Annotated in this window: 49 protein-coding genes and 4 pseudogenes (2 of these 53 running past the window's edge); 24 read left to right on the plus strand and 29 right to left on the minus strand. The window is 70.0% G+C overall.

The features are described from left to right. Positions 1-447 carry the start of a Bug family tripartite tricarboxylate transporter substrate binding protein gene (locus tag ACFWJX_RS30530; RefSeq protein WP_383249635.1) on the minus strand. It extends 516 nt beyond the left edge of the window, so 447 of the gene's 963 nt are visible here — the first part of the coding sequence; the start codon lies at positions 445-447; its stop codon lies beyond the left edge, outside the window. Between the two features lie 145 nt (positions 448-592). Here ACFWJX_RS30530 and ACFWJX_RS30535 point away from each other — a divergent pair, with 145 nt between their 5' ends. From ACFWJX_RS30535 to ACFWJX_RS30545, 3 genes are all read left to right on the plus strand, one after another. Continuing rightward, entirely contained in the window at positions 593-2242 is a 1650-nt protein-coding gene (locus ACFWJX_RS30535; RefSeq protein ID WP_383249465.1) for an ATP-binding protein, read from the plus strand. Beyond that, complete coding sequence (locus ACFWJX_RS30540) at positions 2239-2913, plus strand: response regulator (protein WP_383249467.1); 675 nt, start codon at positions 2239-2241, stop codon at positions 2911-2913. Before ACFWJX_RS30535 ends, ACFWJX_RS30540 begins: the two co-directional genes overlap by 4 nt. A gap of 719 nt (positions 2914-3632) precedes the next feature. Next, positions 3633-4007, plus strand: a complete 375-nt coding sequence (locus ACFWJX_RS30545; protein WP_383249469.1) for a hypothetical protein — start codon at positions 3633-3635, stop codon at positions 4005-4007. Positions 4008-4014: 7 nt separating this feature from the next. On the opposite strand, the gene ACFWJX_RS30550 is transcribed toward ACFWJX_RS30545, so the two are convergent. Next, positions 4015-4527, minus strand: a complete 513-nt coding sequence (locus tag ACFWJX_RS30550) for a hypothetical protein (protein ID WP_383249471.1) — start codon at positions 4525-4527, stop codon at positions 4015-4017. 283 nt (positions 4528-4810) lie between these two features. Between ACFWJX_RS30550 and ACFWJX_RS30555 the strand changes: the two genes are divergently transcribed. The 6 genes from ACFWJX_RS30555 to ACFWJX_RS30580 all read left to right on the plus strand — a co-directional run bounded on the left by ACFWJX_RS30555 (position 4811) and on the right by ACFWJX_RS30580 (position 13668). Then, positions 4811-5833, plus strand: a complete 1023-nt coding sequence (locus ACFWJX_RS30555; RefSeq protein WP_383249473.1) for a LacI family DNA-binding transcriptional regulator — start codon at positions 4811-4813, stop codon at positions 5831-5833. Between the two features lie 552 nt (positions 5834-6385). Continuing rightward, positions 6386-7522 (plus strand): cellulose binding domain-containing protein, encoded by a 1137-nt coding sequence (locus tag ACFWJX_RS30560; RefSeq protein WP_383249475.1) that lies wholly within the window; start codon positions 6386-6388, stop codon positions 7520-7522. A 195-nt stretch (positions 7523-7717) separates the two neighbouring features. Continuing rightward, a complete protein-coding gene (locus ACFWJX_RS30565) occupies positions 7718-9913 on the plus strand; it encodes a glycoside hydrolase family 3 N-terminal domain-containing protein (RefSeq protein WP_383249477.1) in 2196 nt (731 codons plus the stop codon). Positions 9914-10164: 251 nt separating this feature from the next. Next, positions 10165-10506, plus strand: coding sequence for a cellulose binding domain-containing protein (locus ACFWJX_RS30570; RefSeq protein ID WP_383249479.1), 342 nt, complete (start codon positions 10165-10167; stop codon positions 10504-10506). 142 nt (positions 10507-10648) lie between these two features. Continuing rightward, complete coding sequence (locus ACFWJX_RS30575; RefSeq protein WP_383249481.1) at positions 10649-11764, plus strand: lytic polysaccharide monooxygenase; 1116 nt, start codon at positions 10649-10651, stop codon at positions 11762-11764. 359 nt (positions 11765-12123) lie between these two features. Continuing rightward, the gene (locus ACFWJX_RS30580; protein WP_383249483.1) at positions 12124-13668 is read left to right on the plus strand and encodes a fused MFS/spermidine synthase; all 1545 of its coding nucleotides are present in this window, start codon (positions 12124-12126) and stop codon (positions 13666-13668) included. Between the two features lie 308 nt (positions 13669-13976). Here ACFWJX_RS30580 and ACFWJX_RS30585 read toward each other — a convergent pair whose 3' ends face one another. Further along, on the minus strand, positions 13977-14822 hold the full coding sequence (locus tag ACFWJX_RS30585) for a helix-turn-helix transcriptional regulator (protein WP_383249485.1): 846 nt from the start codon (positions 14820-14822) through the stop codon (positions 13977-13979). A 138-nt stretch (positions 14823-14960) separates the two neighbouring features. On the opposite strand from ACFWJX_RS30585, the gene ACFWJX_RS30590 reads away from it, so the two are divergent. Further along, positions 14961-15740 carry an NAD(P)H-dependent oxidoreductase gene (locus tag ACFWJX_RS30590; RefSeq protein WP_383249487.1) on the plus strand — a complete coding sequence of 260 codons (780 nt, stop codon included), beginning with the start codon at positions 14961-14963 and terminating at the stop codon, positions 15738-15740. Between the two features lie 413 nt (positions 15741-16153). Here the strand turns inward: ACFWJX_RS30590 and ACFWJX_RS30595 are convergent, their stop codons facing one another. The 4 genes from ACFWJX_RS30595 to ACFWJX_RS30610 form a co-directional block, all read right to left on the minus strand. Further along, positions 16154-17179, minus strand: coding sequence for a LacI family DNA-binding transcriptional regulator (locus ACFWJX_RS30595; RefSeq protein WP_383249489.1), 1026 nt, complete (start codon positions 17177-17179; stop codon positions 16154-16156). 77 nt (positions 17180-17256) lie between these two features. Then, positions 17257-18093, minus strand: coding sequence for an ATP-binding cassette domain-containing protein (locus ACFWJX_RS30600; RefSeq protein ID WP_383249491.1), 837 nt, complete (start codon positions 18091-18093; stop codon positions 17257-17259). Then, the gene (locus ACFWJX_RS30605) at positions 18090-19085 is read right to left on the minus strand and encodes an ABC transporter permease (RefSeq protein ID WP_383249493.1); all 996 of its coding nucleotides are present in this window, start codon (positions 19083-19085) and stop codon (positions 18090-18092) included. The genes ACFWJX_RS30600 and ACFWJX_RS30605 overlap by 4 nt, the downstream gene beginning before the upstream one ends. A 159-nt stretch (positions 19086-19244) precedes the next feature. Further along, positions 19245-20261, minus strand: a complete 1017-nt coding sequence (locus tag ACFWJX_RS30610; protein ID WP_383249495.1) for a sugar ABC transporter substrate-binding protein — start codon at positions 20259-20261, stop codon at positions 19245-19247. A gap of 256 nt (positions 20262-20517) precedes the next feature. On the opposite strand from ACFWJX_RS30610, the gene ACFWJX_RS30615 reads away from it, so the two are divergent. The 3 genes from ACFWJX_RS30615 to ACFWJX_RS30625 all read left to right on the plus strand — a co-directional run bounded on the left by ACFWJX_RS30615 (position 20518) and on the right by ACFWJX_RS30625 (position 24605). Next, positions 20518-21480 (plus strand): carbohydrate kinase, encoded by a 963-nt coding sequence (locus ACFWJX_RS30615; protein ID WP_383249497.1) that lies wholly within the window; start codon positions 20518-20520, stop codon positions 21478-21480. 222 nt (positions 21481-21702) lie between these two features. Next, on the plus strand, positions 21703-24264 hold the full coding sequence (locus tag ACFWJX_RS30620; RefSeq protein WP_383249498.1) for a GH32 C-terminal domain-containing protein: 2562 nt from the start codon (positions 21703-21705) through the stop codon (positions 24262-24264). A 38-nt stretch (positions 24265-24302) separates the two neighbouring features. After that, positions 24303-24605, plus strand: a complete 303-nt coding sequence (locus ACFWJX_RS30625) for a putative quinol monooxygenase (RefSeq protein ID WP_383249500.1) — start codon at positions 24303-24305, stop codon at positions 24603-24605. A 128-nt stretch (positions 24606-24733) separates the two neighbouring features. On the opposite strand, the gene ACFWJX_RS30630 is transcribed toward ACFWJX_RS30625, so the two are convergent. Further along, positions 24734-25729: a phosphotransferase family protein gene (locus tag ACFWJX_RS30630; RefSeq protein ID WP_383249501.1), complete on the minus strand. Its 996-nt coding sequence runs from the start codon at positions 25727-25729 to the stop codon at positions 24734-24736. A gap of 730 nt (positions 25730-26459) precedes the next feature. On the opposite strand from ACFWJX_RS30630, the gene ACFWJX_RS30635 reads away from it, so the two are divergent. Next, on the plus strand, positions 26460-28385 hold the full coding sequence (locus ACFWJX_RS30635; protein ID WP_383249503.1) for an SMI1/KNR4 family protein: 1926 nt from the start codon (positions 26460-26462) through the stop codon (positions 28383-28385). A 413-nt stretch (positions 28386-28798) separates the two neighbouring features. Here the strand turns inward: ACFWJX_RS30635 and ACFWJX_RS30640 are convergent. From ACFWJX_RS30640 to ACFWJX_RS30655, 4 genes and pseudogenes are all read right to left on the minus strand, one after another. Next, a pseudogene (locus ACFWJX_RS30640) lies at positions 28799-29413 on the minus strand (dihydrofolate reductase family protein). Positions 29414-29610: 197 nt separating this feature from the next. Then, complete coding sequence (locus ACFWJX_RS30645; protein ID WP_383249505.1) at positions 29611-30318, minus strand: B3/4 domain-containing protein; 708 nt, start codon at positions 30316-30318, stop codon at positions 29611-29613. A 50-nt stretch (positions 30319-30368) separates the two neighbouring features. Further along, complete coding sequence (locus ACFWJX_RS30650) at positions 30369-31016, minus strand: FMN-binding negative transcriptional regulator (protein WP_383249507.1); 648 nt, start codon at positions 31014-31016, stop codon at positions 30369-30371. A 25-nt stretch (positions 31017-31041) separates the two neighbouring features. Further along, entirely contained in the window at positions 31042-31881 is an 840-nt protein-coding gene (locus tag ACFWJX_RS30655) for an EamA family transporter (RefSeq protein ID WP_383249509.1), read from the minus strand. A gap of 115 nt (positions 31882-31996) precedes the next feature. On the opposite strand from ACFWJX_RS30655, the gene ACFWJX_RS30660 reads away from it, so the two are divergent. After that, complete coding sequence (locus ACFWJX_RS30660) at positions 31997-32581, plus strand: helix-turn-helix domain-containing protein (protein ID WP_383249511.1); 585 nt, start codon at positions 31997-31999, stop codon at positions 32579-32581. Between the two features lie 345 nt (positions 32582-32926). On the opposite strand, the gene ACFWJX_RS30665 is transcribed toward ACFWJX_RS30660, so the two are convergent. Next, the gene (locus ACFWJX_RS30665) at positions 32927-33526 is read right to left on the minus strand and encodes an SsgA family sporulation/cell division regulator (protein ID WP_383249636.1); all 600 of its coding nucleotides are present in this window, start codon (positions 33524-33526) and stop codon (positions 32927-32929) included. Positions 33527-34099: 573 nt separating this feature from the next. Between ACFWJX_RS30665 and ACFWJX_RS30670 the strand changes: the two genes are divergently transcribed. The 6 genes and pseudogenes from ACFWJX_RS30670 to ACFWJX_RS30695 all read left to right on the plus strand — a co-directional run bounded on the left by ACFWJX_RS30670 (position 34100) and on the right by ACFWJX_RS30695 (position 38785). Then, complete coding sequence (locus ACFWJX_RS30670; protein ID WP_383249513.1) at positions 34100-35842, plus strand: pyruvate dehydrogenase; 1743 nt, start codon at positions 34100-34102, stop codon at positions 35840-35842. Positions 35843-35960: 118 nt separating this feature from the next. Then, the gene (locus ACFWJX_RS30675; protein ID WP_383249515.1) at positions 35961-36242 is read left to right on the plus strand and encodes an alpha/beta fold hydrolase; all 282 of its coding nucleotides are present in this window, start codon (positions 35961-35963) and stop codon (positions 36240-36242) included. A 157-nt stretch (positions 36243-36399) separates the two neighbouring features. Then, positions 36400-36522 (plus strand): annotated as a pseudogene (locus ACFWJX_RS30680) (fumarylacetoacetate hydrolase family protein); the annotation flags it as partial. A gap of 57 nt (positions 36523-36579) precedes the next feature. Then, positions 36580-37554, plus strand: a complete 975-nt coding sequence (locus tag ACFWJX_RS30685) for an SMP-30/gluconolactonase/LRE family protein (protein WP_383249517.1) — start codon at positions 36580-36582, stop codon at positions 37552-37554. 50 nt (positions 37555-37604) lie between these two features. Beyond that, the gene (locus ACFWJX_RS30690) at positions 37605-38123 is read left to right on the plus strand and encodes a MaoC family dehydratase (RefSeq protein WP_383249519.1); all 519 of its coding nucleotides are present in this window, start codon (positions 37605-37607) and stop codon (positions 38121-38123) included. A 98-nt stretch (positions 38124-38221) separates the two neighbouring features. Next, the gene (locus ACFWJX_RS30695) at positions 38222-38785 is read left to right on the plus strand and encodes a DUF4232 domain-containing protein (RefSeq protein ID WP_383249637.1); all 564 of its coding nucleotides are present in this window, start codon (positions 38222-38224) and stop codon (positions 38783-38785) included. Positions 38786-39016: 231 nt separating this feature from the next. Here the strand turns inward: ACFWJX_RS30695 and ACFWJX_RS30700 are convergent, their stop codons facing one another. From ACFWJX_RS30700 to ACFWJX_RS30725, 6 genes and pseudogenes are all read right to left on the minus strand, one after another. Further along, the gene (locus tag ACFWJX_RS30700; protein ID WP_383249521.1) at positions 39017-39526 is read right to left on the minus strand and encodes a DinB family protein; all 510 of its coding nucleotides are present in this window, start codon (positions 39524-39526) and stop codon (positions 39017-39019) included. A 407-nt stretch (positions 39527-39933) separates the two neighbouring features. Continuing rightward, positions 39934-40056 (minus strand): hypothetical protein, encoded by a 123-nt coding sequence (locus ACFWJX_RS30705; RefSeq protein ID WP_383249523.1) that lies wholly within the window; start codon positions 40054-40056, stop codon positions 39934-39936. Between the two features lie 537 nt (positions 40057-40593). Further along, complete coding sequence (locus ACFWJX_RS30710) at positions 40594-41574, minus strand: TerC family protein (RefSeq protein ID WP_383249525.1); 981 nt, start codon at positions 41572-41574, stop codon at positions 40594-40596. Positions 41575-41926: 352 nt separating this feature from the next. After that, positions 41927-42067: pseudogene (locus ACFWJX_RS30715) on the minus strand (IS5/IS1182 family transposase); the annotation flags it as partial. A gap of 394 nt (positions 42068-42461) precedes the next feature. Then, positions 42462-43448: an NADPH:quinone reductase gene (locus ACFWJX_RS30720; RefSeq protein WP_383249527.1), complete on the minus strand. Its 987-nt coding sequence runs from the start codon at positions 43446-43448 to the stop codon at positions 42462-42464. Positions 43449-43468: 20 nt separating this feature from the next. Beyond that, positions 43469-44050, minus strand: a complete 582-nt coding sequence (locus tag ACFWJX_RS30725; protein WP_383249529.1) for a PadR family transcriptional regulator — start codon at positions 44048-44050, stop codon at positions 43469-43471. A gap of 248 nt (positions 44051-44298) precedes the next feature. Here ACFWJX_RS30725 and ACFWJX_RS30730 point away from each other — a divergent pair, with 248 nt between their 5' ends. Further along, the gene (locus tag ACFWJX_RS30730; RefSeq protein ID WP_383249531.1) at positions 44299-44568 is read left to right on the plus strand and encodes an ester cyclase; all 270 of its coding nucleotides are present in this window, start codon (positions 44299-44301) and stop codon (positions 44566-44568) included. A gap of 165 nt (positions 44569-44733) precedes the next feature. Here the strand turns inward: ACFWJX_RS30730 and ACFWJX_RS30735 are convergent, their stop codons facing one another. Together ACFWJX_RS30735 and ACFWJX_RS30740 are read right to left on the minus strand one after the other, a co-directional pair. Beyond that, positions 44734-45288 (minus strand): hypothetical protein, encoded by a 555-nt coding sequence (locus ACFWJX_RS30735; RefSeq protein ID WP_383249533.1) that lies wholly within the window; start codon positions 45286-45288, stop codon positions 44734-44736. Between the two features lie 410 nt (positions 45289-45698). Continuing rightward, entirely contained in the window at positions 45699-46490 is a 792-nt protein-coding gene (locus tag ACFWJX_RS30740) for an MBL fold metallo-hydrolase (protein ID WP_383249534.1), read from the minus strand. 89 nt (positions 46491-46579) lie between these two features. Here ACFWJX_RS30740 and ACFWJX_RS30745 point away from each other — a divergent pair, with 89 nt between their 5' ends. Beyond that, positions 46580-47179, plus strand: coding sequence for a CGNR zinc finger domain-containing protein (locus tag ACFWJX_RS30745; protein ID WP_383249536.1), 600 nt, complete (start codon positions 46580-46582; stop codon positions 47177-47179). Between the two features lie 417 nt (positions 47180-47596). Here ACFWJX_RS30745 and ACFWJX_RS30750 read toward each other — a convergent pair whose 3' ends face one another. Continuing rightward, positions 47597-49324: a SpoIIE family protein phosphatase gene (locus ACFWJX_RS30750; protein WP_383249538.1), complete on the minus strand. Its 1728-nt coding sequence runs from the start codon at positions 49322-49324 to the stop codon at positions 47597-47599. A 383-nt stretch (positions 49325-49707) separates the two neighbouring features. Between ACFWJX_RS30750 and ACFWJX_RS30755 the strand changes: the two genes are divergently transcribed. Further along, positions 49708-50301, plus strand: a complete 594-nt coding sequence (locus ACFWJX_RS30755) for a dienelactone hydrolase family protein (RefSeq protein WP_383249540.1) — start codon at positions 49708-49710, stop codon at positions 50299-50301. A gap of 137 nt (positions 50302-50438) precedes the next feature. Here ACFWJX_RS30755 and ACFWJX_RS30760 read toward each other — a convergent pair whose 3' ends face one another. From ACFWJX_RS30760 to ACFWJX_RS30790, 7 genes and pseudogenes are all read right to left on the minus strand, one after another. Next, entirely contained in the window at positions 50439-51569 is a 1131-nt protein-coding gene (locus tag ACFWJX_RS30760; protein ID WP_383249542.1) for an XdhC family protein, read from the minus strand. Positions 51570-51730: 161 nt separating this feature from the next. Beyond that, positions 51731-53926, minus strand: a complete 2196-nt coding sequence (locus ACFWJX_RS30765; RefSeq protein WP_383249544.1) for a xanthine dehydrogenase family protein molybdopterin-binding subunit — start codon at positions 53924-53926, stop codon at positions 51731-51733. Continuing rightward, a complete protein-coding gene (locus tag ACFWJX_RS30770) occupies positions 53923-54903 on the minus strand; it encodes an FAD binding domain-containing protein (RefSeq protein WP_383249546.1) in 981 nt (326 codons plus the stop codon). Before ACFWJX_RS30770 ends, ACFWJX_RS30765 begins: the two co-directional genes overlap by 4 nt. A gap of 12 nt (positions 54904-54915) precedes the next feature. Further along, positions 54916-55566 (minus strand): (2Fe-2S)-binding protein, encoded by a 651-nt coding sequence (locus ACFWJX_RS30775; protein ID WP_383249548.1) that lies wholly within the window; start codon positions 55564-55566, stop codon positions 54916-54918. 403 nt (positions 55567-55969) lie between these two features. After that, a complete protein-coding gene (locus ACFWJX_RS30780; RefSeq protein ID WP_383249638.1) occupies positions 55970-56383 on the minus strand; it encodes a cupin domain-containing protein in 414 nt (137 codons plus the stop codon). Positions 56384-56422: 39 nt separating this feature from the next. After that, positions 56423-56690, minus strand: a pseudogene (locus tag ACFWJX_RS30785) (SDR family oxidoreductase); the annotation flags it as partial. Between the two features lie 11 nt (positions 56691-56701). Beyond that, positions 56702-57203, minus strand: partial view of an MFS transporter gene (locus ACFWJX_RS30790; RefSeq protein ID WP_383249550.1) — the 3' portion only. The gene runs 755 nt beyond the window's last position; the window shows 502 of its 1257 coding nt (coding positions 756-1257); its start codon lies off the right edge, out of view; the stop codon is at positions 56702-56704.

Below are 57203 nucleotides of genomic sequence, written 5' to 3' on the forward strand. Positions count from 1 at the left end.
CACCTTCCTGGGGTCCTTCTTCCACGCGGTGACGAGGTCGTCGATCGTCTTGTACGGGGAGTCCTTCGACACGACGATCGCGCCGGCCTCCTCGATCAGCTTGGCGATCGGCGTGGTGTCGGTCAGCGTCGCCGCCGACTTCGAGGTGTAAGCGGCACCGACGACGCCCAGCCCCATCTGCATGGCGAGCTTGCCGTTGCCCTTCTCGTTCACCAGGCGCTGCAGGCCCACGGTGCCGCCGGCCCCGGGCAGGTTGTAGACCTGGACCCCGGACGCCACCTTGGAATCCTGCATCACTTGGGCGACGGTCCGGGCAGTGACGTCGTACCCGCTGCCCGGGGTGTTCGGCACCATCACCCGCAGACCGGTGACGGGCTTGCCGCTCCCGCTTCCGCCCTCGGATTCCTCCTTCTCCGCGGTGGCGCCGCAGGCGCTCACGGCGAGCATCGACACAGTGGCAAGAGCTCCGAGAAATGCGGCTCTGCGAGTTCTCATGGCTCATCTCTTTCGCTAGGGCGAGTCCGGCGCCATGATTGTGCGGTTCCGCGGACGGCCCGTCTGCCTTGTGTGAGCATTGAAGGTTGAGTTCATAGTGGTCGTTACGTCACGCCGCCACACACTCGCCGGTGAGCTGCTGGTATTGCAGCTCGCCATCGTCGTGCTGGTGCTCGTCGCGGTCGCCGCGGTGTCGCTGGCCCAGTCGAAGGCGACGTTCGACCGGGTCGAGGGACGCCGGGTGACCGCCCTCGCCGAGGAGATGGCCGGAAACCCACTGCTGCGCACCCAGCTCCTTCGTCCCGCGCCCGCCGAGACCCTCGCGCCGCTGCTCCAGACCAGGCTGACCCAGTCGAACGTCACCTCCGTCACGGTCGCCGACGAGCACGGCGAGATCGTCGCCGCCACCAATCCCACCCTGGTCGGGACGCGGCTGCCGGTGGACGGGCCCGGCGTCGCGCAGGCACGCGGCTGGTCGGGGGAGCTGCCGGTGGACGGGGTCCGTGAGCTGGTGGCCCAGGTTCCGGTGCTCCGCGACGACGAGAACCACATCGGCGAGCACCTCGGTACGGTCATGATCGGGCGGGCCTCACCGACGGTGTGGCAGCGGCTCAGCGGCGCCTCGTCGTATCTGCTCGCCTACCTCGGCATCGCGAGCGTGCTCGGGGTCGCCGGATCATGGCTGCTGGCCCGGCGCATCAAGCGCCAGACCCTCGGCCTCGAACCACGCGAGATCGCGGGCCTCGCCGAGCACCGGGAGGCGATGCTGTTCGGGATCGCCGAGGGCGTGATCGCGCTCGACCCGCAGCTGAGGCTCACGCTGGTCAACGAGGTCGGTCTCAGACTGCTCGACCTTCCCGAGGACTGCGTCGGGATGAGCCTGGCCGACCTCGGGATCGAGGGCAGGCTGTACGACGTCCTGGCCGGGACCGGCGGTGAGCACGGTGCCGAGCGGCGTGACGAGGTGGTGGTGAGGCGTGGGCGGGTGCTGGTGATGAACCGGATGGACGTCACCAAGGACGGCCGTCGGCTGGGTTCGGTGACGACGCTGCGGGACCGTACCGAGCTGGCCCAGCTCGAACGCGAACTGGGCTCGTTCCGCAGCAGCACCGAACTGCTGCGTGCCCAGGCCCACGAGTTCTCCAATCAACTGCACACCATTTCCGGGCTCATCCAGATCGGCGAGCACGACGAGGTCGTGCGTTATGTCCGCGCCCTGCGCAAGCACCGTGAGTCGCTCGACCTGACTCTCACCAGCCGGGTCCGCGACCGGGCCGTCGCCGCGCTGCTCATGGCCAAGTCCGCGCTCGCGGCCGAGCGCAGGGTCCAATTGCGCATCTCGGAGCTCACGGCCCTGGACCGGCTGGAGCCGACGGACTCAGCGGATGTGGCGACGGTGCTCGGCAATCTCGTCGACAACGCCCTCGACGCCGCCGCGGCCCCGGACCACGGGAACGACGCCTGGGTGGAGGTCGAGCTGCGCCAGGACGCCTCGAGCGTGGAGATCGTGGTGCGTGACTCGGGTCCGGGCGTGGCTCCTGAGCTGGCGCAGGAGGTGTTTTCCCGCGGCTTCACCACAAAGGCCGCGCAGGGCGGCGATCGGGGGATCGGCCTGGCGCTCACCCGGCTGGTCTGCACCCGCAGGGGCGGCGAGGTGTCGGTGGCGAACACACAGCCCGGCGCCACGTTCACCGCCCGGATGTCCGTAGGTCAGCTCACCGATCGGGAGAGGGAGGAAGTCCGGTGATCGACGTACTGGTTGTCGAGGACGACTTCATGGTGGCGCGGATCCACCGCGGATTCGTCGACGGTGTCGAGGGCTTCCGCGTGGTCGGATCGGCCGACTGCGGGGAGAAGGCGCTCGCCGCCGCCGCCGAGCTGCAACCCGACCTCGTGCTACTCGACCTCTATCTGCCCGACATGTTCGGTCTGGATGTCATCCCCAGGCTGCGGACGGTGGCCCAGGACTGCGATGTGCTGGTGATCAGTGCCGCCCGCGAGGCGGAGGCGGTCCGGGGTGCCGTCCGACAGGGCGTGGTCGACTACCTTCTGAAGCCCTTCGACGCCGACGACCTCAGGGACCGGCTGGAACACTACAGCGCCCGGCGCGGCAATCTGCCCGCCGCCATGGTCAGCGGGCAGGCCGATGTGGACCGCGCACTGGGGCGGGCGGCGGCATCGACGGTGACGTCCACTCTGCCGAAGGGCATGAGCGTGGAGACCGCGGAGCTGGTCCGACGCGCACTGCGAGAGGCTGACGCAAGCCTGTCCGCGGCCGAGTGCGCGACGAAGGTCGGCATCTCACGCGTCAGTGCACGCCGCTACCTCGAATACCTCAGCGTCACCGGCCAGGCGGAGGTGTCGCTGCGCTACGGGCAGGCGGGCCGCCCCGAGCGCCGCTACCACTGGCAGGCCTGACCGGCTTCTGGAGCGCCGCCGGGGACACCGGTATGCGGTGAAGCCGGCGACGCGGACATCCAGTGCGCTGATGGAGGGCATTGCCGGTGAGGTGAGGCTCAGGTGTCCGCGCGGAGTGCGGAGACGCGGCGCTCCGCGGGAGTCGGTCACCTCCTTCCGCGCCATCGCGGTCAGCTCCGGCGGATCGGCGGGCACCGTCCAGGGAGCCGAGGCCGTCGCATGACCGCGCTGACCGGACTGGACCTGACGTACCCGCCGACCGTCTCCTCGGAAGACCGGAAGACCGGAAGACCGGAAGACCGGAAGACCGGAAGACCGGAAGACCGGAAGACCGGAAGACCGGAAGACCGGAAGACCGGAAGACCGGAAGTGTCCGGCCGCGTTTCCCAACGTGCCGTCGCGGACCCGGAGACGACCGGGACGCTTGCTTCGGAGGAGATCAGCCGGGTCCCGCCCCGATCCCATTTCGCCTCGGCCGCACCTGCCCGCAGCGCGCCCGAGGCGAAGTGGGCGTCCCGCTCCCAGCGGTCACCGCGATCGCAGGATGTGCAGTACAACCGGTGCGCCGGTGTCGGTTGAGCCAGGTAGGCCGCGACGATCGACGGCAGCTACCCGGGCTCGCGGCCACCTCCGTTCGCCGAAGGGAGGACTGCCGGCAGTGCCTCGCGCCCGCGGGGATAGGCTGCCCCCTCGGCTGGTTCGGGCGCGAGGAGGAGCACATGGTGGATGCGGTGACCATCCGGTTCATCGGGACTGCGGCGCAACTGGCCCCCGACACGCTCGCCGCCGTCTACGACGACATGGTGCGCCTCCGCGGCCGGGGCGGCCGCGAGGCGAGCCGCGCGCTCAAGCTCTCCGCTTCGCACGAGTCCGAGCTGCAGGCCATGGTCAGGTCGACCCTGCTGCCGCGCGCCGACGAACTGAACGCGTTCCGCTCCGGCCTGCTCTCGCGTGCCAACTCCGCGTACGTCATGGCCGCACGGGCCGTTCACCGGCGTGAGAGCCTCGCGCCGGAGGACTACGACGTACTCCTGTCGCCCTTCGCCGCGGCGGGCGTCGAGATCCCGCCCCGCGCGGCCGGCCCGGACTCGTGACCGTCGGTCAGTGCCAGTTCTCGGCCCGGTAGACGTACCAGAGCGCCGCCAGGCCCTCCGTCCGGGAGGCCTCGGCCGTCATGGCCAAGGCCTCGGCCCGATCGTAGGGATCCTGAGGCTTCCTGTCCGGCATGGACCGTGTCATGACCAGGTACCCGCACGCGCTGCGCTGCCACGCTGCCTCGGAGGCGGCCGAACTGCTCGGCGGAGCGTCGTGGTACGGATCGCCCGACGTGGGCCGCGGCGGATCCACGAGCTGCTCGTCCCGCGGCACCGGCCACTCGCGCACCCTCTCGCCGTCCCTGTACACGGCCACCTTCTGGGCGTGGCGAAGAACCATGTAGCCCATGGGAATCCACCGGACCAGATGTGCGCCGTACTCCTTGTCGGGATCGGCGAACGCGTACGTGGTCCGGCGCCAGCCGAAGATCAGGTACGGCGCCGTCCCCCCGTCGCCCTCACCGTCCAACGGGTCGATACGGTCGGCCTCCACGGGCGGGTAACGGTAGGGCTCCTGCATATCCCGATCGTGCCAGAAGGCGTCTCGCGGCAGCCGGACAGGTGTCGAGCCGGCGTCGCAGCCGTCGGCGTACGTGGTCCCCGGCAGGCCCGCCGGAGCGGGCTGTGCGAGGCGACGTTCGCGGGGTCGGCGGAGGGGAGCGCGTCGAAGACCGTCGGTGACGGTGTCGGGGAAGTGGCGCACGAGGAACCATGGGGGCGGGACGGCCTCCTGACGTGCCGTCGGGGCATTCGGTGCAGGCTTGCGGCGGGCCGTAGGATCGGGTGCCCTTGGGGGTGGGACTGTGGTCAGACGGAGTTCGGGCACGCCGACGCTGGAAGAGGTGGCCGCCCTGGCCGGAGTGGGCCGGGGCACGGTGTCCCGGGTCATCAACAACGCGGCGGGCGTCAAGGAGTCCACGCGCCTCGCCGTGCGGCGCGCCATCGACGAGTTGGGCTACGTGCCCAATCTGGCGGCGCGTTCACTGGCCGGGCGGCGTGCGGACGCCGTCGCGCTGGTGATGACGAACACGGACTGGCGGTTGTTCGGGGAGCCGTTCTTCTCCGAGGTCGTACGGGCGGTCGGGGACGCCCTGTCCGGCACGGCGGTGCAACTGCTGCTCACCCTGGTCCGCACGGACGCCGAGCGGAAGCGGTTCGTGGAGTACGCGCGCGGCGGCAGGGTCGACGGGGTGCTGCTGATGTCCGTGCCGGCCGAGGACCGGCTGCCGGACATGCTCGCCGACGCCGGACTGCCCACGGTACTGCTGGGCCGACGCTCGGGCGACGAGCGGATGACGTATGTGGACGCGGACAACGTCGGCGGGGCCCTCGCGGCGGTCCGTCATCTGGTGGCCGGAGGCCGGCAGACCATCGCGGCCATCACCGGGCCGCCCGACATGTACGTCGCCCGGTGCAGGCTGCGCGGCTACCAGGAGGCGCTGGTCGAGGCCGGGCTCGACGACGGGTCTGACCTGGTGGTGCAGGGCGACTTCACCGAGGCCAGCGGGCGCCGGGCGATGGCCGGGCTCATCGTGCGGCACCCGGAGGTCGACGCCGTCTTCGCCGCGTCGGACGCCATGGCCGCCGGGGCCCTGGACGCTCTGCGTGCGGCAGGGCGCCGGGTGCCGGAGGACGTGGCGGTGATCGGCTTCGACGACTTCCAGCTGGCCGAACAGACGAATCCGCCGCTGACGACCGTCCGTCAGCCGCTGGACGAGATCGGGCGGACGATGGTGCGGCTGCTGCTGGAGGAGATCGAACGGCCGGAGGTGGCGTGGCGCCATGTGATCCTGCGAACGCAACTGGTGGCGCGGGAGTCGGCGTGAGTCGTCAGGGGAGTGTCGAAGCGGCCCACGGCCGGTTGGTGGCGCGGGAGTCGGCATGAGTTCGTCAAGAACGGGCTGAAGCGGCTCATGGCCGACGGCGACTCCGCATGAGGCTCCGTCGGACGTCTTGTCGCTCCGCCCACGGCTTCCGGGACGACCCGATCACCGACCCGGCTGCCAGGGGCACCGATCCGACTACAGGGGCACCGATCCAACTACCTTGGGTCACCAACCCGACTGCCGGGGGCGCGTCGGCAAGCTCCCCGCTGTCCGGCCGCAACTGCTCCTCGGGCTTCTCAAGCGAAAGTTTCGGGAGCGCTCCCAACTGCGCGGCATATGACGCGCGTTGGCCGTTACATTTCTTTCCCGCCGCTGACCTGTGACTTCGAAATCCGTTCGACACATTCGGTTCCCATGGGTTGTCAGGGGCGCGAGCGGCTCCTAATGTCCCACCGGAACCAGTGATGGGAGCGCTCCCATCCGTGGCGGGCCGGAAGCGCTCCCGATCTCCTGTCCGCTCCAGCCGGTTGTCCCTCCCAGAGAGGCCCCCGCATGCGACCGTTACCGCACCGCCCCAGAACCGCGCGCGGCCTGCTCGGCGCGCTGCTCACCGCTCTCGCCACCGTCGCGGCCCTCGTGGCCACCGCCCCGGCGGTCCAGGCGGACACCCTGATCTGCGACCAATTCGGCTCGACCACGATCCAGGGCCGCTACGTGGTCCAGAACAACCGCTGGGGCACCAGTGCCCCCCAGTGCGTCACCGCCACCGACACCGGCTTCCGGCTGACCCAGGCCGACGGCTCCGTGCCCACCAACGGCGCCCCGAAGTCGTACCCCTCGGTCTTCAACGGCTGCCACTACACGAACTGTTCGCCCGGGACCAACCTCCCGGCGCAGCTCAGCGGCATCGCCGGCGCCCCCAGCAGCATCTCGTACGGCTATGTCGGCGATGCCGTGTACAACGCGTCGTACGACATCTGGCTCGATCCCACACCCAAGACCGACGGGGTGAGCCAGACCGAGATCATGATCTGGTTCAACAAGGTCGGCCCGATCCAGCCGATCGGCTCACAGGTGGGCACCGCCACCGTGGGCGGGCGCACCTGGCAGGTGTGGACGGGCAGCAACGGGTCCAACGACGTGATCTCCTTCGTGGCCCCGTCGGCGATCTCCAGCTGGAGCTTCGACGTCATGGACTTCGTGCGGGAGACCGTCCGCCGCGGCATGGCACAGAACAGCTGGTACCTGACGAGTGTCCAGGCGGGATTCGAGCCCTGGCAGAACGGTGCCGGGCTCACGGTGAACTCCTTCTCCTCGGCCGTGAACCTCGGTACTCCCGGCGACCCGGGCGACCCCGGGGACCCGGGTGACCCGGCGACGGCCTGCAAGGTGTCGTATGCGACGAACGTCTGGGCCGGTGGCTTCACCGCGGACGTCACCATCACCAATACGGGTTCTGCTCCGGTCGACCCCTGGAAGCTGGCCTTCACCCTGCCCTCCGGGCAGCGGATCACCAACGCCTGGAACGCCGGTGTCACCCCGTCCACGGGGGCGGTGGCGGCGACCGCCCTCGCGCACAACGCGCGGATCGCGCCCGGCGCCGGACAGACCTTCGGCTTCCAGGGCACCTACAGCGGCTCGTTCGCCCAGCCGGCCGGGTTCAGCCTCAACGGCACCGCCTGCTCGTGAACCGAGCCCACCCGCGTCCGCGCGCTCTCGTGATCTGACCCGCGGCCGCGTCCGACCGTTCTCCTGATCCGAGCCCCACCCGCGCCCGCCCGGTCCGGGTCCCGCCCCCTCATCTCCCCATGTTGAAGGGGCGGGACCCGGGATGACCGACAGCGCTCCTCCGCTCCTCCGGCCGCACCCGGAAAGGCCCACGCCATGAGCCAGAGCCTCGCCCCTGCTCCCCGCCGCCCCGCGATCGTCGCCGCCCTGTGCGTCGCCGCCCTCGCCGTCACCGGGCTGACCGGTGCCGCTCCGCCGTCCGAACCCGCCCTGCGCGCCACGGCGTTGCCGTACCAGGACCCTTCGCTGCCCGTCGCGGACCGGGTCGGCGACCTGCTGTCCCGGATGACGCTCGACGACAAGCTCGGGCAGATGACGCAGATCGAGAAGGACTCCCTCGTCCCGCAGTCCGACCTCGCCACCCACCGCATCGGCTCGGTGCTCTCCGGCGGCGACTCCACGGTCAGCCCCAACAACGCCCAGACCTGGGCGGACACCTACGACTCCCTGCAGCGCACCGCCCTGGGCACCCCGCTCGGCATCCCCGTCATCTACGGCATCGACGCGGTGCACGGTCACAACGCGGTGCGCGGCGCCACGATCTACCCGCACAACATCGGCCTCGGCGCCACCCGAGACCCCGCGCTGGTCCAGCGCATCGGCCGGGCGGTCGCCGAGGAGATGGCCGGCACCGGCATCGACTGGGACTTCGCCCCCTGTCTGTGCGTGGCCCGCGACGACCGATGGGGCCGCACCTACGAGTCGTTCGGCGAGAAGCCCGAACTTCCCACCTCCATGGCCACGTTCGTCACCGGTCTGCAGGGCACCACCCTCGGCGCCGACCCGGCCTCGGTGCTCGCCACCGCCAAGCACTACATCGGCGACGGGGGCACCTCCGGCGGCGTCGACCAGGGCAACACCCAGCTCACCGAAGCGGAGTTGCGCGCCCTCCACCTGCCGCCCTTCCAGGAGGCGGTGCGGCGCGGCGTGGGCTCGGTGATGCTGTCGTACAGCAGCTGGAACGGCGTACGGTCGCACGCCCACAAGTACCTGGTCACCGACGTGCTGAAGGGCGAACTGGGCTTCACCGGGTTCGTCGTCTCCGACTGGGCCGCGGTCGACCAGCTCGACGGGCAGCCCGGCTTCACCGGCGCCGAGATCACCACGGCTGTCAACGCCGGCGTCGACATGGTGATGGTCCCGTACGACTACAGGAAGTTCCTGACCCTGTTGCGCGGCGAGGTGAGTGCCGGCCGGATCTCCCAGGCCCGCGTGGACGACGCCAACCGGCGCATTCTCACGAAGAAGTTCCAACTGGGCTTGTTCGAGCGTCCGTTGACCGACCGCTCGTACACGTCGGGTGTCGGATCCGCCGCGCACCGGGCGATCGCCCGGGAGGCCGTGCGCGAGTCACAGGTGCTGCTGAAGAACGACGGTGGGATCCTGCCGCTCGCGAAGGGCGCCAAGGTGTTCGTCGCCGGCAAGTCCGCCGACGACATCGGCAACCAGAGTGGTGGCTGGACCATGGGCTGGCAGGGCCGCAGCGGTCCGATCACCGAGGGCACCACCATCCTCCAGGGCATCCGCGCCGCCGTCACCGATCCCTCACAGGTCACCTACGACCGCTACGGCAACGGCATCGGCGGCAGCTACACGGCCGCCGTGGCCGTCATCGGCGAGACGCCCTATGCCGAGGGCCGCGGTGACCGGCCGAACGGCATGGGCCTCGATCAGGAGGACCTGAGCACCCTCGCCAAGCTCAAGGCGAGCGGCGTGCCCGTCGTCGTGGTCCTGGTCTCCGGACGGCCGCTCGACATCGCCGCCCAACTCCCCGACTGGAAGGCCCTGCTGGCCGCCTGGCTGCCCGGAACCGAGGGCAACGGGGTCTCCGACGTGCTGTTCGGCGACCACGCCCCGACCGGCAAGCTGCCCATGACCTGGATGCGAAGCGCCTCCCAGCAGCCGATCAACGACGGCGACGGCAAGACCCCCCTCTTCCCGTACGGCCACGGACTCACCTACGGCGCCACCCCCGACCCCGACCCGGAGCCCACGCCCAGCGCCTGCACCGCCCAGTTCAGGACCGTCGCCTCCTGGTCCGGCGGCTACCAGGCGGAGGTCACCGTCAAGAACACCGGCACCGGCCCGCTCACCGGCTGGAACGTCGCCTGGGACCTGGGCGGCTCCACGGTCAGCAGTCTCTGGAACGGCTCGTTGACCGTGTCCGCAGGCCGGGCCACCGTCCGCAACACCGCCCACAACGGCGCCCTGTCACCCGGCGCCACGACCTCGTTCGGCTTCACCGCCAACGGCCCCACGGGCACGCCCGCGACGCAGTGCGCCGGCTCCTGACGTACGACCCCCACGTACTCCCGAGGAGGGCACGATGCACCGTCCGACCAGATCCGGCGCCACACGCCCGCGCCTGACCCGCCGACGACGCCCGGCGGTCCTGGCCACCGCGCTGGCCACCCTGCTGCTGGGCGCCGTCGGCCAGCTCTCGGGGCAGCCCGCGGCGGCGGCGGAGGCCATGCCGACAACCGGCGATCCGCCCAAGCCTGCGGATCGTCAATTCCGGCAGTACGACGGTCGATCTGACCAAGGTGACCGCCCGCTACTACTTCACCCGTGACGGCGGCTCGCCCGACGTGCGGGCCTGGTGCGACCACGCCTCCGTCGGCTGCGCCGCCGTCCGGCTCAGGGTCGTCCCGCTGAGCACGGCCGTGCCGGGCGCCGACGCCTACCTCCAAGTCGGCTTCACCGGCGGCTCGCTGGCCGCCGGCCTGGACACCGGCGACATCCAGCTCCGGATGGCCACGTCGGACTGGTCGGCCTTCGACGAGGCCGGCGACTACAGCCGTACCAACGCCGCGGCCTACGCCGACACCCCGGCCGTTCCCGCCTACGTCGGCACCGCCCTCGCCTGGGGCACACCGCCCGCCTGATCCGCGCACGTCCACCCAAGATCCTCCCGCCCGTCCGGCGGCCTTCTCCCCGGACGGGCGGGGGCTCCATCACCGGACGGTGCACCGCAAAGGAGAGAAGAGCGACCAGAAGACGATCCCCACACAAGGCACAGGAGACACCATGGCTCGACGCACCAATCGACTCGTATCCCTGGCGGCGGCGGTGCTGGCGACGCTGCTAGGCGGACTCGGTCTGGCCCTGCTGGGCCAGGGCGACGCGCAGGCGCACGGCGTCACGATGACGCCCGGATCGCGGACCTACCTCTGCTATCTCGACGCCAAGACCAGTACCGGCTCCCTGGACCCGACCAACCCGGCCTGCCGCGCTGCACTCAACGAGAGCGGCGCGACCGCGCTGTACAACTGGTTCGCCGTGCTCGACTCCAACGCCGGTGGCCGCGGACCCGGTTACGTCCCGGACGGGAAGCTGTGCAGCGCCGGTGACCGGTCGCCGTACAACTTCACCGGCTATAACGCCGCCCGCTCCGACTGGCCCCGCACGCACCTCACCTCCGGCAGGACGATCCAGGTCAAACACAGCAACTGGGCCGCGCACCCGGGGTCCTTCCGGGTGTACCTGTCCAAGCCGGGCTACTCGCCCACCACCGAACTGGGCTGGGACGACCTGGACTTGATCCAGACTGTCACCAACCCGCCGCAGACCGGGTCACCGGGTACCGACGGCGGCCACTACTACTGGGACCTGAACCTGCCCTCGGGCCGCTCCGGTGACGCGGTGATGTTCATCCAGTGGGTGCGCTCGGACAGCCAGGAGAACTTCTTCTCCTGCTCGGACATCGTCTTCGACGGCGGAAACGGCGAGGTGACCGGCATCCGGGGCTCGGGCAGCACGCCCACTCCTACGCCGACGCCCACTCCTACGCCGACCCCGACGCCCACACCGACCCCGACGCCGTCCGACCCGCACACCGGGTGCATGGCCGTGTACAACGTGACCAACTCCTGGAGCGGCGGCTTCCAGGGCTCGGTCGAGGTCATGAACCACAGTGCGGCAGCGCGTGACGGCTGGGCCGTGAAGTGGACGCCCGGCGCGGGCACCAGGATCAGTAGTGTCTGGAACGGTGCGCTGAGCAGCGGACCCGACGGCACCGTCACGGTCGGAAACCTCGACTACAACCGGACCGTCCCGCCGGACGGCAGCGTCACCTTCGGGTTCACCGCGACATCGACCGGCAACAACTTCCCGGTCGGCTCGATCGGCTGCGTCAATCCCTAGCCGCCGACCGAGGCGGCGCCGGCTCGCGGATGGGGGCGGGAGCCGGCGCCGCCGACGTGCGTACTGGCTCAGATGCCGTCGGCATCGAGTCCACGGGGGCCGTCCACCTGTACCGCGGTCGGCCGAGTCGGCCCGCCGGACCAAGGGGAGGGTGCGGCCGAAGCCCCTGAATCGCGCCCTGAAGGCGCACCATGTCGGTCTGGGAAGCCGGCGTGAGACCTCAACGGAGCACTCCGGGCGGGCAGTCGGCGGCGAAGCAGGAAACCCCACGGCGCGAGCCGTAGGAATCCCCATCGTTGGCGAGGGGGAGGGAGTCAACTCGTTTCGCCTGTCGATCGGTCGATGAGGCGCATGCGAGGATGTCGTCCGTGACCGGATCGTCTTCCTCGCCTGTCGGCGAGGGCACGCCTCGCGACTACGGCCTGGGACCGCGTGCCGCTGTCGTCCTTGTGTTCGGTTCTTCAGCCGCAGTCCTGGTGGTCGAGATCGTCGCTCTGCGGCTGCTGGCTCCCTACCTCGGCCTCACTCTCGAAACCAGCACCATGGTGATCGGCATCGCCCTCACGGCGATCGCCCTCGGCTCCTGGCTGGGTGGGCGCATCGCCGACCTGGTCAATCCACGGCGGCTCATCGGCCCCTCACTCGGTGTCTCCGGAGCGGTCGTGGCGCTCACCCCTGCCGTACTGCGCACCACCGCGGAGTGGGCGCCGGCGATGCTCATACTGATCGCGTCGCTGACCATCCTGGTGCCGGGCGCGCTGCTCTCTGCGGTGACGCCGATCGTGACCAAGTTGCGTCTGACCAGCCTCGCCGAGACCGGAACGGTTGTCGGCCGGCTGTCCGGCGTGGGCACCGTCGGCGCCATCGTCGGCACCGTCCTCACCGGCTTCGTCCTGGTGTCGCGGTTGCCGGTCAGCGGGATCCTGGTCGGCCTCGGAACACTGCTGGTGGCCGGCTCGGCGCTGGCCGAGTGGCGCACGCGCGGGTGGAGCGGTACCCCTGCGCTCACACTCGTGGTCCTTGCCGGCGGTCTCGCCACCACGGGCGCGCCCGGTGGCTGCGACGCGGAGACGAAGTACCACTGCGCACGGGTCGTCGCCGACCCCGACCGGGGCGGCGGCCGCACCCTCGTTCTGGACGGCGTGCGGCACTCCTACGTCGACCTCGAGGACCCGACCTTCCTGGAGTTCACGTATGTGCGCGCCATCGCTGCGGTGGTCGATGCGGCCTTTCCCGAAGGTGAGCCACTCACCGCCTACCACCTGGGCGGCGGCGGGCTCACCTTTCCCCGTTACCTCGCGGCCACACGGCCCGGGACACGCAGCCTCGTGTCCGAGATCGACAGCGGGGTCGTGCGCATCGACCGCGAACAACTCGGTCTGAGATCCGCAGCCGGGATCGACGTGCGCGTCGAGGACGGCAGGCTCGGCCTGCGGCGACAGGACACCGGCAGTCGTGACCTCGTCGTCGGCGATGCCTTCGGGGGCGTCAGTGTGCCGTGGCACCTCACCACTGTGGAGGCGCTGACGGACGTACGGCGGGTACTCGACGAGGACGGTCTGTACGTGGCCAACCTCATCGACCACGGCGACCTGGCCTTCGCGCGTGCCGAAGCAGCCACCCTCGGCGAGAGCTTCGAGCACGTTGCGCTTGTCGGCCAACCCGCCGATATCGGCCTTGACCAGACCGCCACCTCTGTAGGGGGCAATCTGGTGGTGCTCGCTTCCAACCGACCGGTCGACCTGCGCGCGACTCAGAAAGCGCTGGACACCCGGCGAACCGGCTGGAAGATCGCCACCGGCGACGACCTCACCTCGTGGATCGGCGATGCCCGACCGCTCACCGACGACTACGCACCCGTCGACCAGCTCCTCCAGCCCTCCGGCCCACGGAGCAGCCGGTGACAGGACACGCGCCCAGGCCTTGCCGACGCAGCTGAACGAACCGGCCCGCGCTGTCAACGCCCTCATGGCCGGGCCGACGCCGGCCCGGCCGGGAGACGGTGCGGGTCAGTGCCAGGCCGGTCCGAGACTGCCGGATCGTCCCGGGAAACCCGACCAACTGGCAGCATTTCCACAGCAGGATCACCTTGGTCTGACAGCGGCCGCTCACACCGCTGACCGACTCGCTGCGACAGCTGTCGAAGTTGCCCGGGGCGCCGGCGCACCGGCCTGCCCGCAGCGAAGTCACCGCCCGTGGTGGGCTTGTCGAGTCACTCGCGGGCCCGAGCGTTCACGGTGGGATGCGCGTCACTGCCCGCGCCCAGGCCCGCGAGCAGGCGCAACCCGTCCTCGGCGGGGCTGCCGGGAGCCGCGGACAGTACCAGTAGCTCCATGCCCGATTCATCCGGTAGTGCGAAATTCTCCTGGTGCAGTTCCAGCAGTCCTACCAACGGGTGCCGATACGCCTTGCGTCCATGTGTGCGAGCGCGCACGTCCGCGCGGGCCCAGAGGCGGCGGAAGCGCTCGCTGCCCATGGCCAGTTCGCCGATGAGCGAGGCCAGGCGGGGGTCCTCGGGGTATTTGCCGGCGGCCAGGCGCAGGTGCCCGACCACGTCGAGGGTGCATTTCTCCCAGTCCGCGTAGAGGCCGCGCTCGGCCTCCTCGAGAAAAATGTGCCGTGCGGTGTTGAGACCCGGCATCGGCCGACCGTAGAGGAGTCCGGCGAGGCGGTTCCCGGCGAGCACGTCCAGGCGGTGGTCCATGATCAGCGCGGGTGCGTCGGCGACCAGGTCGAGGACGCGCAGCAGCTCCGGCCGGACCCGCCCGCCGGGCGCCTTCGCGCGGCGGCGGCGCTGCCGGGCGAGCCGGTAGAGATGCCCGCGTTCGATCTCGTCGAGACCGAGGACGCGGGCGAGCGCGTCGAGGACCTGCTCGGAGGGCTGGGTCGCGCGGCCCTGCTCCAGACGTACGTAGTAGTCGACGCTGACTCCGGACAGGTGCGCGACCTCTTCGCGACGCAGCCCCTCGACCCGGCGCCGGCTGTCGGTGGGGATGCCGACGGCCGCCGGGTCGACCCGGGAACGCCGGGTCCGCAGGAAGCCCGCAAGATCGTCCATGCCCCCAGTATCGCCTCGGTGCGGCACGTGAAGGTGGCCCTGTCATTACCAGGAAGTCCCGTCCGACGGAACCGGCGCCCCTGAATGCCGGGCGTCGCGGCGCCCAGGATCGAAGGCAGCCGATCCGAAGGAGTTCCGATGAAGACGCTGATCGTCCACGCACACCCGGAGCCGAAGTCGCTCAACAGCTCGCTGAAGGATCTGGCGGTGTCCACCTTGGAGACCGCTGGGTACGAGGTACGGGTGAGCGATCTGTACGCGATGAACTGGAAGGCGGTCGTCGACGCCGCGGACTACGGCCCCCACGCCTCAGATCCGTTGAAGGTCGCCCTGGACTCGGGCCGGGCCTTCGACGCCGGGACGCTCACCCCGGACGTCCTCGCCGAGCAGGAGAAGCTGCTGTGGGCCGACACGATCATCTTCCAGTTCCCGCTGTGGTGGTACACCATGCCGGCGATCCTCAAAGGCTGGGTGGACCGGGTGTTCACCTACCACTTCGCGTACGGCGTCGGCGAGCACAGCGACACCAGGTACGGCGAGCGCTTCGGCGAAGGCACCCTCGCGGGCAGGAAGGCTCTGCTGTCGGTGACCGTAGGCGGCCCGGAGCCGCACTACGCCGCTCGCGGGATCAACGGCCCCATCGACGATCTGCTGTTCCCGATCCACCACGGCATCCTCTACTACCCGGGCATCGAGGTGCTGCCGCCCTTCGTGCTGTACGGCAGCGACCGGATGACCGGCGAGGACTACCCGGACGTCGCCAAGGCCTGGGAGCAGCGCCTGCTCACCCTGGAGTCGACCGAGCCGATCGCGTTCCGGCGGCAGAACTTCGGTGACTACGAGATCCCCTCGCTGCACCTGAAGGAGGGACTGGAGCCCGCGGGGCGCACGGGTTTCGGGCTGCACGTGCGCGACTGACCGCCGGCGACGGACAGGACGAGCTGAGGCGCACGCCCCCGAGGAGCGGCCCGAGGGCCCGTGGCCGCGGTGAGGATGAACGCCGTCGGTCAGGATGCGCGGGCGGGTTCCTCGGGCACGCGGTGCCTGCCGTCGCGGAGGAGGACGGCTGCCGTGCTCTGGTCCCGCTACCCACGCCTGCCCGCCGAGGGTGTGGGACGGACGTACACGCCGATGCGGACACAAGGCGCAACGCCCCTTGTCGAGACAGCTCGTAGCGGCTGACGTGTGGAGCCGACCGCCACGGTGGACCCAACCACTGACACAGGTCGCGGTTCGCGCCCGGTCCGGGCGCGAGCCACGGGCTGTGGCCCTGTTACGGCTGGGCCGGGGGCGGGGTGCAGTTCGGCGCCGACTCAGGGGGCAGGTCGCGCCTACTGCTGCGCGCGGACGGGGAGTTCGCCCGAGCCCCGGACGATCAGCCGGGTGGGAACGGTGATGGTGCGGGCGCGGGTGCGGTCGCCGTCGAGTCGGGTCAGGGCGGTGGTGGCTGCCGCCCTGCCGAGTTCTTCCGCGTCCTGGGCGACGACGGTCAGGGCCGGTTCGAGTGCCTCGGCGAGTGCCACCTCGTCGAAGGCGACGACGGCGACGTCCTTGCGCTTGCTGCGGGCCAGTTCGGCGACTATGCCCAGCGCCATGATGTTGTTGCCGGCGAACAGGGCGGTGGGGGGATCGGCCAGGCCGAGGAGCCCGGTGGTCGCGGCCTCGGCGCCCTGCTGGTCGTGGGCGTTGGTGACGAGTGAGCGGTCGTAGGGGATGTCGGCTTCCTGCAGCGCCGACCGGTAGCCGGCCAGACGTTCACGGCGGGTGTACAGCTTCGGCGGCAGGTCGCCGACGAAGCCGATGCGCCGGTGTCCGTGCGCGATGAGGTGGGCGACGCCGTCGTGGGCTCCGGCGCGGTTGGAACTGACGATGCTGTCCGTGGCGAGGCCGACTCCGGGTCGGTCGAGGAAGATCACGGGAAGTCCCGCCGTGCGGTGGGACTTGAGATGGGAGTGGTCGGCGCCGACGGACGGAACGACCATCAGGATGCTGACGCGGCGGGCGAGGAACTTGTCTGTCAGGGCGCGTTCACGCGCGGGATCGTCTGCGGAGGAACCCATGAGCAGGGTCAGTCCGCGTTCGCGGACGGTGTCCTCGATGGCACTGGCCACCGCTCCGAAAAAGGGGTTGGCGAGGTCGGGGATGACCAGGCCGATGGTGGTGTCCGGGCCGCCGACGCGGATGTTGCGGGCCATGAGGTTCGGCTGGAAGCCGAGCTTGGCCACTGCGGCGAGTACCTGTTCCCTGGTCTGCGCGGAGGCGGGTCCGTCCTCGTTGAGGACTCGGGAGACCGTCTTGGCGCTGACGCCGACTTCTCGGGCGACGTCGGCCAGGGTGGGGCGGCGGTGCGCTGCCATGGAGGAAACCGTCTCCTGAGGGCTCTCGGGTTCCGGCCGCGGCCTCGGCCGGAAACTGCGAGAGCAGGTTTGTGCTGTCAGGTGGCCCGGACTCCGGCGGCCTTCGCGGCCTCCGAATCCGCTACGACAGTATCTCCGGCCTCGTCGATGCTGAGCGCGCCGGTCATGATGGCGACCACCTCCGCCATGGAGTGGTCGGAGGGCTTGATCAGAGCGGCACGTCTGCCCAGCCGGTGGACGTGGATCCGGTCGGCGATCTCGAAGACGTGGGGCATGTTGTGACTGATCAGGACGACCGGCATGCCCTTGTCGCGGACTCGGCGGATGAGGTCCAGGACCTGGCCCGACTCCTTGACGCCGAGGGCGGCGGTGGGTTCGTCCATGACGACGACGCTGCGGGCCCAGGCGACGGAACGGGCGACCGCGACGGCCTGCCGCTGTCCGCCGGAGAGCGTCTCCACCGACTGCGTCAGGGAGCGCAGGCCGATCTTCAGGTCGGCCATGTGTTCGGCGGCCTCCTGACGCATGCGCTTCTTGTCCAGCATGCGGAAGGCGCTGCCGAGGATTCCGGGGCGACGCAGCTCGCGGCCGAGGAACATGTTCGAGGCGATGTCCATGGAGGCGGCCACGGCGAGGTCCTGATAGACCGTCTCGATGCCGTGGGCGCGCGCGCTCTGCGGACCGGAGAAGGTGATGGGCTCGCCGTTGAGGCGTATCTCGCCCGCGTCGGGGACCACCGCGCCGGTGAGGGCCTTGATCAAGCTGGTCTTGCCGGCACCGTTGTCGCCGATGACGGCGAGGACCTCGCCGGGCAGCAGGTCGAAGTCGGCGCCGTCGATGGCGGTGACCTGGCCGTACCGCTTGACCAGGCCGCGGGCCTGCAGAACCGGCGGGTGGGTGCTGGTGGCGGTCATCGGGCCTTCCTCCGGGAGATCTGGTCGACGGTCACCGCGAGGATCACCAGGACGCCGGTGATCAGGGTCTGGTAGATGGATGCGACGCCCATCAGCTGGAGGCCGTTGCGGAACACGCCGACGATGAGGACACCGATGAAGGTGCCCAGGACCGAGCCGCGGCCGCCGAAGAGGCTGGTGCCGCCGAGGACCACGGCGGTGATGCTGTCGAGGTTGTCGGTCTGCCCGGCCTGCGGGTCGCCGACTCCGGTGCGGGAGATGAGCAGCAGGGCGGCGATGCCGTACAGCAGGCCGGCCACCGTGTAGATGCCGATGGTCAGGCGGGAGGTGCGGATGCCGTTGAGCCGGGCGGCCTCGGCGCTGTTGCCCAAAGCGTAGACGTGCCGACCCCAGCCGGTGCTGCTCAGCGCGTAGGCGAGGAGGAGGAACAGGGCGATGGTGACCAGGGAGCCGTAGGTGATGTCCGTGTGGCCCAGCGGGAACGTCTGCCCGAGGGCCGTCAGCGGGCCGGGCAGGCTGGTGACCGTCTGCTCCTCGGAGTAGATGTGGGTCAGTGCGAACGCCACGTTGAGCATGCCGAGGGTCACGATGAACGGCGGTAGCGGGATCTTCTGCACCAGCAGCCCGTTGAGCAGCCCGAAGCCACCGCAGACGACCAGGCCAAGCGCGATCGCGACGAGCGGGGGCACTGAGCCCTCGGCCGCCATCTTGGCGATCACGATGCTGCCGAACGCCATCACCGCCCCGCACGACAGGTCGATGCCCGCCGTGAGGATGATCAGGGTCTGCCCGATGGCGAGGGTCCCCACGACCATGACCTGCTGCACGATCAGCGAGAAGTTCCCGCCGGTCAGGAACTGTTCGGAGGAGAAGGAGAAGAAGGCACAGGCCAGGAGGAGGGCGGCCAGCGGGCCCGTGGTCGGTGCCGCGAGCAGTCTGCGGGCCGCGGTGGGTGCTTTCAGCTCGGCGTACGGCGTGGTCGTGGCTGTCATGCGAATCCTTGTCGGGAGACAGATGTCCTTGTCGGAGGACGAGGGCGCAAGCCCCGCCGGGACAAAGGGGGGGCGGTCGTCCCTGGTCGGGGAGGCGGGTCGACCGCCCGCTGAGGGAGTGGCGGTTCGTACGGTGTCGTACGGTCCTGGGGGCGCGGCTCAGCCCCAGCAGTTCTCCAGGCCGTAGGCGGTGTCCTTCGACGTGATCCCGTCCTGCGTCTTGTCGGTGATCAGCGTGACGCCGGTGTCGGTGTAACCGGACGCCTTCTTGCCGTCCTTGGCATAGGCCACGACGGCCTTGACACCCTCGGCGGCCATCTTCAGGGGGTACTGCTGCGAAGTCGCGGCGATCTTGCCGTCCTTGACGGCCTGGGTGCCGGTGCAGCCGCCGTCGACGGAGACGATCAGTACGTCCTTCTCCCGGCCCTTGGCCTTCAGCGCGGTGTACGCGCCCAGGGCCGCCGGTTCGTTGATGGTGTAGACGACGTTGATGTCGGGCGCCTTCTGCAGGCAGTTCTCCATCGCGGTCTGGCCCTTGGCCTGGTCGCCGCCGGTGTCCTGGGCGCACACGACGTCCTTGTCGGTGGCGCCGAAGCCCTTCAGGAAACCGTTGTGCCGCTGGACGCCGACGGAGACGCCCGGAGCGAGGTCGAGGGCGGCTATCTTCGCCGTCTTGCCCTTCATGGCGGCCTTGGCGTACCCGCCGATGAGTTGGCCGGCCTTGAGGTTGTCGGTGGCGAAGAGGGCGTCGACCGCGCTCTCCGGGTCGGTCGGGGTGTCCAGGGCGATGACCAAGACACCCTTGGCGCGGGCCTTCTCGATCGCGGGCACGATCGCCTTGGAGTCGCTGGGGGTGATCAGGATGCCCTTCACCCCGGCAGCGACCATGTTCTCGACGGCGGTGACCTGCCCGGCGTTGTCCCCGTCGAACTTCCCTGCAGCCGTGGACAGTTGGGCACCGTTCTCCTTGGCGGCCTTTTCCGCGCCCTCCTTCATCTTCACGAAGAACGGGTTGGTGTCGGTCTTGGTGATCAGACCGACCTTGACGCTGCCCGAACCGGAGCTGGTGGAGCCGGAACCGGAGCCGGATCCGCAGGCCGTCATGGTGAGGGCCGCGACGCCCGTGACCGCGGCGGCTCTGAGGAGGGACGAGGACAGACGAGTGGTGCGAGACATGAACGACTCCTGTGGGATAGCGAGCGGCAGGGTTGGGAGCAGAGCACGCCGCCCGGGAGTGTCATCGTTGACTTATGTCATCGTTGACACCGCCTGGCGAGGATGATGGACTCCGCGTCCCGGCAACGTCAATGCCTTCTACCCGTCACGAATCGGCAACGTCCGCAGCCGTCGTCACCGCGCCGCTGCTCAGCGGCTGTCTGGCCGCGGCGCGCCTTGCCCGATCCTTTCGGGCCTTTCCGAGGGAGAGCAGCCCATGAGCCCGCGTCAGATCACCGTTGTGGGGGAGTGCGTCGCGGACGCCTTCACCGAACCGGCGAACGCCTCGAACGAACTCGCTCTGCGGGTGCTGCCGGGCGGCGGACCCGCCAATACGGCGGTGGCCCTGGCCAGACTGGGTACCTCGGCCCGCTTGCTGGCCCGGCTGTCCGGCGACGTGTTCGGCCGCCTGTTCCGGGCCCACCTGGAGGCGTCCGGCGTCGACCTGGCGGACGCCGTGTCCGCCGCCGAGCCCAGCACGCTGGCCGTGGCGGAGCTGGACGCCACCGGGCAGGCCGCGTTCTCCTTCCACGCGCAGAACACGGCCGACTGGCAGTGGACTTCGGGCGAACTGGCAAGGGTGGATATGTCCGAGACGGTCTGTGTGCACACCGGGTCGCTGGCGCTGGTGCGTGAGCCCGGCGGGCCGGTGGTGGAGGAGTTTCTGGCAACAGCGGCTTCGGGGGCCACCATCAGCATCGATCCCAACGTCCGGCCGCTGCTGGTGCGGCCCGAGGCCTACCGGGCCCGGCTGACGCGCTGGTGTCGTCTCGCCGACATCCTGCGCCTGAGCGAGGACGACCTGGAACTCCTCCTGCCGGGCACCCCGCCCGAGCAAGCGTGCGACATCTGGCACGCCGCGGGGGTGCGGCTCGTCGTGATCACGCTCGGCGCCGGCGGTGCCCTGGCCTCACTCGACGGCGAACGGCTGCGGGTACCCGCGGTGGCCACGCGGGTGGTCGACACGGTCGGCGCGGGGGATTCCTTCACCGCCGGCCTGCTGCACCATCTCGGTGCCCGCGGACTCCTCGGTGGCCGGCTGACCGGTCTCGGTCCCGGCGACGTCGCGGAAGCCTGCCGGTTCGGCACTCGGGTCGCGGCGCTGACCTGCTCGGTCGCCGGTCCCAATCCGCCGTGGCAGGACCAGCTGGCACCTCTCGCGACCGCCGCCGACGCCTGACGGGCGGGCGGGCCGCAACGACAGTTCCGCCCGAACCGTTGACGCTTCGGCCGCAACTCGCTCATTATCGGGGCCACTAGATGTCATCGATGACACAAGTCAACGATGACACTCCTGGGCCGGCGGCGTGCACGACGACGCCGGCCAGAGCGTCCCCGTTCGGTCGGTCCACGCCGGAGCCGCAGGCTCGGCCCAGTGGACGGCCACTGCACAGGAGACACCATGAATCCACGACGTGTATCCCGGCACGCCCGCGTGCGGATGACCGCGGCGGTGGTGACCGTCTGCGCCTTGTCCGCAACCCCGCTCGCCCCTCAGGCCGCAGCAGCCGACACACCGCCGTACTCCGAGACCTACCGGCCCCAGTTCCACTTCACACCCGAGAAGAACTGGATGAACGACCCCAACGGCCTCGTGTACTACCAGGGCGAGTACCACCTCTTCTACCAGTACAACCCCAACGGCAACTCCTGGGGCGACATGTCCTGGGGCCACGCGGTGAGCAAGGACCTCGTGCACTGGACACAGCTGCCGCTCGCCCTGTCCCACGACGACAAGGAGATGGTGTTCTCCGGCAGCGCGGTCGTCGACCGCGACAACACCACCGGCTTCGGCACGAAGAAGAACCCGCCCATGGTGGCGGTCTACACCAGCCACGACAAGGACACGGGCGTACAGGCGCAGTCGCTCGCCTACAGCACCGACCGTGGCCGCACCTGGACCAAGTACCAGGGCAACCCCGTCATCGACATCGGCTCCAAGGACTTCCGCGACCCCAAGGTCCAGTGGTACGCGCCCACGAAGAGCTGGCTGATGACGGTGTCGCTGTCCGCCGAGCACAAGGTGCGGTTCTACTCCTCCCAGAACCTCAAGGACTGGGAGCTGCAGAGCGAGTTCGGGCCGTCCGGCGCGACGGGCGGCGTGTGGGAGTGCCCCGACCTGTTCCCCCTCGCGGTCGACGGGGACCCGAACAATGTCAAGTGGGTCCTGGTCGTCAACATCAACCCTGGCGGCATCGCCGGCGGTTCGGCCGCGCAGTACTTCGTCGGCGACTTCGACGGCGAGAAGTTCACCGCCGAGGACAAGGGCACCTACACCCCGCCCACCGGCACGGTGGTGCAGGACTTCGAGGGCACCGACTTCGGTTCGTGGACGACCACCGGCACCGCATTCGGCCAGCGGCCGGCAGCCGGGGCGGTGGAGGGCCAGGGCACGGTCGACGGGTTCGACGGCAAGGGCCTCGCCAACAGCTTTCACTCAGGTGACGGCGGCACCGGCACCCTGACCTCGCCCGCCTTCACCGTCGACAGCAAGTACCTGAACTTCAAGGTCGGTGGCGGTCGGCACCCGCACGTGGACGGAACGGTCATGGAGCAGGGTCCACCGCCCGAGGGTACGGTCCTCGCCGACTTCGAAGGCGGCACCTACGGCGACTGGACGACAACCGGGGACGCCTTCGGCACCGCACCGGCCACCGGCACCCTCCCCAACCAGCAGGAGGTCTCCGGCTTCCGGGGAAGCGGCCTGGTCAACAGCTACCTGAACGGCGACTCCACCACCGGCACCCTGACCTCGCCCGAGTTCACCATCGACAAGGACTACGCCAACTTCCTCGTCGGCGGCGGCAACCACCCCGTCGGCTCCGGCAACCCGACCGCCGTCGAACTCCTCGTCGACGGCAAGGTGGTCCGCAGCACCACCGGACGGGATGGCGAGGCGCTCAACTGGGCCTCCTGGGACCTCAAGGATCTCGCCGGCAAGAAGGCACAGATCAAGATCGTCGACGACAACAGCGGCGGCTGGGGCCACCTCAACGTCGACCACATCATGCTCTCCGACACCCAGGCCCAGCCCGTCTCGCAGGAGACATCCGTCAACCTCGTCGTCGATGGCAAGGTCGTCCGCAGCGCCACAGGCTCCAACAGCGAGACCCTGGACTGGGCCTCCTTCGACCTGCGCCCCTACGCGGGCAAGGAGGCGCGGATCCAGATCGTCGACATGAACACCGCCGGCTGGGGCCACCTCCTCGCAGACCGGTTCACCGCCGCCGAGACGCCCGCGAAGTCCGTCGTCCAGCGCGCCGACTGGGCCGACTACGGCAAGGACTACTACGCGGCCGTCTCCTGGGAGAACGCGCCGGGTGGCAAGCGGTACATGATCGGCTGGATGAACAACTGGGACTACGGCGGTGCCATTCCCACATCCCCCTGGCGTGGCGCGCAGAGCATCCCCCGGGAGATGTCCCTGCGTACCGTCGACGGCCGCGTCCGGCTCGTCAGCCGGCCCGTGAACAGCTTGGCGTCCCTGCGGCAGCCGCACCCGGTGTCCGCGGCCGGCATCACCGTCACGAACACGTCCAAGGCTCTGGGGGGTCCCGCTGCCCAGGGCAAGGCCCTCGACATCGAGGCGACCTTCTCCCTCAAGGACGCCGACCGGTTCGGCCTGAAGGTGCGCACCGGCGCCGGGGGAGAGGAGACCGTCATCGGCTACGACACCACGACGCAGGAGCTGTACGTCGACCGCACCCACTCCGGTGCCGTCGACTTCAACAGCACGTTCCCCGGCGTCCAGACCGCACCTCTGAAGGCCAAGGACGGCAAGGTGAAGCTGAGGATCCTCGTCGACTGGTCGTCCGTCGAGGTCTTCGGCGGCGGCGGCGAGGCCACGATCACGGACCAGATCTTCCCCGACCCCGCCAGCCAGGGAGTGCAGGTCTTCGCCGAGAACGGCTCGGTGAAGCTGGACGAGGCCGTCGTCTGGCACCTCGACTCCGCCCACAAGTGAAGCACCCCGACGCCCATGACCGACAAGGAGACGAATCCGTGAAGAAGACCCTGCTCGCCGAGTTCACCGCCCGCGAGGGAACGCAGGACGAGGTCGCCCGCCTGATCGGCGACTACGCCCTGACGGTGCGTGGGGAAGAAGGCAACATCGCCTTCGACGTCTACACCAAGGCGGCCCACCCGCGGTCCTTCTGGATCTTCGAGGTGTACCGGGACGAGGACGCCTTCCAGACACACTTGAAGGCCCCGTACGGCGGCGCGTTCAACGCCGCCCTCGTCCCGCTGATCGAAGAGGACGCCTCCGTACTGACGTTCCTGAACGCACTGGCCGTGAATCCTTGACGAGCCGCTGACATGGCCCCCACACCGCGGACGCCGAGGAGGCGAAGCTCACCGTTCTGCCAGCCGGCTGTCGCGGTGACCCGAGTTGGGTCGGCGCCGTGATCCGGGGGCGACCGCTCGCCCTCCCTCTACCTCAGGGTGCGTAGTTCGGTGACCCGCGCGTCGAGGTAGTTGCGGCAGAAGGCCAGATGGTCCGCGTCGTCGTAGCCACGTGGTCCGCACTCGGTCACCAGCAGCAGGCCGAGGTAGAGCCCGTACAGCGTCAGACGGTGGCGGAACGCGGGCCCCGAGCCGAACCGGCCGCCGGCATCCGTGTAGCCCGCGACGAGCGCGCTGTCCGGGCCGGTCTCGCCTCCGAACGCCAGCGAGACCAGCTCGGCGGCCGGATCGCCCCAGAACGCCCGCTCGTGGTCGATGAGTCCTGTGACACGGGCGGCTGTTCCGTCGTCGGCCATGTGGACGAAGACGTTCCCGGGCCACAGGTCGAAGTGGACCAGGCGGGGTTCGGTGACCTCGTCGAGCGCGTACCCGCCCTCCGCCACCAGGGTGCGCACCTCGTCGGGAGTGACGCCCAGCGAGGAGCCCCAGCGGGCGGCGTCCTCCAGCAGTGCCTCGACCATGCCGGCGAACGCCGTCCGCCAGTCGGCGGCGGACAGCGCCGACTCCGCGGCCGGGTAGCCGAAACGGCCGTCCTCGGGGGTCAGCCGGTGCAGGCCCGCGACGATCCGGCCCAGCTCGCGGCGCAGGAGCGACTCGCTCGCGGGCGCAATCTTGTCCGCGAGCTTGTCCCAGGGAGTGCCCTCCAGCATGGAGATGACGAGGAAACCGTCTCCGGCATGGAGGAGTTCGGGCATGGGCACGCCGCGGTCGGGAGAGGCTGCGGCGAGCCGGTAGACCATGGCCTCGGTCGCCATGATGCCCCGCTCGTAGCGCAGCACCGGCACGTCGTCGTGAGGCGCGAGCTTGACGACGGCCGGGCGGCCGTCGTCGAGCAGCACCCGGTACGCCGTGTTGAACCAGCCGTCCGTCAGCTCTGCTTCGAGCCGGCATCCGATGCCTGTCGACCCGCGGAGCAGCGCGTCGAGATCGGCCGGGGCCAGTTGGCGCTTGGTGTTGCTCAGCATGGAGTCTCTTTCCGTGTTGGGAGCGCTCTCTTGACTTCCTCCCCCTCGTGAACGAGGAGGATTCCTACGGCCCGCGCCGTGGGGTTTCCTGCTTCGTCGCCGACTGCCCACCCGGAGTGCTCCGGCCATGCGGCACAGCGATCCGGGTCGTCGGCGCGCAGAAGGTGGTGCCCGACCTGAGCACCGCGTCACGGCGGGCGGAGGAGCACGTCCTTCCGCTCGAGAGCGAGCACGCCCAAGCGGTCTACGGGCAACCGAGCACCGGCAACCGTCTGCTCGTCCTCAATGCGGAGCCGCAGTGCCGGGCGCAGCACCGTCCTGCTGCTGCGTGAGTCCATCGGGTTCTGAGATCCCCCCTCGGTGAGAACGCCGCCGGGCGGACGGATCGCCGTACGGGTACTGGGAGTTCGGTGCCCGGCCGACCGTCCGCAAGGGACGGTGCGGAGCACCACCTGTGGCCCCACACGATCCGGAAGGATCGTCTCCTTCTGGCCACAACGCCGCAGGTCCCACGGCTTGCATGAGTCGGGGGCGGGATCGGCTCAGGTCAGGCCGAGGGGTTTGAGTCCGAGCCTGCCGGGAGCAGGTTGCCGCCGACGGCGAACGGGTCGACGCTGGCCGCGCGAAGCCGGGGCTCGGCAGTCGGCCCACGGCATCGCGGTGCGGTCGACCCTCCTGCACTGGGAAAAGGTCGGGGGTCGTTGTCAGTGGCGGATGACACCATCCGGTCATGAGTGGCGAATCTTTCACCTGGCGTGAGTTCCTGGGACGTTGGCAGGAGGAGTGGATCCCGCGCGTGGACGAGGACGAGGACGATGACGGCGCCGAAGGCGGGGACCAGGACGGTGGGCAGGCCTTTGTCCGTCCGGGCAGGCCCGGGGCCGAGGAGGCGGCGATCGCCGCGGCCGAGGAGCGGCTGGGGCGGCGGCTGCCGCCCTCGTACCGGGAGTTCGTGGCTGTGAGCGACGGATGGCACGTGGACGAGACGGCCGGGGTGTATCAACTCGGCGGCGTCGCGGACATCGACTGGTTTGAGGATCCGTTCGGCATGACTGGGCTGTACGAGAGGAATCTGGGCGACAGCCCGCGCCAGGAGGACGTCCTGCTGGCCGGGATGTGGCAGCGGGCGCTGCGGCTGGAGACGGACTCCGACATGTCGTACGCCCTGCTCGACCCGGGCGACAGTGACCAGGACGGCGAATGGGCGCTCTACGTCTACAAGGGCTGGAGCGGTGAGTTCCCCGACCGTTACCCGTCGTTTCGCGCGTACATGGAGGCCATGTACCGCGGGTTCCACTCCGACCGGGCGGAGAGAGCCGACTTCGTCAACGCGACCACGCGCGCCCAGGACGCCCATGTGGAGGAGGCCCGCCTGCTGGCCCTGCGCGGACGGCACGAGGAGGCCTTGCCCCTGCTCGAGGAGGCACTGTCCTTCGGACGGCCACGCAGCGCCGTCCTGCTGAACCAGCTCCGGCATCTGCTGGCTCCGCACAGCCCCCGGGATTACGGCTACCTGGTGGCGGATGCGCGCTACCTGCCCGAGATTCTGCCCGTGGAGGCCATGGCGCCGGCACGCGGCGAATGGCGGCTGGGCGGGGACGATCACTGGCTCGGGATGATGACCGCCCGCGGGGCCGCCCGCACGACCGCGGAGGCCGTACTGAGCGCGATGCGGGACGGCACCCATCGTTACGCGCCTCCCGGTCCATGGGGCCGTGCCGTCGCCGAGGCCCGGGAGTCGGCACGCTGGGGGGCGACCGACGCCGCGTGGCGGGTGCTGCGGGACGCGCTCACGCTGTGGGAGGCACCCGGGCCCTCGCTGATCGCCCCGGTCGGACTGCTCGCCGATCCGGTCCTGGGCCCGATGATCACCGCGGAGCGTGGGCGGGAGATCCTCGCGACACCGCGGGCGGGGGAGAGGGGGCCCGCTCCCGAGCCGGTGCCCGATCTCGACCCGCCGGGCCTTGCATGGCTGACGGAGCCTGGGGTGAACCGGCGGCCGCTCGACGGGTACCGGTGTATCTGGGTCGAGGGGATCGACCCCGCACGCCTGCCTGCCCTGATCGGGGAGGAAGGCGCCGAACTGGGCGCGCCCGTGGATGCGCGCAAGGCGTCCTGGCGGGCACCCCGGCCCCACGAGCGGGAGGGCGTGGAACTCTGGGAGGACCGGGCCGTGGTCACCGTCGGCCGCACCGCCGAGGGGTGGGCGTTCGCCTTCGACGGCCTTCCCCGGCATCTGCACAAGCTGTTCCTTTCCCCGGCTGCGGTCGCTTCCTCGTCCGGCCGCGCGGTGGTGGTGTGGCGCGATGCGAGGGGCTCGACCCCGGGCGGCCGCCCGGCCGCGTTCCACCTGTCGGTGGCCGAACAGGGCGAGGAGCTCTACGCGTTCACTGTGCGCGGTACGCAGATCCAGCGCTCCGGCGCCATACCCGAGGCCCTGGACCCCGCACGGCTGTTCCGCCCGGAGGACACTGAACTGGACTGCGAACTACGCATATTGCAGGCGCTGCACGCCCAACTCGGGATTTCGCTGCCCCGCTTCGCGCTGACCCAGGGAAGCCTCCACACCTTCACCACCCGGTCCTGGACCCGGGCGCCACGCACGGGCGAGGGGTTCGCCTACTCCTACGTCAGTTTCGGTCGCCACCGGCCCTGAACTCGGACGCCCCTGGTGGAAGGCTGACCTGCCGACAACCACTGGTCGTGGCTCGCTGAGGTTGATCGCGTGATCCCGTGAACGCTGGTCGCGCGGATCTCCTGGGTGATGTCCGTGAGGACCGGCTGCGACACCTTCTGGGGCGAGCCCGTGCCCGGAGGTGTGTCGCGGTGATATGTGCCACGCTCAACGACCGGTTGGCCTGCTCAGCGGTGGTTCTTCCGCTTTGTTTCGTCGAGTCGGCCCGATCGGTAGCTGCCCCTGGCCTTGACCTGGCCGTTCCGGAAGCGCTTCGAGTCGACCACCAGCCCCGGAGCAGGGTGGTGCAGTCAGAAGTGACTGCTGACCGCATGAGGAAGGGTGCCCATCGGAGCGCTGCCGACTACCCGACGAGAAGTCCCGTCACGACGTCGTCAGAGAACGTCGTAGGTCAGGTGCGTCGCGGTCGATGTCGAGGTCACGCTCCGCTGCACCAGGGTGCGGGGCGTTCCGCCGGTGAACAGTTGGCGTCCCGGCGCCCAGCGCGACGGGTGCGAGGTGCAGGGCCAGCGCGTGACCAGCCCCGCGTCGAGCGCCGAGCCGGTCGTGGCGCCGCCGCCCATGAGGATGACGTCGAGGTCCTCGCCGCTGTGTGACGACGCTGCTTCGGCGCGCTCGCGCGCGGCGGTGATGGCGTCGGACAGACCGGTGGTGACGAATGTCCAGTCGAGGTCGGTGAGCCGCACCGATTCCGGTGGCGCGCTCGTCACGACGACGAAGGCGGGCTTGCCGACCTCGCCGGCGCCGTAGCCGGTCTTGTCGTCCCAGCCGTGTGGCCCGTGTCCACGTCGAAGAGGTGGCGGCCGAGGACGACGGCACCCGAGCGGGCGGTCTCGTCGCGCAGGTACCGGCCGTCGTCGGGGGTCGTAGGAGAACGCCCAGGTGTGGGGGGCCTCGCCGCCAGTGCCCAGACCGTTGTCCGGGCCGGGGTCGGGCCCGGTGACGAAGTCGTCGAGGGAGACCGGGATGTCAGCGATGATTCGAGTCAGGACAGGGCAGACCCGGCCCGCCGCCCGAACTCGTCGCTCACGTGTCGAGCACGTCTGGCCTGCAGCCTGCACCACCAACCCGGCCGCCCGAGGGCACATCCAGGGCAAGATCGTGCTCACGGTCGCTCCGGCACCGGGTGTCCATGAGTGGCGGCGCTGAACTGCCGCCAGGCGTCTCCGGCAGATGGGCCGCGGTGTCAGACGGTGGCCTGTGGCTGTGCCGGGCTGAGGTAGTGCACGGCGGTCTGCGCGGTGTGCGGGGCGAGCAGACCCCGGAGCTCCTCGGCTGCCACCTTGAGGAGGTCGCCGTCACGGGTGGCGTGGAGGGTTTCGAGGACGAAGGCGACGTGGGTGGAGTCCTCGGTGACACGGGTGCGGTGGGCGTCGCGGTGGTTCCAGTGGCGGGTCAGGACGCCGGTGTCGTCCGCGTAGACGATCTCGCCGGGCTTGGGGTTCTCCACGGTGTCGGGTTCGCCGAGCGGGGTGAACGACTCGGTTCCGTCCGCGCATCGGATGTCGACGTCGCCGGTGACGTGGTCCAGGTCGAAGGCGCCGGCGGGCAGGCCGTGCCGGACGGAGACCGCGTTGTAGGAGTCGACGGCCGGGTTGATGCGCGGCAGCGCGCCCTTCTTGGCGAGGCGTCGGCCGAGCGCGTCGACGCTGGGGCGGATGCGGCGCGGGTTGGTGCCGAATGAGCGGTAGGCGTTGTGCCAGGCCTCGATGCGCGGATCGGTCTCGTCGGCGGGCTGCCAGGTGCCGTCGGCGAGTTGCTGTTCCAGGTCTTCCAGGGCTTCGGTGGTCCGGGGCCAGGGTTGACGGCCGTGCAGGCCGGTGACGGTGACCAGGGCGATGAGCGAGTCGGGGAAGGCGTCCGTGACTGCGGGGGCGATGCGGAAGGCGGGCATGGGCGGGTTTCCGTTTCTTGTGGCCGGGCGTGGGCGGTCGGGGCCGGGGTTCAGGGGCTCCAGGTGCCCATGCGGTCCAGGCGGCGGAGTTGCTGGCGTGCGGTGGGCACGTCGAGGCCCTGGCCACGTGCCGTAAGACGGTCGGCGGCGGCGACGCGGTGCTCGACGGGCTTGTGGTCGTCGTACTTGAACTTGGCGCGTACGTCGGTGACCTCCAGGCGCAGGCCACGGATGCCGGGCAGCATCCGGCCGTAGGGCGGCTGGTCGACGGCGATGAGTGCGTGGTCGCCGTCGGGCTGGAAGTGGGCCATCTGACGGCGCAGCAGCTCGGCCTTCTCCTGGGGATCGTCGACGACGTGTGCCTGGCAGGTGAACTCCACTGCCGCGTAGTAGCTCGTGGGCACACCGTCGGTGGGCGCGGTGCCGGGCTTGGCGCGCCAGGGGCCGGGGACGAAGGCGTAGTCGCCGATCACGGTGAAGGTGACGTTCGGGTCGTACTCGATCGACGGCCAGACCGGATTGGGGCGTGCGAGGTGGATCAGCAGTTCGTCGTCGCCGGAGACGAAGTGGGTGGGCACCACGGTGGGCGAATGGCCGAGGAGGCCGTTGACGCTCAGCAGTCCGAAGTCGTGACCGCCGGCGATCCAGGTCTGCCACTCGGAGCGGTCCAGGGCAGCGTCCCAGGGCTGGATGAACATGTACTTCTCCTTGCTGTCGGATCGCTCAGGTGGTGAGGGCGAGGAGACTGACGGCCACGGCGGCGGTGCCCAGGCCGACGAGCTGACCGCGGTGGATGCGTTCGGCGAGCATGGCGCGGGCGAGCAGGATGGTGCCGGCCGGGTAGAGGGCGACGATCACGGCGACGACGGCGAGGTCTCCGTCGCGGGCGGCGAGCAGGAACAGCAGGTTCGCCAGGGAGTCCAGCACACCCGCGGCTGTGGACATCGCGTACGCGGGCCTTTCCTGGCCCAGCCTGCGGTACAGCATCCCCGCCACGGTCAGGGCGACGGCAGAGGAGACCGCCCGGCCCACGATCAGCGGCGCCACGCCGCTGTCGGACGGCGCCTGGTGCAGGAAGACCAGCTGGAGCGCGATGGCGGCGCCCGCACCGAACGCCAGCAGCAGCGCCGTACGTGTGGGGCGCGCCGACCCGGTGCCGTGTCCGGCGCCGACCAGGATGACGGCCACCAGCGCCAGCGGTAGACCGACCAGTCCGGCGACGGCCAGGTGCTCGCCCTGCAGCAGGCCGACACCGACGGGCAGCGCGGCGGACACCAGCGCGGTCACGGGCGACAGCACGTTCATCGGACCGATCGCCAGTGTCCGGTAGAGCAGCGCGAAGGCGGCGGCGGAGGCGATCCCGGACGCGGCCCCCCAGGCGAGGGCGCCGCTGCTGAACGAGGCGCCGAGCACAGGCCACAGCAACAGCTCGACCACGAGAGAGGCCGGGGCCGCGATCATCACCGTACGCAGCACGTGAGCCTTACGGGCGCCGAGGCCGCCGAGGAAATCGGCGCATCCATAGGCGAGTGAGCTGCCCAGGGCCATCAGCAGAGCGATCACGGTACATCCCCTACAATCATTGGAACGACTGAACCGTACAACGCAACGACCGGCCTGTGTCAACCGAACGACCGCGCGGTGCATTGCGATGGTCGGTGGCAAGAACGGAGATCAGATGGTCGAGACAGCTGCGGCTCTGCGGACGGTCGCGCGCAACGTCCGGGCGGCCCGCACCCGGGCGGGCCTCTCCCTGGAGGAACTCAGCCGACGCTCCCAGGTCAGCAAGGGGGCGCTGGTGGCGCTGGAGAAAGCGCAGGGCAACCCCAACCTGGCCACCCTCGTCCGGCTGGCCGACACCCTCGGGATCTCGGTGTCCGCCCTGATGCAGGGACCGCCCCAGGGGCGTGTCCGCATCGTGGCCGCCGACGCCGTGGCCCCACTGTGGACCGGAGAACGGGGTGGCGAGGCCCGGCTCATGCTGACGACCTCAGGCCCGGCCCCCGTCGAGGTGTGGCGCTGGCGACTGGAACCGGGCGAGGAGTATCCCAGCCACCCCCACCAGGCCGGAGTGGTGGAAACCGTCAGCGTCACCTCCGGCCGGATGGTCCTGATCGTCGACGGCGTCGAACACACCGTGGAAGCCGGCCATACGGCCACGTTCGACGGTGACGCCCCGCACACCTACCGCGGCTCCGGCACTGAGACATGCAGCCTGATCATGACCGTCCACCTACCGCCCGGTCCCGCTCCGGCGACATGACCTGCGAGGCACGGAGCGACTCGGGCGTAGGCACCGTCGACACCTTGCCGCCCAGGCCGACCGGCGGACCGGCTCGACGCGCGGGCCGGACATCCGCCGAAACGGACCTCGTCGGCTTCGAGCAGGAGGGTTCGCGGGGCGGTGCAGGTCGTCCTGAGGTGGAGCGACACCCCCGCAAGGGGATCCTGAGCTTCGCGAACAGCACGCCCACGCCCGGCGGTGGGTCGCACGTGGTGGGCTACCGCGACGCGTCCGGAGATCAAGGTGACCGCGAAGCCATGACCGACACCCAGAGCGGGTGGTTTCGCAGGGGAACTGGAGGAACCGCCGGGTGAGTTCGGCCGGTCAGCTGCATTCCCCGACGAGCTCGGCGATGCCACGGTCGAGGTCCATGTGAGCGTCCTCGGTTCCAGCGGGTACCAACGTGAAGGCCTGCTGAAGAAAGTCAGTCGTCTCTGCGGTCGGCAGGTCGACCAGTGCCGTGCCGGCGGAGTTGCTCAGAACGACGCGTAGGGAATGCGGATGGTGGCAACGGCGGGGAACCACCCGTACGTCCCCCAGGCCGGCCGGCCGTCTCAGCCCTTCGGCGAGCAGTTCACGGGCGAAGACCCATGTGACGGGGGAACCTGTCGAGACGCCGAGGCACAGGCGGATCGCGTAGGGGGTGGCGGTCTCGTAATGGAGTTCCGCGGGGACGGGTACTGGCGGCCTGTTCAAGGTGTTGACGTGTGCTGTCATTGCACGGGTGACCGTTCCGAGACGTCGAGCCATGGCAACCCCCGAATAATCGCAGAAACGTATCTTCTGCCACGACTCTAAGATCCGACGGCCGGGTGTCTTGCCGGAGAACGCACGGGGCCTTGCGCAGGGAAGAACTTCTGTGTGGCCTGCACCGAACGAATAGCGGACCGGAGAACAGCGGACTCCCTCAGGGCCCCAGGCCATGCCCACCCTCAGTGCGCCGGTCCACAGCGTGGTCCCGTTCACCGGACGGTCCGTGACGCTGACGGACGCCTCGCAGACGATCGTGAGCCTCACCCGCAGCAGATCGACGCCTCGGAGCCGTCGACCCCGATGCCCGATCGCGTCGCCAGGGGCTGGGAGTTCAGCAGTTCAGCAGACGTCCCGTCCGGTGAACGGACAGCGTCGACGCCTGCTCCTCGATGGCGCGCTCGTACCAGAAGGGCAAACACGTCAACCATCGGTGATCGACCGCAGGTGACAGCGCGGTCCCGGCCGTGACCTGGTGGCCGGGGAACCGATGCCTTGGCCGTGGGCCGGGGCCGGGGCCGGGGCCGTCGATCCGGCGACACCCGGCCGCGGCGGCGATGTTCTCGGCACGGATGGTGTCGTCCGCGTCAGTTCGCTGCTGAAACGTTCCTCGGCGAGCGAGGCCCTCGCGTCGGGGGGCCTTCAGTGCTCTGGTGGGCTCCCCCTCGTGCGCGCAGGAGCAAGGAGGCCGTTCCAGGGCTGATTAGCCTGGCGGCCGCCCCTGTGAGCGACCACCTGAGGAGCACCATGGCCAAGCAGACTGTCGCCGAACAGTATGTCGACCTCCTGGCGCGCGCCGGCGTGCGCCGCATGTACGGGGTGGTCGGCGACAGCCTGAACCCCGTCGTCGACGCGGTGAGACGGCACGACGCCCTGGAGTGGGTGCAGGTTCGGCACGAGGAGGTCGCGGCCTTTGCCGCCGGCGCCGAAGCACAGCTCACCGGCAGACTCGCCGCGTGCGCGGGCTCTTGCGGACCGGGCAACCTGCATCTGATCAACGGCCTGTTCGACGCCCACCGGTCGATGGCACCGGTTCTGGCTCTGGCCGCTCAAATACCCAGCAGCGAGATCGGAACCGGGTATTTCCAGGAGACACATCCCGACCGCCTGTTCGAGGAGTGCAGTCACTACTCGGAACTGATCTCGTCGCCCCGGCAGATGCCCCGCGTGGTGCAGACGGCGATCCAGCACGCGGTCGGCCGGCGCGGTGTGTCCGTCGTGACCCTGCCGGGAGACGTGGCCGCCGAGGACTCTCCCGACGGCGGGGCGGAACTCGCGACACCTCAGGACCGGCCCTCGGTCCGGCCGGCGGATGCGGAACTGGCCCGGCTGACCGAACTGGTCGACTCCGCCGAGAAGGTGACGGTGTTCTGCGGCCGGGGTGTCGCCGGTGCGCACGCGGAGGTGATGGCCTTCGCCGAGAGGGTCAAGGCTCCTGTGGGGCACGCACTCCGTGGCAAGGAGCACATTCAGTACGACAACCCGTACGACGTCGGCATGTCCGGCCTGCTAGGTTACGGAGCCGCATACGAGGCGATGCATGAGTGCGACCTGCTGCTGCTCCTCGGCACCGACTTCCCCTACACGGACTTCCTGCCCCGCCACGTGCGGACGGTGCAGATCGACATCCAGCCCGAACGGCTCGGACGGCGCACTCAGTTGGACTTCGCCGTCTGGGGAGATGTCCGCGAGACACTCCGGTGCCTGACCCCGGCGGTGCGGGAGAAGTCGTCCCACCGGTTCCTCGACCGGATGCTGAAGCGGCACGTCCACGCCCTGGAGGGCGCCGTCGGCGCCTATACCCGCAACGTCGACACCCATACGCCCATCCATCCCGAGTACGTGGCTGCCGTACTCGACGAGGAGGCGGCCGATGACGCGGTCTTCACCGTGGACACCGGGATGTGCTGCGTGTGGGCGGCCCGTTACCTGACGCCGAACGGTCACCGTCGGATACTGGGCTCTTTTGTGCACGGCTCGATGGCGAACGCTCTGCCGCAGGCCATCGGCGCACAGTACCTCGACCGCTCGCGCCAAGTCGTTTCGCTCTCGGGGGACGGTGGCTTCTCCATGCTCATGGGGGACTTCCTCACGCTGGTCCAGCACAATCTGCCCGTCAAGGTCGTCGTCTTCAACAACTCGTCGCTGGGCATGGTCGACCTGGAAATGATGGTCGACGGACTGCCACCCCACGGCACCGGTTACCCGCACACCGACTACGCGGCCATCGCCACGGCCGCCGGTGCTCGGGGCATCCGGGTGGAGAAGCCCACCGAGGTACGCGAGGCGCTGCGCGCCGCCTTCGCGCACGACGGACCGGCCCTGGTGGACGTGGTCACCGACCCCAACGCCCTCGCGATCCCGCCGAAGATCACTACCGAGCAGGTCACCGGTTTCGCCCTGTCGGCGAGCCGCACGGTTCTCACGGGAGGCGTCGGACGCATGATCCAGCTCGCGCGGACCAACCTGCGCAACGTGCCCCGTCCATGAGCGGCGACGGCCTGGTGCCGTTCCCCCAAGGGCACTTGCCGGGTGCGGTACCCACCGAGCGGCCGGTACCGGGCCGGCAGCCCGCGCCCCCTTCGATCCGATCCGAACGGGTATCTCCATGGCAGATCTGACAGGCATCACGCACCACACCGCCGTACTCCGCGACGTCGCTCAGGACCAGGAGGACACCGACCGGCTCATCGACTGCCCGGTGCTGACGATGTGGGGCGAGGACTTCAGCGCCGTTGGAGAGGCCTACGACGTCCTCGACGTGTGGAAGGCAATGGCCCGCGACGTCCGCGGAGTGCCCATAGCCCAGTGCGGGCACCTCTGCCAGGAGGAGCGTCCTGACGTCGTCAACCGCGAACTCCTGGACTTTCTGGCGGGCTGGAGCGGCTGACTCCGTGGGATGCAAAGCGTCCGAGCGCGGCGGCGCGGAGTGTGCGCGGGGGTTCCCGTGCGCACACTCCGCGCCGCCGCGCTGTGTGCGCGGGGGTTCCCGTGCGCTCAGGCCCGCACGGTGATCGCCCAAGTGACTGGTCTTTTCCCGTCACTTCTTCACCGGCACCCCGGCCGGTGTCGGCCCAGGCCGCACACCACAACGTTGGCTCGCCCCCGGTGACGAACTCGTCAGCTCCGTAAGCGGAATCGGCGAGCTACGGCAGACGTTCGTCGGCTGACACCTCAGAAACCGCCCCGATTCCCCAGATGACGAAGAGAAAGAAGGCAGAACGCACATGCCAGCATTCCTGACAGCGACGCGCACCGGCCGTCTGGCCTGCGCCGTGGCGGCCGCCCTCGCCGTGACCGCGGCCGCCCCCGCGACCACGGCGACCGCCGACCCCGGACCGAAGCCGCGCTTCGTGGCCCACCTCGACATCGCCGACGGTCAGCGGCCGGAGAACATCACCTTGGAACCCGGCGGCAGCGCCGTCGTCACCTTCGCTTACAGCCGTCAGGTCGCCCGCATCAGCCCCGACGGCACAGTACGCGTTCTCGCCACCCTGCCCGAAGCGCCGGCCGGCTCCACTACTCCCGCCCTCTCGTCCCCGTTCCTCGGCGGCATCGTCCGCGCCCACGACGGCACCCTGTACTTCCTGTACGCCACCGGCAGCAACGATCTGACCGGCCTGTGGCGCCTGCGCCCCGGCGGCACCCCTCAGCGCATCGCCGCGCTCCCGGCCGACGGCCTGCCCAACGGCCTGGCCCTCGACCGGCACGAGCGTCAGGCGTACGTGGCCGACTCGGTCCTCGGCACGATCTGGCGGGTATCCGTCACCGGGGGGACACCCACCCGCTGGGCCGAGGCACCGGCACTGGCCGCCGCCGGATTCCTCGGAGCCAACGGCATCAAGGTCCACAATGGCGGCGTATGGGTGTCCAACCTGGACAAGGGCACCGTGCTGCGTATCCCGATCACCCGGCACGAAACGGCCGGCCCTGTCGACATCCGAGCCACCGGCCTGGTCGACATCGACGACTTCGCCTTCACCGGCCACGGCGACACGCTCCTGGCGGCGATCAACGCGGACAACGAGATCGCCCTGGTCAAGCCCGACGGCCGACACAAGGTCGTGCTCACAGGCGCCGACGGGCTGGAGAACCCGACCTCGCTCGCCGTACGGGGCACCACCGCCTACATCGCCAGCGGCGCCTACTTCACCGACAACGACCCCAACCTCCTGGCCGCGCGGATCCCCACGGGCTCGTAGGTCCGCCTCTGTTGCAACAGCACGACCGCACCCCACGAGAGGACACCTTGATGACACAGCCCCACACCGACCCGGTGACACCGACGGCGTTCGACCCCGAAACCTTCCAGGTCGTGCCGGCCAGGACGTTCGAGGACCTGCGCGTCGGTGAGGTCTTCCGAGCGCCCAGCCGCACCCTGACAGACGCGCACGCCGCGGCCTTCCAGACCGTGTCCGCGGACAACCACCCGGTGCACTACGACGCCGAGTGGGCACGCAGGCACGGCCACCGCGCACCGGTCGTCCACGGTCTGCAGGTCCTCGCCTTCACCGCCCCCGGCGCCACCCTGTTCCCGCATTTCATCGGCGAGGTGTTCATCACCTTCCTCGAACTGTCCTGCACCTTCCTGGCCGAAGTGCACTCCGGGGACACCCTGTACCCGGCTCTCACCATCACCGGTCTCGAACCACAGGACGCCAACGGCGTGGTGGTCACGGCCGCAACCGTCCACAACCAGCGCGACGAACTCGTGTTGTCGGGTCAGCACAAGTACCTGCTGCGGCGTCAGGGACCTCGGGAAGCAGCGTGACACACCGTGTATTCCCACCCAGCCTTCTCATCTGCTGCGCCGTGCTGGCCGGTTGCACGAGCCAGAACACGGACGGCACCGCGGCCGACGGCGCGACGGTGTCAGGTTCCTCTTCGCCGACCGGAACCCCCACGGTTCCAGGGCCTGCCGACGGGGGCACCACCGGCGAGCCGCCCGCGACACCGACCACGTCCCTCGGTGCGGGCACGGCGTCATCGGGGTCCGCCGTACCGGCGGCGAGACGCCGCTGCCATACCTCTGAACTGAGGGCGTCGGTCGGGGCCAACCGCCCTGGAGCCGGTCAGGCCAATTTCGCGATCGTTCTGACCAACGTCTCCACCCGCACCTGCACGGTGTCCGGCTTCCCCGGAATGGCGTTCGTCAACGGCGCCGGCGAGGCGGTCACCCCGGATCCTGAGCGTGCCACCGGCGAAGAACAACGGACCGTGACGCTCACTCCCGGTGCCGGCGCCTGGTCGGCGCTGACGTATGCCAATCCGGCCATCACCGGCGTCACCACCGTGACACCGGCGGCTCTGCTTCTCACGCCGCCCGACGAGACAGCCTCGATCTCGGTGCGCTGGACCGGCGGCGAGGTCTCCAACACGGGCAAGGCGTCAGTGCCCCGGGTGAGCCCTCTCAGACCGGGCGACGGCGCCTGACCGGCGATCACAACGGCACATGACAGCGGGCGGAGCGGCCGCCCCCGTCGGCATTCGTGACGACGCCTGATCCCGGTGGACGGCGAGCAGGGCGCCGTCCACGCCAGGAGCGACCTCGGCCGACTTGGCGAAGATCCGGGTGACCGTCGTCCAGGGGGCCGGTCAGTCCCGGCCGCTTGGGGCCCTCCGGATCCTCGGGCCGGGCCGCGGGGGCCCCGGGACGGTCGTGGTTCAGCCGCGGTGCGCAGTGCCGTCGAGGGTCTGCTCCCGAAGGATGTCCGCGTGGCCGCAGTGCTGGGCCAGTTCGCGCAGCGTGTGGAGGTAGACCCAACGCAGCGGCAGTGGGCCCCGGCGGTTTCCGAGTAGGAGGTCGTCCAGCGTCAACTCCGCCGTCGCTCGGCGGGACGCCGCGCAAGCCTGCTGGTAGGCACGCTGGACCGAGGCGATCGTGTCGCCGTCGTGGAGATCGAACGACTCGTCGGGGGAGCCGGGAATGCCGATCTCGGTACGGGACCGGCAGGTGATCGCCTCGTCGAACCAGACCTTCTCCACGAACGTGGCGTGCTTCACCAGGCCCAGGAGGGTGGTCTTGGACGGGACCAGCGACCTGCGGGCCTGTTCCTCGGTCAGCCCGTTCAGGCTGTCGTGCAGCGCGGATCGATGCTCGTCGAGAAACATCTCGAACTGCTCGCGGAACGGCGCGTGGAAAACGGTGGGTTGCACTGACGGCTGCGAGACCATGGGAGCAGGGTAATGCGCTCCCTCTCTCGAGAACGCGTCGGGATCGAGAACACTCAGGAGGCGACGGCGAAGCCGTTGTATCTGCGAACCCGGCCGCTCGGACGAGGCGGGTCTGCCGGTCTTCGTCGGGCGGGGCGTCGCCGCTGCCCCGCATCCCGTTCGACCACCTCGGAGGGCCTGAGCGGTACTCAGGGCCGGGTGGCGCGCGCCTGTGCCGGGCTGTTCGCCCCACGCCGCTTCGAGCTGGCCACCTTCCCCGACGACGAGGACCACGACGAACTCGTACCGGCCCGCAGCATCCCGCTGCGGTCGGTGTGGCGACGACACCTGCTGCCAGGGACGGGCGCGGACACGTGCCGTCCGGCGGTCGTGGCGGGGACCGCCGGACGGCTTGAGTCATGCCGGCGTCATCCGGCGATGCCTGCGGCGCGTGCGACGGTCTGGGTCACGGTGTTGCCGCGGCTGTCACCGGCCTGCACGCGCAGCGTGAGGTACTGCGCCGAGGCGGGCGCGTGCAGCGGCAGGCTCACCTTGCCGTTGCCCCTGCCGTTGAGACGTGCCGTCGTCCAGGTGGCGCCGTCGTCCTAGGACAGTTCCACCTTGCGGGTGTCGAGGGCCGCGTCGGAGCCGCCCTCCAGGTGAAAGAGGTTGCCGGACGGTGCCCTCGGGACTGTGCCGGGAGGGCAGTGGCCGGACTTGCCCGCTGGGTAAGGGCCGTGGGGCCGCGTGCACGACCTGTTCCGCCGCCGAAGCGGGACGGCACCCACCCGCGGTCTCGGGTTCTGGGACGCGGCGGGTCATATCGACGGGCCGACCTCGTCGCCGAGTGGGCCCGGGGGCGCGGTGCCGAGATTGCTCCCTGCCCGTTTCCCCGGCCCTCTCGCCGCACCCGCCGTGCGCCTCTCGACGCATCGGCATCGCCTGCGCCGGGGTCAGCGATGTCGCCGCGATCCTGGACGACCTCACAGGCCTGCCCGCCCGCATGGACCGCGTACCGGCGCGGAGGTGGCGGCACTGCCCGCGGACCGCATCGTCTGACAGGCGTCCGTCAGCAACTACCCGGAGGCCTACCGGGACCCGGTGGCGCGCCGTGCCGCCTCCTCGGCCTCCTGCTTCTTCGAAGCCCGCAGGCTGGTGAAGGTGGTCACCGCCAGGACCAGCACGATGAAGCCGAGCGAGAACGGGATGCTGATCTCCGGGACGTGGACGCCCGACTCGTGCAGCGCGTGCAGCACCAGCTTCACGCCGATGAAGCCCAGGATGATCGACAGGCCGTAGGAGAGGTGGACCAGTTTCCTCAGCAGGCCGCCGATGAGGAAGTACAGCTGGCGCAGGCCCATCAGGGCGAAGGCGTTCGCGGTGAACACGATGTACGGGTCCTGGGTCAGGCCGTAGATCGCGGGGATGGAGTCGAGCGCGAACAGCACGTCGGTGGAGCCGATCGCGAGCATCACGACCAGCATCGGGGTCATGATCCGCTTGCCGTTCTCGGTGATGAAGAGCTTCGTGCCGTGATAGCGGTCGGCCACGCCGAAGCGCTGCTCGGCCATCTTCAGCAGCTTGTTCTCCTGGTACTCCTCCTCGTGGGCGTCCTTGCGGGCGTCCTGCACCAGCTTCCATGCGGTCCAGATCAGGAACGCGCCGAAGAGGTAGAAGATCCAGGAGAAGGTGGAGATGATCGCCGCGCCGGCCGCGATGAAGACGGCGCGCAGCACCAGGGCCATCACGACGCCGACCATCAGCACCCGCTGCTGGTACTGCGACGGCACCGCGAACTTCGCCATGATGAGGACGAAGACGAAGAGGTTGTCGACGCTGAGCGACTTCTCGGTGATGTACCCGGCGAAGAACTCGCCGGCGGGTCCGCTCCCACCGAAGTACCACAGGCCCACTCCGAACAGCACGGCCAGGACGATCCACACCACCGTCCATGTGCCGGCTTCTCTGAGGGACACGTCGTGGGGTTTGCGGCCGATGAAGAAGTCGACGGCGACGAGCACGCACAGGGCCGCCAGGGTCAGCAGCCACACGGACAGCGAGACGTTCACTTGTTGCTCCTGGTGCAGATGTGGGAAGGACACATCGTTGTCCGTGGTGGCTGATTTCCGCCAGTCCTGCGAGCTGAACAGATGGTCAAAAGGCTCGTTCGTGAAAGCCCGACCGACCGAGCGCCTCGGTACGGACCCTCACATACGAGCAGGAACGGCGTTCGCGGCCCCGGGCATGGGAAAGGGGACCCGCTCGGGTCGTGGCTGACGCCCGCCGCCGACTGTCACACCGCCGGCGGCCGAGCACGTGTGTGGCGTGCTCGGTCACCGCTGTCTCGTCCGACGTCAACGTGTGCCGCCGTGCGGGCGCCGGGTGATGATGCCCTGGATGTCGGTGAGCCATGTTCCGACCTCAGCCTGATGCCGCCCGGTGGAGGATGAGGATGGCCTCGACCGGGTCGGTGATGCGGGTGGTGCTGTAGCGGAGTTTGCGCGGCAGCCGCCAGGTCTTCAGGTGGGCGATGGCCTGCTCGCCGAGGGCGCGGGCCTTGGCGTCTACCTGACGGTCAACCACCACCCCATCGTGCTCCCGCCGAAGCTCGCCCGCCTCATCGACGATCAGCTCCAGCACAGCCCTCGGCACAGCAACACGGCCGGGTGCAGATACCTCTTGCCCGGTCACAGCCCTGGACGCCCGCGCAACCCCTCGGCCTCGCCGACACCCTGAGACACCACGGTCTGCCCGCCCGCGCGGCACGGAACACCGCCATGATGGACGCCCTGGTAGACCTGCCGCCCATGGTCATCGCCGACCTGATCGGAATTCACCCCAGGACAGCCGAACGCTGGGCCACCCTCGCCGGCGGGAACTGGTCCGAATACTTGGCAGCGCGACGGGCCGCCCCGCAGGGCTGGGCAGTTGAGCAGGGCAGTGCTCCGAGTCTGCGCTATTGGGGGATGGTGACGAGGATGCGGCCGTGGCCGCCGCCGCCGCCGGCGTCGACGTGGTCGTGGGCCTTGGCGATGTCGTCCAGCGGGTAACAGTCGCCGACGGCGACAGTAAGGGCGCCGACGGCGGCGGCGGAGGTGAGGTCGCGGGCGGCCTGGCGCTTGGCCTCGGCGGGGAAGTCGTCGCTGCCGAGCAGCCGCAGGGTGACGTTGTTGAACAGCAGAGGCCAGAAGGGGATCTCGGTGCGGTCCGCGCGGGTGGCGTAGGCGGCGATGACGGCCCCCTGGGCGGCGACGGCGTTGTCGAGATCGGCGTTGTCGGACAGCCCGACCTCGACGATCCGGTCGACGCCCCGCGGCGCGTACGAGCGGATGGCAGCGGCGGGCTCGCCAGTGTCCAGGGCGATGGCGTGGGCGACGGCCGGGTCGACGCGGTCGAGGTCCGCGGTTCGGCGGACGGTGGCGATCACGGTGGCGCCGGCCCAGTGGGCGAGCTGGGCGGCCAGGGAGCCGACGCCGCCGAGAACTCCGTGGACCAGGACCAGTTGGCCGTCGACCGGGCCGTCGGCGAAGACGGTGCGGTGGGCGGTGATGCCGGGGATGCCGAGGCTCGCGCCCAGCTCGTCACTGAGGTGGTCGGGCAGGGGTGCGGCCTCGTGGTCGGGTACGACGGTGTACTGGGCGGCGGTGCCGAAGGGGCGGTAGGACTGGGCGCCGTATACCCAGACCCGTTGTCCGACGCGGCCGGCGTCGACTCCGGCGCCCACGGCGTCGATGACTCCGGCGCTGTCGCTGTGCGGGATCACCCGCGGGAAGGGCATGGACGAGCCGAGCCAGCCGCGCCGCTTCTTGGTGTCGCCGGGGTTGACGCCCGAGACGGTGACACGGACGCGCACCTCGCCGGGGCCGGGGACGGGATCAGGGAGTTCACCGACGTGCAGGACATCGGCGGCGGGTCCCTGGTCGTCGTACCAGGATGCAAGCATGGAGGTACCTCCGTGGGCAGTCAGCTCGCGGGAACGGCGGGCGCATGCGGATCGCTGTCGGTGCATGCGGGGTCGAATACGGGCGGTTCCTCCCCGAGGGTCTCGCGCAGCCATGTCCGTTCGGCGCGACTGGTGGCGCGGGCGGTGAGCAGCATGCCCCGCCGGTAGGGGTCGGCGACCTCCTCGGCACGCAGGGGCCGCTCGTTGTCGTAGAAGAAGCTCGCCGGTTCTTCTTCCAGGAACTCCAGCCGTCTGCGCAGCACCGCGTGCCGTTCGGCCAGGTCGGGCAGGTGGGAGAGGAATGCCAGGACGACGTAGAACCGGGTGGAGTCGGTGATCTCGTGGTCGGCGGGCTTGCGCAGGCGCTGAAGCATTTCGGCCCGCCCGGCCGCGGTCGGGCTGAGCACGTACCGGGCCGCCCCCGCGGCCGGGTCGGCGCGCCGCTCGATCAAGCCCGCCCTGGTCAGGCGATTGATCGCCGGATACAGACTGCCGTCACTGACCGGCCGCGTATAGCCGGTCAGCTGTGAGATGCGGCGGCGCAGCTCGTGTCCAGGCAGGGGTCCCTCGGCGAGGAAGCCGAGTATCGCGAGTTCCAGCATGAGTCCATCATCGCACGCGAACATCGAATCGATGTGAACATCGGTTCGATGTTACGCTCGCAGGTACCCGCCCAAACGTCTCCGGAGAGGCACACCAAGATGCCCTCGCAGTCCACCGAGACAGTGATGAACCGTTTCGTCGAGTTCATCAACACGGGCAACGAGGATCTCGCCCGCGAGGTCGTTTCTCCGGACGCGGTGTTCCACGCGCCAAGCCACCCGGAACCACTGCGGGGCCCGATGGGTACTTGGAAGTCATCGGGATGATGCGCAGCGCCTTCCCCGACGTCCAGTGGACGCTGGAGGAGACGGTCACCGAAGGCGACACCGTGGCCGCGCGGTTCACCATGCGGGGAACCCACGACGGTGAATTCTTCGGGATCCCGGCGAGCGGCAACAAGATCTCGGTGCAGGCCATGAACTTCTCCTACCTGGCCGACGGCCGGATCGTCGGCGAACGGGGCCAGCCCGATCTCCTCGGGGTGATGCAGCAGATCGGTGCCGTACCGGCGCCGTGAACCTCGTAGCGCCGGGTGAGCCTTCTGCCGCGCGGTATGCCGCTGCCGGGAGGGGGCCGTACGGCGCGGCGGCAGAGGGCGAAGGCCCGCACCGGAGCGCGGCCGGTGGACTGTCGCCGAGCCGATGCCTGAGCTGACCCCGCGGTACGGCAGGCGGACCGAGCGCTACCCGAGCAGTGCCCTCCGCCAATCCACCTCCGTGGCAGCCATCGGGGTATGCATGCTGTACACGTCGCCGACCCGCAGATTGTCCGGCGTGCTGTACTCGCCGTAGGTCCCTATGACGGAGACGGCCACAAGGGAGTCGGGCTGCCAGAAAGTACGGAAGTACGGCGCGTTCGCCGGGATCTCCGGGATCTCCAAGAGGGGGACGCCGCGCCGCAGGAGTAGACGTTGCAGCTTTCCGAACCGCAGCCGTGGAGTGAACCGCCCGTACCGGGCACGAAGCACGTCGTTGACGAGGGTGCGGTCCCGGTACGCGAGTCGGTGCACCGGCAGGGTGAGGTGGTGGCCGGACCAAGGATGGTCGGCGGAAGCTCGGTCCCAGTAAAACTCGGCGAGGCCGTAGTCACGGCTCATGCTGTGGTCGCTGAAGGTGTTTTCGGCGAAGCCCGACCCGAGGACTTTGGTGACGTCGTCGGGAGAATCCGCGGTGCCCGCACCGAGCACGGTGCCGGTGGTGACGACGTCCATGTAGAACGTCAGGGAATGTGGAGTCAAGGAGTCATCCCCCGATGTTGTGTGGTCCGACGTGAGGTAAGGGGACGTTGCCGCTGGGGCGTGTTCCACCCGTGTCCGCCTGTATAGGAGCTGTCGGGTCCCGGTCGACCCGTCGAATGCCTCATGCCACGCGCCTCACGCCACGCCATCCGCTTCACCGCCTGCATCCATGGAGCCCCAAGTCTTGCTCTCTCGCCCGTTCAGCGCACCGGGAATTGCGCAGCTGATGCAACCTCCCGAAGGCAGGTTGGGGCATCAACACCCCCCGGTGCCGCTGATCCCGGTGCGGAACCGACCCGCAGAGGGCCATCGCCGACAGCCCATCCCGTTGTACGGCTGGACCCGGCGCGGTCACTCCCACGCGGATATGCCGGCTGTCCTTGGCGCCGTGCTCGCCTCGGCCGTGCCGCTCAGGCGCCCTGGATCCAGTCCCGGTCGAGACGGTCGTTCAGGCCGGCGGCGTCGAAGGCGGCTTTCAACTCGTCGCGGCCCTCGGTGAAGTGGGCCCAGCTGTCACAGTGCACGGGGACGACACGGCCGGCACCGAGTATCCGGGTGGCTTCGGCGGCCTGGGCGCTGTCCAGGACGAGCAGCCCGCCGGTGAAGAGCATGGGGAAGCGCGGGGCTCCGGCGAAGAGAATGGCGGTGTCCACCGGGGCGAAGCGCGCGGCGACCTCCTTGACCGCGTCGAGTGAGGCGTTGTCACCGCTGACGTAGACCGTGGGCAGATCGGCAGCGGTCAGGACGAAGCCGACGACCTGGCCGGTGATCGGCTCTACCTCCTCCCGTGCTCCGGGGCCATGGATGGCGGGTACACCGGTCACGGTCACCGTGCCGCCCTGGGGGCGGTCGAGTTCCACGGACTCCCAGTCGGCCAGGCCCTTGGTCCTCTCGCCGAGGCGCCGTGCGCCGTCGGGGGTGGTGAGCGTGAGGGGCACGCCGGCGAGCAGGGCCCGGCCGGACTTGTCGAGGTTGTCGGCGTGCTCGTCGTGCGACAGCAGGACGACATCGACCGGACCGAGGTCGACCGGGGTTGCGGTGGAGGGTGCGGTCTTGGTCAGGGTCGGGCCCTGGGAAGGGTAGTCGCCGGGGCCGTCGAATGTCGGGTCGGTCAGGAAACGCAGGCCACCGTACTCGAAGAGGGCCGTCGGGCCGCCGAGAACACGGACGGGGAACTGGTTGTTCGATGCGCCAGAGGACATGGAGGAACGCCTCACGGATAGAATTGATTGAACCGTGAGGTGACTGTAGGGGTTTCTCACGGATGAGGGCAAGCCTTACCATGAGAGGCATGAAGGAGTCCGTGCTGGAAGAACCCGATCTGCCGCCCGCCCGCGGCGAGGAACAGCACCTGTCCCTAGCTCTCGCCAACAGCGCGTTCGCGCTGCCCGGCGGACACACGGTCGATCTCCTGGGGACTCCCGCACGGGCGAACCGCTGGCTGACCGAAAGCGGTCTCGCCCCGGTCGATATCGGCATGCTGGAAATGTGCGCGGCGCAGCTGCGCTCGATGCGCGAACAGATCAGGTCACTGTTCGCCTCACGCGTCGCAGGGCTCCCCGCTCTCCCCGCCGCCGTCTCGGCCGTCAACGACGCGATGACCCGAGTCCCGACAGCCCCGTTGCTGCAATGGGACGACAAGAGCGGCCCCTACCGCTCCACCCCCCACCCCACCACCGCGATCCTGGACCACGCCCTGGCAGCCCTGGCCGCCGACGCCGCCGACCTGCTCACCTCCGTCGAAGCCGAACGCCTCACGGCATGCGGCTCCGCTCCCTGCAACCGCTACCTGCTCCGCCACGGCCGCCGCCATTGGTGCTCCACCCGCTGCGGTGACCGGGCTCGCGCCGCCCGCGCGTACGCCCGCCGTACGCGGCCTGGGACCGAATGACACCGAAGACTGCCCAATGGCAGGACCTTCAGGACGGAAGGCTGCCAGCCGACGCATGGGGAGGCGTTTCGAAGGTCGGCGCAAGGCGGCAGAAATGCACGAGTCGACATGTCCCGGCGTGTGCGCCCGCGTGGGTGGAGGCCGCAGGTGGCCCAGGGAAGCTGCCTCGCACCGGCGGGATCGCGGCCCTGGGCGGGCTCGTCTCCTGATGTGCGTGGCAGAGGAAGCGGGCGAGGTGCGCGGAAAGCCGTGCAGATCATCGAGGTGACCGGTTCTGCCGTCCGATCTGCTGTGATCAGCATGAGGCGGAGCGGAACCCCACTCGAGTTCGTGATCTTCCTGACGCTCCATGTGGCGTCGCCGACGATCTACTCCCAGGTCCGGATCAGGCTCCGGTCGTGCGACCTCATCGTCAGGTCAGGGTGGGGTGCGCAGGGTGAACAGGACCACGTCGTCGTCGTTGTCGGCTGGACGGACCCGGCGTAGCAGCTGGTCGGTGAAGGTTGCGAGAGGTCGGTGGGCGAGGGCCGCAGCGTGCTGGCGCAGTCGGTTCAGGCCCTCGTCGAGGGAGTGGCCGGAAGCCTCGATGAGGCCGTCGGTGTAGAGCAGCAGGGTGGATCCGGGTGGGAGGAGGGCGGTCGCGTCGGGTCTTGGCTGGTGGGTTCCGGTGCCCAGGAGGATGCCGTGGCCGTCGGTGAGATAGGAGGCCAGGCCGTCGTGGGTGACCAGCAGGGGCGGTGGGTGCCCGGCGTTGGTCCAGGACAGGTACCACCGTCCGTCGTCCGCCGTCTCCATCCGGGCGAAGATCATGGTGGCCATGGAGACGTCGGTGATGTGCGTGAGTGCCTGGTCGAGACGGTCGACGATCTGGCTGGCGGGTTCCTGGTGCGACCAGGCGTAGGCCCGGAGCATGTTGCGCAGTTGGGCCATGCCGGCTGCGGCGTCCAGGTCGTGTCCGACGACGTCTCCCACGGCGAGGGCGGTGGCACCGTCGGAGAGGGGGAAGGCGTCGTACCAGTCACCGCCGACCTGTGAGGCATCGGGAGCGGGCAGGTAGCGGGCGGTCATCTGCAGGCCGGACACCTGCGGGAGTTGGGGCAGCAGGTGGCGTTGCATGGTTTCGGCGACAGCGCGCTGGCGCTGGTAGAGGCGTGCGTTGTCCAGAGCGAGACCTGCGCGGCGGGCGATGTCTTCCAGCAGGGCAAGATCGCCGGGAAGGAACGGCTGCGGCGTCTGGGAGCGGCCCAGGGTCACCGCTCCCAGGACCTCGCGGGTGCTGCGCAGGGGCGCGATGGCTGCGGAGTGCATACGGGTGGCCTCGAACAGACGGCGTTGTTCGGCCGCGATGCCGGAGTCCGGAGGCTGCTGGTAGGTCTCGGGGTTGGTGAGGGTGGAAGCCACGCCGCGCAGAGCCCGCGACAGGGGCATCGAGGAATGCTCGGGCACCGGCGGCATCGGACCTTGGAGATCCTCGTGCTGCACGACGGCACCGTTCTCGGCGTGGGCCACGATGGCCCTCCACACCTCGTCACGCTCGCTGAGCAGGTCGACGACCACCCAGTCGGCGAGCCGAGGCACCACCAGGGCCACGAGCCGTTGCACCGCCTCGTCGGCGTCCAGCGTGGAGGTCAGCTGGGCGGTGGTCTCGGCCAGAAGGGCCAGCCGTTGCAGCTCCGGCAGCGGTTGCGCCATCTGCTCCGACGGCCCACTGGCTGGTTCGGCGCTGTTGGGAGTGTGGAAGAGGACCAGCGTCACTCGCTCGTGGCCGCTGAGGCCACGCGGGCCGAGGGGTGTGGTCAGCCAGGAGACCAGCAGCGGGCCACGGGCGTCCCCCCGGGCGAACCACTCCCGGTCGGCCTGGGCCGCGTGTCCCGACAGGAACGCCGGCCGCATCGCGCATTGGGTCCTGGGCAGCGGCTGACCGTGCGCATCACGGTGCAGCAGGTCGTGCGCGTCGTGACCGACGAGGTCTGCCGCGGGCAGGGCCAGCACCTGCTCGGCGAGAGCGTTGACGGCGATGATGCAGCCCTGCTCATCCACCGCGTAGGCCGCCGTACCGAGAGCAGCCAGAACCACGGAGAGCGTGGCGTCCCTGGTCTCCGACGGCCACCCGGAGGCGATCTCCGTGGATTCTTGACCCGTCACCTGGTTCGCCTCCTCAGCGGTTCATCCTGGGCGGCAGGCCGCCCAGGACAGACGGTACGCCCTGCATGCCGTCTGTCTCGTCTTGCGTCCTGTCTCGCATGCCCCCTGCGCACCGGACAAGGCATCAATGCTCCTCGGAGCCGGGACGGACCGCGATCGCCGATGGCTTGGTCAGGGATGCGAAAGGTGAGGAAACCACCGCCCAGGCATTGGGCAGTGCTCGAACCTGCGCTTCCAGGACCGGCGAGTCGCCGCCCTCGAAGCACACCTCACCGAACCGGGACCACCACCTGATCCTGTCCGGCCGGGCCCGCGGATGTCAGTGCTGCGGGCCATACTCGTGCCGCGGCGACGCCCGGGCGCCGCAGCAGGAGGGGAGCGGCATGACTGAGGTGGTGGTTTTCCACCATGGACACGGGCTGACCGCCGGCGTTCGTGCGTTCGCCGAGCACTGGCGACAGGCCGGACACACCGTCCACGTCCCGGACCTGTACGAGGGGCAGGTATTCGACAGCTTCGAGGAAGGCATCGGCTACGCCGAGAACGCCGGGTTCGACACGATCACTGAGCGCGGAACCGCCGCCGCCGAAGGGCTACCCGCGGAGCTCGTCTACGTCGGGTTCTCGCTCGGTGTTCTGCCGGCGCAGAAGCTGGCCCAGACGCGCCCCGGAGCGAAGGGCGCGCTGTTGCTCGAGGCATGCGTCCCGGTCTCGCAGTTCGGCGACGCCTGGCCCCAGGACGTCCCGGTACAGATTCACGGCATGGACGCAGATCCGTTCTTCGCCGGTGAGGGTGACGTGGACGCCGCCCGCGCGGTCGTCGGGGCGGCTGCCGATGCCGAGCTGTTCCTCTACCCGGGCGACAGGCACCTGTTCACCGACAGCAGCCTCCCGTCCTACGACGAACAGGCCACAGTGCAGGTCAACCACCGGGTGCTCGGCTTCCTCGACCGCATCAGTAGGAAATCAACGACCTGATCCTTTCGCTGGGAGGGGGAGGGGCGGCCGATAATGGGGTCGCGTTGACCAGGCCGGTGATCAGGAGGGCGTCGAGGAGGACGCGGTCGGCCGGCAGCTCGCTCGATGTGAACGATTGCAGAGTTTATGAGGCCGGCCTACCGGTAGTTCATCAACCCCGGCGGCTGGTGGATCGGGCCGGTGATCCGGGCCAGGGGCCGGCCCGTGCCCTGGTTGGCCTGGGCGATGATCTCCGCGGTGATGGAGACGGCCGTCTCCTCGGGTGTGCGGGCTCCGAGGTCGAGGCCGATCGGGGAACGTAGCCGGGCCAGGTGGTCTTCCGTGACGCCCTCCTCGCGCAGGAGCCGCAGGCGCTCGTCGTGGGTGCGCCGTGAGCCCATGGCCCCCACGTAGGCGACGGGCAGGTCGAGTGCCAGGCGCAGCAGGGGGATGTCGAACTTGGTGTCGTGGGTGAGGACGCATACGGCGGTGCGCGCGTCCACGCTCGTGCGCTCCAGGTAGCGGTGGGGCCAGTCGACCACCACGTCGTCCGCGTGTGGGAAGCGGGCGGCGGTGGCGAAGACGGGGCGGGCGTCGCACACGGTGACGTGGTAGCCGAGGAAGCGGCCGGCCCAGCTGAGGGCGGCCGCGAAGTCGACGGCGCCGAAGACCAGCAGGCGGGGCCGGGACGCATGGACGTGGACGAGGACGGACAGCCGTGCGGCGCATCCGTCTCCTTCCCCGCCGATGTCGACGCGGGCGGTGCGACCGGCCCGCAGCAGGGCCCTGGCCCGGTCGGCCACCGCCCGGTTCACCGGGCCGTCGTCCACGCGCCCGTGGGCGGTACGGTCACCGCCGAGCACGCTCAGCGTGGAGCCGAGGAGGTGCTCCGGGCCGTCCACGACCTGCGCCACGGCGACCGGTTCCCCTCGGTCGATCTTGGAAAGAGCCGTGCGCAGGTGCGGCTGGGCTGCGGGATCGATGCGCTGGACGAGGACGTCGAGTTCGCCGCCGCAGGTCAGGCCGACGGCGAAGGCGTCGTCGTCGGAGTAGCCGAACCAGGCCCGCTGCGGAGCGCCCCGGTCACGGAGCACCTGTCGGCACAGCTCGTAGACCGCGCCCTCGACGCAGCCGCCGGAGATGCTGCCGACCGCGTTGCCGTCCCCGTCCACCGCGACCGACGTACCGACCGGCAGGGGTGCGCTGCCGTGCACCTCGACGACGGTGGCCAGGGCGAAAGGGCGTGCTTCGCGGCACCAGCGGTGCAGTGTGTCCGCGATGTTGAGCATGGCAGTCCTCCACAGCAGGACCAGGATCGGAAGGTGAGCGGGCCGCCGCCGCGACGACGCCGGGGAAACGTCACGCGGCGGCGGCCCCGAAAGGTCCGGCGGCCGGACGGGGCGCAGGCTGCCGGACGAGCGGTGTGCACTGCGCCGTGCCAGCGCACGGGTCAGAGCAACGCCTCGGCGGTGATGGGCAGTTCGCGGATGCGGCGGCCCGTGGCGTTGAAGACCGCGTTGCCGATCGCGGCCACCACACCCACCTGGACGACCTCGCCGAGGCCCTTGACCCCGAGCGCGTTGCCGTCGTTGTCCTCGCCGTCCAGGTAGATCGCCGTGACGTCGGGGACATCGGCGTTCACCGGCACGAGGTAGTCGGCCAGGTTGGCGTTCACGATCCGGCCGTCGCGGTGGTCGGTGACCGTGTGCTCCAGCAGAGCGGTGCCGATGCCGCCCACGATGCCGCCGATGGCCTGGCTGTCGGCGAGCTTGGGGCTGATGATGCGGCCCGCGTCGTACACGCCGAGCATGCGCCGCACCCGTACGCGGCCCAGGGCCGCGTCGACGGCGACCTCGGCGAAGGTGGCGTTGTAGGCGTGGTAGGAGTGCCGCGCGGGACTGGGTGGCCCGGTGTAGGAGCCGTCCGCTTCGAGGTGGGTACGGCCGTTGCGGGCCAGTAGCGTCCGGTACGTCTCGCCGCGGGCCGGGTTGTCCTTGACGTGCAGCCGGCCGCCGCGTACGACCACGTCGTCCGCCTCCACCCCGTGCAGCGGTGACTCGCGGTCCTCGACGGCCAGCTTGGTCGCCTGCCGCCGCACCTGGTCGCAGGCGTCGTGGACGGCAGTGCCGACGCTGGCCATGGTCGACGAGCCGCCGTGCGGCGAGGTCGGCGGGTAGAGGGAGTCGCCGAGCCGGAAGGTGACCGAACGCATGGTCAGCCCGAGGGCGTCGGCGGCGACCTGGGTCTGGGAGGTGTAGGTGCCCGGCCCCATGTCACTGGTGGCCGCCTCGACCACAGCGGTGCCGTCGGCATCGAGACGGGCCCGGGCCTGCCCGGGGTAACGCCCGGGGTCGTAGACACCGGCGGCCATGCCCAGGCCGATCAGCCAGTCGCCCTCGCGCCTCGAACGTGGCCGGGCGGAGCGGCGCTGCCAGCCGAACTCGCGGGCGCCGACGGTGTAGCACTCACGCAGCCGACGGGTGGAGAACGGCAGGTTGCTCGACTCGTCCTCGTTCGGTTCGTTGCGCAGGCGCAGCTCGATCGGGTCGACGCCCAGCTTGTGCGCGAGTTCGTCCATGGCCGACTCGATCACGAACGACGCCGAGGCGAAGCCGGGGCCACGCATCCAGATCGGGGTGTTCACGTCCAGGGGGACGGTCCGGTATGCCTGGCTGACGTTCGGCATGCTGTAGAGCATCTGCCCCGCGCCCATGACGGCCTCGGTGAACGTCTCGTACGAGGAGGTCTCGGCGTCGATGTCGTGGATCGCGGCGGTCAGCCGGCCGCGCCGGTCGCTGCCGAGGCGCAGCCGGTACTCGTACGACGGCCGGAAGCCGGTGCCGAAGTACATCTGCTTGCGGCTCAGCACCAGCTTGACCGGACGCTTGGTCTCCCGCGCGGCCAGGGCGGCGACGACGCTGTGCGGCCAGCAGCGCAGCCCGCTGCCGAAGCCGCCGCCGACGAACGGGTTGATGACGCGCACCGACTCCGCGGGCAGGTCGAACACGGCCGCGAGCTCGTCGTGCGTGCCCATCACCCACTGCGTCTTGTCCCACACGGTCAGCTTGTCGCCGTCCCAGCTGGCGATGGTGGCGTGCGGCTCCATCGGATTGTGGTGATTGCGCGCCAGCCGGTACGTCAGATCCAGTCGTACGGGGGTTTCGCGCAGGCCCGCTTCCGCATCGCCGCGCGCGTAGTTCGTCGGCTTGTCCCGCTCCGCATCGTGCAGGTCGGTCGAGGGCTGTCCGGTCTCGTACTCGACCTTCACCAGACTCGCGCCGTGCTGCGCGGCCTCGAGGGTGGTAGCCACCACGACGGCGACCGGCTGGCCGTGGAAGAGCACCCGGTCGTCCTGGAAGACCCGCTGCCGCCGGCCCGGCGGGTTGTTCGACCCGGCGTTGTCGCGGTACGGCAGTTTCGGTGCGTTGCCGTGGTGGATCATCCGCAGCACGCCCGGCTGGGCTTCGGCGGCGCCGGTGTCGATCGATGTGATGCGGCCGCGGCCGATGCTCGCATCCACGATGACGGCGTGCACCGCCCCGTCGACATCGAACTCGGCGGCGTACCGCGCCTTGCCCGTGACCTTCAGCCGGCCGTCCACCCGGGACAGCGGCGCACCCACGGCTGCCTGCGGCTGGGGGCTCACTTCGTACCTCCTACGATGCGCAGCTGGCGTGCGACGGTCCGCCTGAGCAACTCGACCTTGAACCGGTTGTGTTGTAGGGGACGGGCGCCTTCCGCCGCCTTGGCGGCAGCGGCCGTCCACAATGAGTCGGTGGGGCGCTCGCCGACGAGGTGCCGCTCGACGGCCGGCAGCTTCCACGGCACCGTGCCCACACCCCCGGCGGCCACCCGTGCCTCGCGGATTACCCCGCCGCGCACATGCAGCGCTACGGCCGCCGAGGTGAGGGCGAACTCATAGGACTGCCGGTCGCGCACCTTGAGGTAGCCGGACTTCTGGGGACGCGGCAATGCGGGGACCTCCACTGCGGTGATCAACTCGTTTTTCCTGAGGGCCTGTTCACGGTCCGGAGTGCTGCCCGGCCGCAACAGGAAGTCGGCAAAGGGGACCTGGCGCTCCCCGTCCGGGCCCAGCAGGCGCACCTGCGCCTCAAGCGCCGCGAACGCCACGGCGACGTCGGAGGGGTGAGTGGCCACGCAGGCGTCGGAGGTGCCCAGGATGGCGTGCGTACGGTTGACGCCTTCCAGGGCCGCGCAGCCGGAACCGGGCTCGCGCCTGTTGCAGTCGGCGGTCACATCACGGAAGTACGTGCACCGGGTGCGCTGCATGATGTTGCCGCCGATGGTCGCCATGTTCCGCAGCTGCGCCGACGCGCTCAGCTCCAGCGCCTCGGAGATGACCGGGAACAGGGCGCGCACCTTGCGGTGGGCGGCGGCCTCGGACATGGTCACCAGGGCGCCGATGCGCAAGCCCCCGCGCTCGGTGACGGTGACCTCGTCCAGCGGCAGACCGCTGATGTCGACCAACGCCTCGGGGCGCTCGACGGTCTCCCGCATCAGGTCGACCAACGTGGTGCCGCCGGCGATGTAACGCCCTCCGCGACGACCCGCGTTGAGAGCCTCCCGCGTGTCGGACACGCGCGTGTAGGTGAAGGGATGCATGACGGCCGCTCCTTACTTCCGGGCGGCGGTCTTGTCGACCGCGCGCACGATTTTCACGTAGCAGCCGCAGCGGCAGATGTTGCCGCTCATCCACTCGCGGATCTCCTCCGGCGAGCCGGTGTGGCCCTCCTGGATGCAGCCGACACCGGACATGATCTGGCCGGGTGTGCAGTAGCCGCACTGGAAGGCGTCCTGGTCGATGAACGCCTGCTGGAGCGGGTGCAGCTGATCGCCGTCGGCCAGGCCCTCGACGGTGGTGACCTCGGCGCCCTCCAGACGCACCGCCAGCGTCAGACAGGAGTTGACCCGCCGGCCGTTGACCAGCACGGTGCACGCACCGCAGGCCCCGGCGTTGCAGCCCTTCTTCGAGCCAGGGAGGCCGAGGTGCTCGCGCAGCAGGTCCAGCAGCGACGTGCGGTTGTCGACCGTCACGGTCCGGCGCGTGCCGTTGACGGTCAGGGACACGCGGGTGGAGGGCGACGCCTCGGCGGCGGCCACCTCCTCCGGAGCCGCGAGGAATGATCCTCCGATCACCCCGCCCGCGACGACCGCACCACCGACCGCCGTGCTGGTGGCGATGAAGGTGCGCCGGGTGGGCGCTGGTGAGGACTCGCCGGCTCCGGTGGGGGGTGGGGCGGCGGACTCGGGGAGTTCAGTGGACATACGTACGCCTTCGTATCGCGGACGGATCGGCCGTACTCGACTGCGGAACGGGAGACTGAATCGTCGTCACCGCGGGGAACTGGTCACCGAGCGGCTTGGCAGCGGTGACTGGTCGCATCGGCAGTCTGGCACCATCGGCAACGCTCGTGGCAGGGAGACTTTTCTCCCCCCTTCACTGTCCGTCAGGAGCAACTGGTTGACGTCATCGGGGGCACTTTCGCGCGGGGAGAGGCAGGCCAGAGCCGCGCCGCCTCCCCGGTTGTGGGTGTGTCCGCGTCGCTCACCACTTCGTTGTGCTTGGTGGACTGATCGTCCGCTTCGGTCAGATCGCCGACAAGGCCCTCGTCGGTACGCCCTGACCTCCCGACTGAGCCCGGGTTGCGTGATCGATGATTGGCCGAGGTTACTGGGTGCGGGTGCGGGAGCTGTTGTACTGCTGATCGGTGACCGGCTCGGCCCAGATGGTCTCGGGGGTGGCATCGCCTGTGCCCTCCCACATGGCGATGTGCTCCATGAACCGGTCGGCGGCGGCGCCGTGCCGGCGCTCCTCGTTCGGCGGGCAGGCGACGGTCTCGCCGGGGTGGGCCTGGAAGACGGTGCCGTCCCGGGTGCCGATCAGGGCGATGCCGGAGACGACGTGCAGGGTCTCGCCCAGGGCGTGGGAGCGCCCGATGGTGCGGGCGCCCGGGGAGAAGCGGACCAGGTTGGCGCGCATCCGGGACTGCTCCTCGCCGGCCACGATGACGTCCCACCACACGTCGCCGGTGAACCAGTTGGCCGGGGCCTTGCTGCTGGGCTGCTGCTTGATGAATGCCATGATGTCTCTCCCGTCTCTGTCGTGCGTGGGCTGTCTCCAGCGGGCCACGTAGCCGCCGTCCACGGGGAGGGTGACGCCGACGACGAAGCCGGCTCCGGGGCTGCACAGCCACAGGACCGCCTGGGCGACTTCCTCCGCGGTGCCGAGCCGGTTGATGGGCTGGTCGGCCTCTGCCTCGGCGCGGTCGAGTTCCCCCCCTGGCGATCATGTCGCTGACCATGGGGGTGTCGATGGTCCCGGGGAAGACGGCGTTTATGCGGATGCCGCGCGGGGCGTATTCGAGGGCCGCGCTGCTGGACAGACCCATCTGGGCCTGCGTCAGCGCTGTGACGGCACCTGCGCGGGTTCGTCGCGTCGCGCGTGGGTGGGGGCGGTGCGTTGGGCGACGATCCGCGTCCTGCGCGCGGTGCCGCTGACGGCGAGGGCGATCAGCGGGAGGAGGGTGATGGCCGCGATGACGGTACCCACGAGGGGCGGTCCGGTCAGGCCGAGGGAGGAGTCCAGGGCCGAACCGGCGATCGCCGAGCCGGCGGCGACGCCGACGTTGAAGGCGGAGGTGGTCAGCGCTGAGGTGAGGGTGGGAGCGTCGCCCGCGAAGCGCATGGCGAGGGCGGTGACGACCGGGTTGACCGTGAAGCCGGTCAGACCCATGAGGAAGACGAGAAGGGTGGCTGTCATCGGGTTACCGGACAGCGGGATCATCAGAAGCAGGACCAGGGCGGTGGCCGCGGCGGCGGTGATGGTGGTGGACATCGGATGTCGGTCGCCCAGGCGGCCGCCGGTGGTGGTGCCGCCCAGGGCGCCGACGCCGAAGGCGATG

Source organism: Streptomyces sp. NPDC058335 (genome assembly GCF_042723915.1).
In the GTDB taxonomy this organism is placed as follows: Bacteria; Actinomycetota; Actinomycetes; order Streptomycetales; family Streptomycetaceae; genus Streptomyces.

Coding starts and splice junctions, on each gene's coding strand:
- ACFWJX_RS30770 (WP_383249546.1), bottom strand. CDS start 54,903: ATGCATCCCTTCACCTACACGCGCGTGTCCGACACGCGGGAGGCTCTC.
- ACFWJX_RS30700 (WP_383249521.1), bottom strand. CDS start 39,526: ATGGTCTCGCAGCCGTCAGTGCAACCCACCGTTTTCCACGCGCCGTTC.
- ACFWJX_RS30760 (WP_383249542.1), bottom strand. CDS start 51,569: ATGCTCAACATCGCGGACACACTGCACCGCTGGTGCCGCGAAGCACGC.
- ACFWJX_RS30585 (WP_383249485.1), bottom strand. CDS start 14,822: ATGGACGATCTTGCGGGCTTCCTGCGGACCCGGCGTTCCCGGGTCGAC.
- ACFWJX_RS30685 (WP_383249517.1), top strand. CDS start 36,580: ATGCCAGCATTCCTGACAGCGACGCGCACCGGCCGTCTGGCCTGCGCC.
- ACFWJX_RS30610 (WP_383249495.1), bottom strand. CDS start 20,261: ATGTCTCGCACCACTCGTCTGTCCTCGTCCCTCCTCAGAGCCGCCGCG.
- ACFWJX_RS30690 (WP_383249519.1), top strand. CDS start 37,605: ATGACACAGCCCCACACCGACCCGGTGACACCGACGGCGTTCGACCCC.
- ACFWJX_RS30550 (WP_383249471.1), bottom strand. CDS start 4,527: ATGCAGGAGCCCTACCGTTACCCGCCCGTGGAGGCCGACCGTATCGAC.
- ACFWJX_RS30650 (WP_383249507.1), bottom strand. CDS start 31,016: ATGTTCATCCAGCCCTGGGACGCTGCCCTGGACCGCTCCGAGTGGCAG.
- ACFWJX_RS30615 (WP_383249497.1), top strand. CDS start 20,518: ATGAGCCCGCGTCAGATCACCGTTGTGGGGGAGTGCGTCGCGGACGCC.
- ACFWJX_RS30575 (WP_383249481.1), top strand. CDS start 10,649: ATGGCTCGACGCACCAATCGACTCGTATCCCTGGCGGCGGCGGTGCTG.
- ACFWJX_RS30740 (WP_383249534.1), bottom strand. CDS start 46,490: ATGTCCTCTGGCGCATCGAACAACCAGTTCCCCGTCCGTGTTCTCGGC.
- ACFWJX_RS30775 (WP_383249548.1), bottom strand. CDS start 55,566: ATGTCCACTGAACTCCCCGAGTCCGCCGCCCCACCCCCCACCGGAGCC.
- ACFWJX_RS30590 (WP_383249487.1), top strand. CDS start 14,961: ATGAAGACGCTGATCGTCCACGCACACCCGGAGCCGAAGTCGCTCAAC.
- ACFWJX_RS30755 (WP_383249540.1), top strand. CDS start 49,708: ATGACTGAGGTGGTGGTTTTCCACCATGGACACGGGCTGACCGCCGGC.
- ACFWJX_RS30635 (WP_383249503.1), top strand. CDS start 26,460: ATGAGTGGCGAATCTTTCACCTGGCGTGAGTTCCTGGGACGTTGGCAG.
- ACFWJX_RS30675 (WP_383249515.1), top strand. CDS start 35,961: ATGGCAGATCTGACAGGCATCACGCACCACACCGCCGTACTCCGCGAC.
- ACFWJX_RS30630 (WP_383249501.1), bottom strand. CDS start 25,729: ATGCTGAGCAACACCAAGCGCCAACTGGCCCCGGCCGATCTCGACGCG.
- ACFWJX_RS30670 (WP_383249513.1), top strand. CDS start 34,100: ATGGCCAAGCAGACTGTCGCCGAACAGTATGTCGACCTCCTGGCGCGC.
- ACFWJX_RS30620 (WP_383249498.1), top strand. CDS start 21,703: ATGAATCCACGACGTGTATCCCGGCACGCCCGCGTGCGGATGACCGCG.
- ACFWJX_RS30600 (WP_383249491.1), bottom strand. CDS start 18,093: ATGACCGCCACCAGCACCCACCCGCCGGTTCTGCAGGCCCGCGGCCTG.
- ACFWJX_RS30665 (WP_383249636.1), bottom strand. CDS start 33,526: ATGGCCTGGGGCCCTGAGGGAGTCCGCTGTTCTCCGGTCCGCTATTCG.
- ACFWJX_RS30660 (WP_383249511.1), top strand. CDS start 31,997: ATGGTCGAGACAGCTGCGGCTCTGCGGACGGTCGCGCGCAACGTCCGG.
- ACFWJX_RS30720 (WP_383249527.1), bottom strand. CDS start 43,448: ATGCTTGCATCCTGGTACGACGACCAGGGACCCGCCGCCGATGTCCTG.
- ACFWJX_RS30545 (WP_383249469.1), top strand. CDS start 3,633: ATGGTGGATGCGGTGACCATCCGGTTCATCGGGACTGCGGCGCAACTG.
- ACFWJX_RS30565 (WP_383249477.1), top strand. CDS start 7,718: ATGAGCCAGAGCCTCGCCCCTGCTCCCCGCCGCCCCGCGATCGTCGCC.
- ACFWJX_RS30780 (WP_383249638.1), bottom strand. CDS start 56,383: ATGGCATTCATCAAGCAGCAGCCCAGCAGCAAGGCCCCGGCCAACTGG.
- ACFWJX_RS30595 (WP_383249489.1), bottom strand. CDS start 17,179: ATGGCAGCGCACCGCCGCCCCACCCTGGCCGACGTCGCCCGAGAAGTC.
- ACFWJX_RS30725 (WP_383249529.1), bottom strand. CDS start 44,050: ATGCTGGAACTCGCGATACTCGGCTTCCTCGCCGAGGGACCCCTGCCT.
- ACFWJX_RS30645 (WP_383249505.1), bottom strand. CDS start 30,318: ATGCCCGCCTTCCGCATCGCCCCCGCAGTCACGGACGCCTTCCCCGAC.
- ACFWJX_RS30560 (WP_383249475.1), top strand. CDS start 6,386: ATGCGACCGTTACCGCACCGCCCCAGAACCGCGCGCGGCCTGCTCGGC.
- ACFWJX_RS30605 (WP_383249493.1), bottom strand. CDS start 19,085: ATGACAGCCACGACCACGCCGTACGCCGAGCTGAAAGCACCCACCGCG.
- ACFWJX_RS30580 (WP_383249483.1), top strand. CDS start 12,124: ATGTCGTCCGTGACCGGATCGTCTTCCTCGCCTGTCGGCGAGGGCACG.
- ACFWJX_RS30745 (WP_383249536.1), top strand. CDS start 46,580: ATGAAGGAGTCCGTGCTGGAAGAACCCGATCTGCCGCCCGCCCGCGGC.